We start from the raw sequence: 54,508 nt of genomic DNA on the forward strand, positions 1-54,508 counted from the left end.
CTTGCCTCCGATCACCTGCCGATCAAGGCGCATATCGACCTCAAGGTTGCCTCGGAGCGGAGCGCGGCGCCTAAAGATACGGCGAGCCGAGCCATGTGATGCGCTCGACGAGGCGCTGGGCGAAGGGCCGGGCCTTCAGGTCCTCCAGCCTCACCTCTTCGGCGCTCGACAGCGCGGCGGCGATGCGTCGGCCGATGAGGTCGGCGAAACCCGCATCGATCACCTCGATATCCACCTCGAAGTTCAGCCGCAGCGAGCGCGGGTCCATGTTGGACGAGCCGACATAGGACCAGGCGCCGTCGACGACCGTGAGCTTGGAATGGTTGAAGGGCCCCGACGCGCGCCAGATGCGGCAGCCGTATTTCAGGAGCTGGTCGAACTGCGCGGTCATGGCGAGGTCGACGAGCTTGAGGTTGTTGGAGGAGGGGACGACGATGTCGATCGCCACCCCGCGCCGCGCCGCCGTCACGATGGCGCTGATCAGCTCCCGGTCCGGCAGGAAATAGGGCGACATGATGCGGATATGCCGCTTGGCGACCGAGACGGCGCCCATCAGCATGCGGTGGTTGGTCTCAAGGCTCTTGTCCGGCCCGGAGGCAACGACGCGGGCGAACATGCCGCTTCCCGGCGCATCCGGCGGCGGGGCGATCTGCCAGGCCTCGCCGGAAAGGTCGTCGCCGCCGGAAAAGCGCCAGTCCTCGTAGGCGATGCGGAAGAGATCGCCGACGACCGGGCCGGTGAGGCGGAAATGCGTGTCGAGCGCGGCGGCCTCGCCGGAGAACTCCGTGCAGAAGCCCGAGCGGATGTTGAGCCCGCCGGTAAAGGCGAGGCTGCCGTCGACGACGAGGATTTTCCGGTGGGTGCGCAGGTTCGCATAGGGCAGGCGCAGCCCCATGACGATATTGCCGTTGAAGACGTCCGCCGGCACCTTCGCCCGCCTGAGGTCCGAGACGATGGAGGGGATGGAGTAGCGGGCGCCGACGGCGTCGATCAGCACGCGGACCGCGACGCCCCGCGCCACGGCCGCCGAAAGCGCCGCGACGAAGCGCTCGCCGGCATCGTCGCGGTCGAAGATATAGGTTTCGAGCAGGATGGAGCGTTCGGCGGCGCCGATCGCGGCGAGCATGGCGGCGTAAGCCTCGTCGCCGGTCGAAAGCAGGTCGATGCGGTTGCCGGACGTGAGCTTGCAGCGCCCCACCGTATCGCCGAGCCGCAGCATGGCGGCCAGCGCCTCGCCGTAGATCGCCTGCACTTCCGTGTCTGAGACGTCGTATTCCTCGAGATGGTGCCAGCCGGCGGCAAGCAGCCCCTCGCGGCCGAGATTGAGCGTCTTGCGGCGGATGCGGTTGACCCCGCCGACGGCGTAGATGAGCGGTCCGACGACGGGCGAGAGCACGATGACGCCGACCCAGCCGATGGCCGCGCGGACCTCCTCCTTCGTCATCGTCGCGTGGATGGCGGCCGGAACGCCGAGGGCGACCGACAGGACGACGAGGATATGGGGCCAGTAGGCCGAGAGCGTCTCAAACATGATGCGTGCGGATTATCCCAGGCCGGCAGCCGTTGTGCCTCTATATATTGCCTGGGACGATCCGAATGCGAGAGGGAGGAACATGCAAGCGGCGAAAGATTTTCGCCGCCGTCGGTCAGTCCTCCAGCGTGCCGGGCTTGCGGTCCTTGCGGGTCGCCTCGCGGCAGGCGATCTTCATCAGGTCGTCGCCGCGCCGGGCATGGCGGGCGGAGCTGCGCGTGGCGACCAGCCCGTCGTGGCGCGCCGTCACCTCCAGCGTGCCGTCCGCCTCGCCCGGCCGCACGATCAGTGTCGCCAGCAGGTCGCCGGCCTTCACCTCCTCGCCGATGTCGCGGTGGAAGAGGATCGTGCCCGGCTCGGGCGCACGCACCATCTCGATATTGTCGAGCGGCACGGCAGGGCCGGCATAGGTTCTTGCCTGATGCGCCGGATCGGCGACGATGCCGCGGCCGGCAAGGAAGGTCCACAGCCCGTCCGCATCGTGCTTTGCCATGTCGGGATAGACGTCGCGCCGGCCGCGCAGTTCCACGGTCGTCGCGAGCCGGCCGGGAACGCTTTTCAGCTTGTCGCCGCCCTGGTGCTTGAAGGCATGGCCGACGGCCTCCTCGAAGGCGGTGCTTTCGCCGTCGGAGAGGAACACGGCCTGCATGTCGAGGCTTGAGGCAAGGTCTGCCGCCTCCGGCCAGAAGGCCTCGTCGATATAGGCATATTGCAGGGATTCGTCGTCGCAATGCAGGTCGAGCACGAGGTCGGCGCCGAGCGCGGTGTGCAGCAGCGTGCGCTTCAGCCGGTCGGCGGCGCTGCGGCGCTCCAGGCCTTCGAGCAGGCCGTCGCGTCCGGCAAGCGCCACCAGCGGGAAGTCGCGGTTGAAATTGGTGCGCGAGCCGAGGTCGAAGCGGCCCTGCATCTCGCCGAAATGCGACTGGGCGAGCCCGATCGGGTTCGCCTGCGGCACGACGGTGATGTCGCCGCGGATCGCACCCTCGCCATCGGCCTTGCGCAGCCGCTCGAGGAAGAAATGGAGGAGGGCGGTGCCCGGCAGCTCGTTGGAATGCAGCGCCGCCTGGATATAGACGGAGGGCGCCGCCGCATCGCTGCCCTTGAAGCGGTAGACCGGCACGCGCCATTCGATGCCAGCCGTATCGCCGCCGATGATGATCTCGGATCGTTCCACGTCGTCTCCTCCTGAATCGTTTGCCGAGGGTTATGCGAATTGCCCGCGCATGGCGCAAGCCCCGGCAAGAAACGGGTTGAAAGTCGCCGGGCAAAGCCCGATCTTGTGACAAAACGGGAACAGGAGCCGGATATGGCCCACAAGACGCACTATCTGATCTTCGAGACCGAGGCCGGTCCGTGCGGCATCGCCTGGAGCGAGGCCGGCGTCCTGCGTTTCCAGCTTCCCGGCGAGAGCGCCGAGACCACGCGCCGCCTGCTGCTGCGCCATCTGCCCGAGGCGGAGCCGGCCGAGCCGCCGCCGGCCGTCGCGAAGGCTGTCGCCGGGGCGAAGCGCTATTTCGCCGGCGAAGCCGCGGATTTTTCCGACGTGCCGCTCGACCTTGCCGGCCAGAGCGTTTTCTTCCTGAAGGTCTATGCGGCGGCGCGCCGCCTCCACTGGGGCGAGACGACGACCTACGGCACACTCGCCCGCGAGCTCGGTGCCGGGCCGGAGGCGGCCCGCGAGGTGGGGCAGGCCATGGCGAAGAACCCCGTCGCCCTCATCATCCCCTGCCATCGGGTGCTCGCCGCCGGCGGCAAGGTCGGGGGCTTCTCCGCGCCCGGCGGGGCGTCGTCGAAACTGAAGATGCTGGCGCTGGAAGGCATCTCCCTTGCTGCGCCGGAGCCGGCGCAGCAATCGTTCGGGTTCTGAGCAGGCTACGCGGTTACGCCCGCAGCGTCCCGCCGGTGGTCTTCACGACATTGCCGACGATCTTGGCGGTCAGGGCCTCGAAATCCTCGTCGGTCAGCGTCTTGTCGACCGGCTGGATGACAACCTCGATGGCGATGGACTTCCGGCCTTCGCCCAGCGACGCCCCCTCGAAGACGTCGAAGACGTTGACGGCGGCGATCAGCTTGCGGTCGGCGCCGCTCGCCGCGCGGACGATCGCGCCCGCTTCCACCGACTTGTCGACGACGAAGGCGAAGTCGCGCCTGACGGCCTGGAAGGGCGAGAGGTCGAGCGCCGGCTTTGTGCGCGTCGCCTTCTTCTTCGGCTCCGGCATGGCGTCGACGAAGATCTCGAAGCCTGAGAGCGCGCCGGAGACATCGAGCGCGCCGAGCGCCTTCGGGTGGAACTCGCCGAAATAGCCGAGAACGATCTTCGGGCCCATCTTGATCGTGCCGGAGCGGCCCGGATGATACCAGCCGGGCGCGCCGGGCTCGATCTGCACATTGCCCATCGGCAGGCCGCAGGCCTCGATCACGGCGAGCGCGTCGGCCTTGGCGTCGTAGACGTCGACCGGCTTGCCGCCGCCCTTGGCGGCGTTCGACCAGAGGCGGCCGGAGCCCGAAAGCGAGGCCGTGCCGCGGCGGATGCCGCCGGCAACGCGCCGCTGGCCTTCCGGCCGGTCGCTCTCGTAGGTGCCGGAGACCTCGAAGAGCGCCACGTCGCCATAACCCTTGTCGGCATTGCGCTGGGCGGCCGAAAGCAGGCCCGGCAGCAGCGAGGGGCGCATGTCGGACATGTCAGCCGCGATGGGGTTGGAGAGCGCCAGCGAGGCCGCACCGCCGCCGAAGATCTCGGCATGGGCCTTCGGAATGAAGGACCAGGTGACGGCCTCCAGCATGCCGCGGGCGGCAAGCGCCCGCCGGGCGAGCCGCGAGCGGATCTGCAGCGTGGTGAGGATGCGGCCGTTGACCGCGCCGTGGCTTTCCAGCGGCGCCGGACGGATGTTGTCGACGCCGTGGATGCGCATGACCTCTTCGACGAGGTCCGCCTTGCCGTCGACGTCCGGGCGCCAGGAGGGAACCGCGACCGAGACGCGTTCGCCCGCGCCCGTCACGGTGAAGCCGAGGCGGGTGAGGATGTTGGTGCTCTCGGCTTCCGAGACGTCGAGACCGGTCAGGCGCCGGACTTCCGAGAACGGGAAATCGACGACCTTGGCGTCATAGCCCTTGTAGCCGACGACATCGGTCTTCGCAGCCGTGCCGCCGCAGAGCTCCAGCACCAGTTCGGTGGCGCGCTCGAGGCCCGGCACCATGTATTCCGGGTCCACGCCGCGCTCGAAGCGGTAGCGCGCATCGGTGATGATGCCGTGCGAGCGGCCGGTCTTGGCCACGTTCATCGGGTCCCAGAGCGCCGATTCGATCAGCACGTCGACGGTGTTCTCGTCGCAGCCGGAATGTTCGCCGCCCATGATGCCGCCGATGGATTCGACGCCGTTGTCGTCGGCAATGACGATGTTGGACGGGTTGAGCGTATATTCGCGGGTGTCGAGCGCCAGCACCTTTTCGCCTTCCGCCGCGCGGCGCACGACGAGGTCGCCCTTCACCTTGGCAGCGTCGAAGACATGCAGCGGACGGCCCTGGTCGAAGGTCATGTAGTTGGTGATGTCGACGAGCGCGTTGATCGGGCGAAGGCCGATGGCGAGAAGCCGCTGCTGCATCCAGCGCGGGCTCGGGCCGTTCTTCACGCCGCGCACAAGGCGGAGCGCGAAGCCGGGGCAAAGGTGGTCGTCGCCGCCAAGCTCCAGCTTCACCTTGACCGGCGTCTCGCCTTCCACCGTGAAGGACGGCGCCTTCGGGGTTTTCAGCGTGCCGAGGCCGGAGGCGGCAAGATCGCGGGCGATGCCGAAAATGCTCGTGCAATCCGGACGGTTCGGCGTCAGGTTGATCTCGATGACCGGATCGTCGAGGCCGGCATAGGCGGCATAGCTCGTGCCGATCGGCGCATCGGCCGGAAGGTCGATGATGCCGTCATGGTTGTCGGAGATTTCCAGCTCCTTCTCCGAGCACATCATGCCGCGGCTCTCGACGCCGCGGATGGTGCCGACGGAAAGCGTGACGTCGATGCCGGGCACATAGGTGCCGGGCGCGGCGAAGGCGCCGACAAGGCCGGCGCGCGCGTTCGGCGCGCCGCAGACGACCTGGACCGGGTCGCCCTTGCCGGTATCGACCATCAGGACACGCAGCTTGTCGGCGTTCGGATGCTGTTCGGCGGAGACCACCTTGGCGATGACGAAGGGCCTGAAGGCCGCCTTGTCGTCGACATGTTCCACTTCAAGGCCGATCGCCGTCAGCTTGTCGCAGATCTCTTCGAGCGTGGCGTTGGTGTCGAGATGATCCTTCAGCCAGGAGAGCGTGAATTTCATTGTCTTTCTCCTTGGATGCCGGTTATGCGCTGAGGCCGCCGAACAGGGTCGGCATGTCGAGCGGGCGGAAGCCGTAGTGGCTCAGCCAGCGGACGTCGGCGTTGAAAAAGTCGCGCAGGTCCGGCATGCCGTATTTCAGCATGGCGATGCGGTCGAGGCCCATGCCCCAGGCAAAGCCCTGGTATTCGTCGGGATCGAGCCCGCCGGCGCGCAGCACGTTCGGATGGACCATGCCGCAGCCGAGGATTTCCATCCAGTCCGTGCCCTCGCCGAACTTGACGATCGGGCCGGACGAGCGGTCGCACTGGATATCGACCTCGAAGGACGGCTCGGTGAAGGGGAAGAAGGACGGGCGGAAACGCATGGTGACGCTGTCGACCTCGAAGAAGGCCTTGCAGAATTCCTCCAGCACCCAGCGCATGTTGGCGACATTGGCCTTCGTGTCGACCACGAGGCCTTCGACCTGGTGGAACATCGGCGAATGCGTCGCGTCACTGTCCTGCCGGTAGGTCTTGCCGGGGATGATGATGCGGATCGGCGGCTTCTGCGCCTCCATGGTGCGCACCTGCACGGGCGAGGTGTGTGTGCGCAGCACCTTGCGCTCGCCGCTCTCGTCGGCGGGGAAGAAGAACGTGTCGTGCATCTCGCGGGCGGGATGGCCCTCGGGGAAGTTCAGCGCCGTGAAGTTGTAGTAGTCCGTCTCGACGTCCGGGCCCTCGGCGATGGAAAAGCCCATGTCGCCGAAGATCGCGGTGATCTCGTCGACGATCTGGCTGATCGGATGGATGCGCCCGCGCTCGGCGGGCGAGGAGCGGACGGGCAGGCTGACATCGACCGTCTCGGCGGCAAGGCGCGCCGCGATGGCGGCATCGCGCAGCGCGCTCTTGCGCTCGGCGATGGCGTCGGTCACGCGCGTCTTCAGCGCGTTGATCGCCGCGCCGCGCGTCTGGCGCTCTTCCGGCGACATGGTGCCGAGCGTCTTCAGGAGCTCGGAGACGGAGCCCTTCTTGCCGAGCGCGGAAACCCGCACGGCTTCGATCGCCGCCTCGTCGGAGGCGCCGGCAACGTCGGACAGGAGCTGTTCTTCCAGTGTGTCGAGTTCAGTCATCTTTACCTGCTTTGCTTGCGTCGGCCGGGCGGGGAGGCAGAAGAACCTCGCAGAGATAGCGGGTTGCGGCGAGGAAGCGTCGCAGATCACTACCCATGTGGACGCGCCCGATCAATCGGGTGGTGGACAAAAACTTGGCGAGGAACCGCACCATGTCCGCAAGCGCCGCCTCGGCGGCGGGCGGCGCATTGGCGCGCCAGGCGGCATAGGCTTTTTCGGCCGTCGCATCGCCGAGGCGCGCACGGTCGACGAGCTGCAGGAAGAGCAGCCACAGATCGCGCGCCTGGGCGGTCGCGAGCGGCATGGCCGCCTCCGGCTCCTCCTCGAAATCCATGAAGCCGATGCGCCGCTCGCCGGCCACGAAGAAGTCGCGCGGATGGGGGCGCCCGTGGCAGAGACCCTTGCCGTGCAGCGCGCCGAGATGGGCGGCGCAGGCGACGAGCAGGCCGTCATGGGCGGCGGGGTCGCTGTCGCGCAGCACATCGAGCCGCGCCGTCACCGTTGGCGCGACGTCGGAGAGGACGAGCGCGCTGCCGGAGGAATAGAGCACCTTCGGCACGGGCACGCCGGCTGCAGCGAAGGTCCCGATGCGGCGGATCTCGCGGGCGATCATGCCCTTGCTGTCGAGAGTGGGGGAGGGGCGCAGGAACGGCTGGCCGAACAGGCGGGCGAGGAGGTTTTGCGCCTTCGTCCAGACCGGCGGGTGCTCCGTGCCGTAGCGCTTGATCCAGACGGCGCCGAAGGAAAGCTCCACGCGCTCGACGCGGCGCGCCTCGCGGGTGAGCGCGGCAAGCAGCGTGCGGATGTCCGCATCGGTCATCTCGGGAATCGCGCCGAGCGCGGCGAGCCTTGCGTCCATGGTCCTCATCCGGATCAAAAACAAAACCCGCCCCGGTTCCCCGGCGCGGGTTTCACAACGAAGCAGGAATGGTTGTGAGCGCCGGTTAGTTGACGGCGGCCTCAAACTCGTTCTGCGTGCCGGCTTCCTTGAGGTATTCCAGCGCCTTCTTGGCGGCTGCGACGAGCGCGCCGAAAGCTGCGGTCTCATGGATCGCCATGTCGGAAAGCACCTTGCGGTCGACTTCGATGCCGGCCTTGTTGAGGCCGTCGATGAAGCGGCCGTAGGTCAGGCCATGCTCGCGAACGGCAGCGTTGATGCGCTGGATCCACAGAGCGCGGAAGTTGCGCTTGTTGACCTTGCGGTCGCGGTAGGCGAACTGCTTGGAACGATCAACCGCTGCCTTGGCGGCGCGGATGGTGTTCTTGCGGCGGCCGTAGAAACCCTTGGCTGCCTTGAGTGTCTTCTTGTGCTTGGCGTGGGACGTTACGCCGCGTTTTACACGTGCCATGTCATGATCTCCTTAACGTATCAAATTGCTCGAGAAGTCTCAGAGACCGTTCGGCAGGTAGTTCTTGATGACCTTCTTGCCATCGGGCTCGGCCAGCACCATGGTGCCGCGCGCGTCGCGAATGAACTTGTTGGTACGCTTGATCATGCCGTGGCGCTTGCCGGCGGCGGCAGCGACGACCTTGCCGGTCGCGGTGATCTTGAACCGCTTCTTGGCAGACGACTTCGTCTTCATCTTGGGCATTTTGCTACTCCATTCTTCTTGAATTCGAGACGGCTGACGAGGCGCGTCTCCAGCGTAAAGAACGGCCACGGCATGCCCTGCCGGACCGTTCGGACGGCGGCTTGTAACCGAAGTCCCCGAAAAGCGCAACCCGATTCCGTGGAAAGGCCGGTTTTGCGGGCGGAAATGGAAAAGCCGCCCCGAAAGGCGGCTTGATCCGTTCGGAAGGCCCGCGGGTTTACCGCGGCGCGAGCACCATCATCATCTGGCGGCCTTCGAGCTTCGGCTCGGCTTCGACCTTGGCGATGGTCTGGGTGTCTTCCTTGACCTGCTGCAGGAGCTTCATGCCGAGTTCCTGGTGGGCCATTTCGCGGCCGCGGAACTTCAGCGTCACCTTCACCTTGTCGCCTTCGTCGAAGAAGCGGTTCATCGCCTTCATCTTCACCTCATAGTCATGGGTGTCGATGTTCGGGCGCATCTTGATTTCCTTGATCTCGACGATCTTCTGCTTCTTGCGCGCTTCGGCCGCCTTCTTCTGGTTGGCGTATTTCAGCTTGCCGAGGTCAAGGATCTTGCAGACGGGCGGCTCGGAGTTCGGTGCGATCTCCACGAGATCGAGGCCGGCTTCCTCGGCCATGCGGAGCGCCTGATCGGTGGGGACGGTGCCGTGGTTGTGGCCTTCGGCATCGATGAGCTGGATCCGGGGAACCCGGATTTCCCTGTTGGAGCGCGGGCCGTCCTTGACGGGGGCTTCCGCTTTGAATGGTCTGCGAATGGTCGTGTTCTCCTCGAACTGTTTCGACTGGTACGATGGCGTGCGTCGATCGGGCCGTCTTGCCGCCCTGCGGCGTCTGTCGGCAATGTGTTGATCGCGCTTCCGAAGTCAATAGCATGGGACGTGGAAAAAATCACCACCTGTCCTTGCGGTTGCGAATCTGGTCTAGGACGGGGCCGACAGGCGGGAGCCGGGCGGTTTTCCGACCGCGGCGCACGACAGGGAGATAGGCATGGCGACGGCGAACGGCAACGGGGACGCGGTGGAATTCATCACGGTCGGCACGGGCGGGGATGCGCGCGGGATCACCGTTTCGCTCCAGCGTCCCGCAGCCGGCAACGGCCTTGCCCATTTCGTCTGGCTCGGCGGCTACCGTTCCGACATGTCGGGCACCAAGGCGATGGAGCTCGCCGGCCTTGCCGCACGCCTCGGCGCCGGCTGCGTGCGCTTCGACTATTCCGGCCACGGCGCCTCGGGCGGCGCCTTCACGGACGGCACGATCTCGCGCTGGCTCGAGGAAGCTCTCGCCGTGATCGATCATGCGGTAAAGACGATCGGCACGCGCCGCGCCGTGCTGGTCGGCTCCTCCATGGGCGGCTGGATCGCGCTGCGCGCCGTCGAGGAGCTCGCAAGGCGGAACGGCGTCGAGATCGCCGGCCTCGTCCTCATCGCGCCCGCGCCGGATTTCACCTCGGAGCTGATCGAGCCCAACCTGACGCAGGCGGAGCGCACGGCGCTTGCCGAACGCGGCCAGTTCGAGGAACCGACGCCCTACGGCCCCGACCCGAACATCTATACCTTGAAGCTCATCGAGGACGGACGGCAGAACCGCGTGCTCGACGGCGTCATCGAGACGGGCTGCCCCGTGCATATCCTGCAGGGCATGGCCGATCCGGACGTTCCCTATGCCCATGCGGTGCGCTTGATGGAGCATCTTTCCGGCGACGACGTGGTGCTGACGATGATCCGCGACGGCGATCACCGCCTCTCGCGCCCGCAGGATATCGCGAAGATCCTCGAGGCCGCTGAGGCGCTTGCCGGCGCGCCGTGAAGCGCCGGCCGGCCGCGTCTTAACCATAATGCGGCATCGCCAAAACTGATGATTGACGAAAGGTCCTTCTGGCCGTTAACTTTTTGTTAACGATGAGGGGACGTTTCATGGCACGAATGACTGGTGCAAAGGCCGGGGCTGCAGCGGTGCTCGCTCTCCTCGTATCTTCTTCCTCGGCCTTCACGGCGCCGGCTTCGGCGCTTTCCATGCGGACCGGCGCGGTGACCTCGCAGCCGATCGGCCATTACGAATTCTGTCAGACCCACAAGTCCGAATGCCGCGCCGGCGTGCGCAACCTGGCGCCCGCCAAGGTCACGTCCTTCGGCTGGACGGTCGTCCGCAAGATCAACGCCAGCGTCAACCGCGACATCGCGCCGATGACCGACAAGGACCTCTACGGCAAGGACGAGTTCTGGGCCTATCCCGACAAGGCCGGCGATTGCGAGGACTTCGTGCTCCTCAAGCGCCGCAAGCTGATGCAGCAGGGCTTTGCCGCGGGCGACCTGCTCGTCACCGTCGTGCGCAAGCCGGACGGCGAGGGCCATGCAGTCCTGACGCTGCGCACCACCGAGGGCGACTACATCCTCGACAACCTCAACAACGAGGTGAAGCTGTGGACCGAGACGCCCTATCGCTATCTCAAGCGGCAGGCCTCGTTCAACGCCGGCCGCTGGGTATCGATCGAGAACGGCGACGCCGTCATGGTGTCCTCGGTCGGCCAGTAGGCATCCGCCTATGGGAATTCCGGAAAGGCCGCGGATCGCTCCGCGGCCTTTTGCTTTGTTTACTTGCTGGCCATCGCCGCCATGCGCTCGGAATAGCGCCCGCCCGCCACCTTCGCGGGGGAGAGGAGATCGCCGAGGCGAGCAGCCTCTTCGGCCGTGAGCGCCACGTCCGCGGCGGCAGCGTTCTGCTCCAGATGCGTCACCTTGCTGGCGCCGGGGATCGGCACGATGAAGTCGCCCTGCGCCAGCACCCAGGCAAGTGCGAGCTGGGCCGGGGCGACGCCCTTTTGCGCGGCCATCTCCTCCAGCAGCGCCACCAGTGCCAGGTTGGCGTCGAAATTCTCCGCCGCAAAGCGCGGCAGCGAGCGGCGGAAATCCGTGTCGGAAAGCCCGTCGAGCTTCTTGAGCGCGCCCGTCAGCACGCCGCGGCCGAGCGGGCTGAAGGGCACGAAGCCGATGCCGAGGCTGCGGCAGGTTTCCAGCACGCCGTTCTCCTCCACGTCGCGGGTCCAGAGGGAATATTCGCTCTGGACGGCGGCGATCGGGTGCACGGCATGGGCCCGGCGGATCGTCTCGGCGCCGGCTTCCGAAAGGCCGAGCGCCTTCACCTTGCCCTCGCGCACGAGCTCGGCCATGGCGCCGACCGTCTCCTCGATCGGCACGGCAGGGTCGACGCGGTGCTGGTAGTAGAGGTCGATGACGTCGGTGCCGAGCCGCTTCAGCGAGGCCTCGGCGACGGCCTTGACGTTCTCCGGCCGGCTGTCCGTGCCGGTGATCATTTCGGCGGACGGCCGGGACGGGTCGATGCGGAAGCCGAACTTGGTGGCGATGGCCACCTTGTCGCGCACCGGCTTCAGCGCCTTGCCGACGAGGATCTCGTTGGCATAGGGGCCGTAGACCTCGGCCGTGTCGAAGAGCGTGATGCCGAGGTCGACCGCGCGGTGCAGCGTGGCGACGGCGGCGGCCTCGTCATGGGTTGCGCCGTAGGCGTGGCTCATGCCCATGCAGCCGAGGCCGAGGGCGGAAACGTCGAGGCTGCCGAGATGTCTGTGCTTCATGGCGAAATCCTTCTGGAAGGCGGAAACGGGGCCGGGCGGCGGGGAAGCCGCCGTCATCCGGCAAGGCTCAATCTAGGGCTTGCCGCCTCTTCTGAAAATTGCTGCAAAAGCCAACGACTTGTTCTATCTGTTCGAACAATGAACCGGACCCAGCTTTCCCAGCTCGCCGTGCTGGCCGTCGTCGCGGAAGCGCGCTCCTTCCGCAAGGCGGCCGCGGAGCTTGCCGTCGCGCCCTCGGCCGTCAGCCATGCCGTCTCGGCGCTGGAGGCGAGCCTCGGCGTGCGGCTGCTGGCCCGCACCACCCGCTCCGTCGCGCCGACGGAGGAGGGGCGCCTGCTGCTCGACACGCTCGCGCCCGCACTTGCCGATATCGGCAATGTCATGGAGGCCTTGGCCGACCGGCAGGGCCGCCCCGCCGGGCCGCTGCGGGTCACCATGCCGCTGATCGCCGCCGAGGAGATCGTCATGCCGCGCCTCGGCGCGTTCCTTTCGGCCTATCCGGAGATCGAACTGGACCTTCGCACGGACGACCGCTTCGAGGACATCGTCGAGAAGGGCTTCGATGCGGGGCTGAGGCTTGGCGAGCATCTGGAGGCGGACATGATCGCGGCCCGGGCGAGTGGCCCGTGGCGCGGCCTCGTCGTCGGCGCGCCCGCCTATTTCGAGCGGCACGAAAAGCCCCTGCAGCCGCGCGATCTCATGCAGCACCGCTGCGTCCGCCGGCGCTTTTCCAGCGGGCGGATCTATCGCTGGGAACTGGAGAAGGACGGGCGGCAGGTGACCGTCGATGTCGACGGGCCGCTCATCGTCTCCGACCAGCGGCTGATGCGCGCCGCCGCCATCGACGGGGCGGGCCTTGCCTATGTCTTCGACCAGCGCGTTGCCGAGGACATCGCCGCCGGCCGGCTCGTGCCGGTGCTGGAGGACTGGTGCCCGGCCTTCGACGGCTTTTCGATCTACTATCCTTCGCGCCGGCAGATGCGCCCGGCGCTGCGCGCCTTCGTCGATTTCTTCCGCTACCGGGGCTGAGGCTCAGGTCGCAAGGCGGTAGCGCAGGTGCCCGTCGGTCTCCACATAGCTGTCGTAGAGCCTGCGGGCGCGTTCGTTCTTCTCGCTGACATGCCAGTAGATGCCGCGCCAGCCGTGGCGCCTGGAGATGGCGACGAGGTCGTCGATCAGCGCCCGCCCGACGCCCTTGCCGCGCGCTGCGCCGTCCACGAAGAGGTCTTCCAGGTAGCCCTCCGGTGCGATGTCCCAGGTGGAATCGTGATAGTGGTGGATGGCAAAGCCGAGCAGCCTGCCGTCGTCCTCGGCGACGCGCATCGAGACGCGCGAGGCGGGATCGAGGATGCGCGCCCAGGTGAAGGCCGTCACCTCCTCCGATACCTCGGTGCCGTAGAAGGCGAGATAGCCGGCCCAGAGTGTCCTCCAGGCCGCCTCGTCGGTTTCGCGTGCGTCGCGGATGAGGAGCGCCATGGTCACGCGCCCGCGCGGTCGAGCGCGGCCATCTGGTCGGCGGAAAGCGTCAGGGCCGCCGCCTTCGTCAGGCTGGCGAGCTGCGCAAGGCTTGTGGCGCTGGCGATGGGGGCCGTCACGGCGGGCTTGGCCATCAGCCAGGCGAGCGCGATTTCCGCCGGCGCCGCGCCCGTCTCGGCCGAAACGCTGTCGAGCGCGGCGAGGATGCGCAGGCCCTTGTCGTCGAGATAGCGGGCAACGCCGCCGCCGCGCGCCTTGCCCTCCGTATCCGCCTTGCTGCGGTACTTGCCGGAAAGGAAGCCGGAGGCGAGGCTGTAATAGGTGATGACGCCGATGTCCTCCTTGCGGCAGAGGTCCGCCAGCGGACCCTCGAAGCCCGCCCGGTCGTAGAGATTGTATTCCGGCTGCAGCGCGCCGTAGCGCGGCAGGCCCGCCCTGTCGGCGGCCTCGAAGGAGGCCTGAAGCTGGCCGGCATCGAGGTTGGAGGCGCCGAAGGCGCGCACCTTGCCCGCCTTCAAGAGGCCGGCATGGGCCTCCAGCGTCTCCTCGTAAGGCGTTTCCGGGTCCGGCCAGTGCGAGAGATAGAGGTCGATATGGTCGGTCTGGAGCCGACGCAGCGAGTTCTCCACCTCCTCGATAATCCAGGCCTTGCGCAGGTCCCGCCGCCCCTGGCCCATGTCGGAGCCGACCTTGGTGATGATCACCACCCTGTCGCGGGCGATGCCGGAACGCTTCAGCCACTTGCCGATGATCGTCTCGGATTCGCCGCCCTTGTTGCCCGGCACCCAGCGGGAATAGGCGTCCGCCGTGTCGATGGCGTTGAAACCGGCGCCGGTGAAGGCGTCGAGCAGGTCGAACGAGGTCTTCTCGTCGGCCGTCCAGCCGAACACGTTGCCGCCGAAGACGAGCGGGGCGATGGAAAGGCCGGTCTTGCCGAGGGGGCGGAGCTGCATGGGGATCCTCCAAGGGGTTCGTGCTGAAATATTCTCTCCACATAGGGCGTTGCGCGCCCTTTGCGACGCCCGTGCGGGAATTTCGGGCGCTTGCGAGGAACGTACCTCGCCGCTAGTCTCTCGCGCAAATCAAGGAGGATCATCATGTTGCGTTTCGGAATCCTGTCGACGGCCAAGATCGGCCGCGAGCTCGTCGTGCCGGCCATCCAGGATGCGGAGAACTGCGTCGTCACGGCCATCGCCAGCCGCGACCACGCCAAGGCCCGCGCCATGGCCGACCGCTTCTCCGTGCCGCATGCCTTCGGCTCCTACGAGGAGATGCTGGCCTCCGACACGATCGATGCGGTCTACATCCCGCTGCCGACCTCGCAGCATGTCGAATGGTCGATCAAGGCGGCCGATGCCGGAAAGCATGTGCTGTGCGAAAAGCCGATCGCGCTCGATGCCGGCGAGATTTCCGCGCTGATTGCGGCGCGCGACCGCAACAGGGTGCTGATCTCGGAGGCCTACATGGTCACCTACAGCCCCGTCTGGCGCAAGGTGCGCGCGCTCATCGCCGAAGGGGCGATCGGCCGGCTGCGCCATGTGCAGGGCGCCTTCACCTATTTCAACCGCGATCCCGGCAACATGCGCAACGTGCCGGCGCTCGGCGGCGGCGGCCTGCCGGATATCGGCGTCTACCCGACGATCACCACGCGCTTCGCCACCGGCAAGGAGCCTCTCCGCGTGCAGGCGAACACCGACCGCGACCCGGACTTCGGCACGGACATCTATTCGAGCGTGCGCGCCGATTTCGGCGATTTCGAACTGTCCTTCTACATCTCCACCCAGCTTGCCCAGCGCCAGGTCATGGTCTTCCACGGCGACAAGGGTTTCATCGAGGTCAAGTCCCCCTTCAACGCCGACCGCTACGGCGCCGAGGAGATCGAGCTGACCAACCAGAGCCACAGCGAAAGCCAGCACTTCCGCTTCCAGGACGCGCGCCAGTACCGCCGCGAGGTCGAGGCCTTCACGCGTGCTGCGCTCGGAGAGAAGGAGGAGGTGGTGACGCTGGAAAGCTCCGCCGCCAATCAGAAGCTCATCGACGCCATCTACCGCGCCAGCGAGAAGGACGGCTGGGAGCCGGTGTGAGTGCGACGCAAAAAGGGGAGGTGATGCCTCCCCTTCGAGTTTGAAGTCCGTTCGGCTGCTTCGGTTCGAGCGTCCGCTTGGCTGCCGTTGCAGCCGTGCCGCCTTGGCTCTACCTCCATGATCGTCATCCTCGGGCTTGACCCGAGGATCCACCATGCATGCCGTGCCGGCGGGTGGATGCTCGGGTCAAGCCCGAGCATGACGGAGGAGGGGAGGAGGAGAGGCCGCGCCGGCGTTGAGGGACGCGGCCCTATTCGTCGCCCATCTTGAGCGCGGCGATGAAGGCTTCCTGCGGGATCTCCACCTTGCCGAACTGGCGCATGCGCTTCTTGCCTTCCTTCTGCTTGTCCAGAAGTTTTCTTTTGCGCGTGGCATCGCCCCCGTAGCACTTGGCGGTCACGTCCTTGCGCAGCGCGCGAACCGTCTCGCGGGCGATGATGCGCCCGCCGATGGCGGCCTGGATGGGGATCTGGAACATGTGCTGCGGGATGAGGTCCTTCAGCTTCTCGCACATGACGCGGCCGCGCTTTTCCGCCGCCGAGCGGTGGACCAGCATGGAGAGCGCGTCGACCGGCTCGGCATTGACGAGGATCGACATCTTGACGAGGTCGCTCTCGCGGTAGCCGTGCAGATTGTAGTCGAAGGAGGCGTAGCCCTTGGAGATCGACTTCAGGCGGTCGTAGAAGTCGAAGACCACCTCGTTGAGCGGCAGTTCGTAGGTCAGCATCGCGCGGTTGCCGACATAGGTCAGCTCCGTCTGGATGCCGCGCCGGTCCTGGCAGAGCTTGAGGATGCCGCCGAGATACTCGTCCGGCGTCAGGATCGTCGCCTTGATCCACGGCTCGCGGAATTCGGCGATCTTCACCACGTCCGGCATGTCGGCCGGGTTGTGCAGTTCCTTCTCGGTGCCGTCCGTCATGGTGAGCTGGTAGACGACCGAAGGGGCCGTCGCGATCAGGTCGAGGTCGAATTCGCGCGACAGGCGCTCCTGGATGATTTCGAGGTGCAGCAGGCCGAGGAAGCCGCAGCGGAAGCCGAAGCCGAGGGCTGCGGAGCTTTCCATTTCGAAGGAGAACGAGGCGTCGTTGAGGCGCAGCTTGCCCATCGCCGAGCGCAGCTCCTCGAAGTCGGCCGCATCGACCGGGAAGAGGCCGCAGAACACCACCGGCTGGGCCGGCTTGAAGCCGGGCAGGGCCGAGGCGGTCGGGCGCCTGTCCTCGGTGATCGTGTCGCCGACGCGGGTATCGGCCACTTCCTTGATCGAGGCGGTGATGAAGCCGATCTCGCCGGGGCCGAGCGAATCCATCGCCACCATCTTCGGCGTCAGCACGCCGACGCGCTCGACGGTGTATTTCGCATCCGTGCCCATCATGCGGATGACCTGGCCCTTGGTAAGCCGGCCCTCGATGATGCGCACGAGAACCATGACGCCGAGATAGGTGTCATACCAGCTGTCGACGAGCAGCGCCTTCAGCGGCGCCTTCTCGCCGCCCTCGCTCTTCGGCGCGGGCAGGCGGGTGACGATGGCTTCCAGCACGTCCGGTATGCCGAGGCCGGTCTTGGCCGAGATGAGCACGGCGTCGGAGGCGTCGATGCCGATCACTTCCTCGATCTGTTCCTTGATGCGCTCGGGCTCGGCCGCCGGCAGGTCGATCTTGTTGAGGACGGTGACGAGCTCGTGGTTGTTGTCGATCGCCTGGTAGACGTTGGCGAGCGTCTGGGCTTCCACGCCTTGCGAGGCGTCGACGACGAGGAGCGAGCCTTCGCAGGCCGACAGCGAGCGCGAGACCTCGTAGGCGAAGTCGACGTGGCCGGGCGTGTCGATGAGGTTCAGCACATAGGTCTCGCCGTCGTTCGCCTTGTAGTGCAGGCGCACGGTCTGGGCCTTGATGGTGATGCCGCGCTCGCGCTCGATCTCCATGTTGTCGAGGACCTGTTCGCTCATCTCGCGGTCGGCAAGGCCGCCGGTCGACTGGATCAGCCGGTCGGCCAGCGTCGACTTGCCGTGGTCGATATGGGCCACGATCGAGAAATTGCGGATATGGTCGAGGGGCGTCGAATTATTGGTGCTCATGCGCGCCATATAGCAGCGGGGCGGATTCCCGCAAAGCGGTAAATGAAGGGTTTCCTCGCCGCAAGCGCCGCTATTCCGGGGCTTTCTCGCCCTCCACCAGCGCGCCGGCATTGGGCACCTGTGCGCTGCGGATCTCGAAGGTCTCGCGCGCCTCCGGCGGCACGGTTTCGCGAAGGCGCAGGCGATGGGCGACGAAGGCCGCATAGAGGAGCGCGACCGCCATCACCGCATAGATGAAGGTCTTGTCGCCGAAGACAGGTGTCAGCGCCGTCACGGCGAGCGGCACCAGCGTTGCGGCGGCCGACCAGGCGACGAGCAGGGTGGAGGCGAGCGGTACGAAATCGTCGGGATCCGTGCGGTCGTTGGCATGGGCGTTTGCGATGGAATAGACGCTCTCGACGCCGCCGGCCCACAGCGCGAAGACGATCATCAGCACGGCCATGGCGCCGAAGGAGACGAAGAGCGCGGCGACCGCCGTGCCGGCGATCAGGAGGCAGGTGCCGATCAGCACGACGCGCCGGTCCACGCGGTCCGACAGCGTGCCGAGCGGATATTGCACGAAGAGGAGGCCGAACTGCATGACGAACATCAGCAGCGCCACGTCGGCCTGCCCGACATCGTGGGTGGCGGCATAGATCGGCGTGAAGCCCTGCACCACCATGGAAAGGCCGCCGGCGGCCAGCACGCCGATCAGCGCCACCGGCGAATTGCGCCAGGCCATGGCGAAATCGACATTGACGCGGGCGGGCGGCGGCGGGGTCGGCAGCCGGGTGAGGCCGATCGGCAGCAGCGCGACGGTGGTGACGAAGATGGTGACGAGGGGCGCGAGGTTGCCGTCCGCCGGCATCCGGCCGAAGAGCCACGCCCCGACGCCGAGCCCGAGCACATAGGCCATGTAGAAGAAGGACATGGCCTTGCCGCGCCAGCGGTTGTCGCTGGCATGGTTCAGCCAGCTCTGGGCGATGATGAAGTTGAAATTGCCGGCGACGCCATAGACCCCGCGCGCGAAGACCCACAGCAGCGGGTGGATGCCGAGCGCCACGAGGAAGGCGGCGATGATGACCAGCGCCAGCGAGCAGGAGAAGGCGCGCGCATGGCCGACGCGGCGGATGACGGGGCCGGCGATGACGCAGCCGACGAGCCCGCCGAAAGCGATCATCGTGACCGCCGCGCCCGGCGTCCATTCCGGCGCGCCGACGCGGGCGAGCACATAGGGCACATAGGCCAGCATGATGCCGTTGCCGATGGCGACGAGCGTCATCGAAACGACGATGGCGGTGATGGAAAAGAGCGAGGATGCCCGCTGCGTCTCGCCTGTCATCTGCATGCCTCCCCCTCGCGCGGCGCCACCTTATCCGGCCGGGCGGTGTCGCATTGTCGCCGGAGCGGCATGGCGGAAATTTATTTTCGGTCGGCGGGGTAGCGGCGTTGACTCCATCATGAGGGATAATTATTCCATGATAATGGAAAATGAAACGGAACCTCTGGAAAGCGCCATCGGCGAGCGGGTGCGGATGCTGCGCACGGCGCGCGGCCAGACGCTCGACGACCTCGCCTCCGCCTCCGGCGTCAGCCGGGCGATGATCTCGCGCATCGAGCGTGGCGAGGCGAGCCCGACGGCGCAGCTTCTGGCACGGCTCTGCACGGCGCTGGACCTGACGCTCTCGGCCTTCTTCGCCTTTTCCGGCGAGAGCGGCGATCCCTTGTCGCGGCGCGAGGCGCAGGTGCTCTGGCGCGATCCGGAAACGGGTTACCAGCGCCGCGCCGTATCGCCGCCCAACACCGCCTCGCGCGTCGACGTGGTGGAGGTGGAGTTCCCGGCCGGCGCGCGGATCGCCTATCCGCCGGAGACGGCGAAGGCGGGCATGACGCAGCACGTCTGGCTGTTCTCCGGCCTGCTGCGCCTGACGGTCGCCGGCATGGCGCACGACCTTCGCCCCGGCGACTGCCTCTATATGAGCATCACCGAAGGCCATGTCTTTGAAAATCCCGGCGACATGCCGGCCCGCTATGCCGTGGTGCTGGACCGCGGACGCTGAACGAGGAACCGATGAGCGACATACGCCTGTTCGATACGAATGAAGCCCGCGCCCGCATCGGGGAACTGGCCGAAGTGCTTGCCGATTGCGTGACGGACGGCGCTTCCGTCGGCTTCATGGCGCCTTTCGGGCCGGCCGATGCGCTGCCCTTCTGGGAGGGCGTCGTCGCCGCGGTGGCGGAGGGCGCGGTGCTGCTCTTTGCCGCCGAGCGGGAGGGCCGCATCGTCGGCACGGTGCAGATCGGCATGAGCCAGATGCCGAACCAACCGCACCGGGCGGATGTGAAGAAGCTGCTGGTCAGGACGGACGAGCGCGGCCGCGGCCTTGCCCGCGCGCTGATGGCGGCGGCGGAGGCCGAGGCGGCCCGGCGAGGCAAAACGGTGCTGGTGCTCGACACGGCGACCGGCAGCCCGGCCGAAAGCATCTACGGACGCCTCGGCTGGCAGCGCGTCGGCGTCATCCCGGATTATGCGCTCTACCCGGACGGGCGCTATTGCGGCACGACGCTGTTCTACAAGCGCGTCGGCGGGCAGGAAGCGCATTGACAGGAAAGGTCCGGTCCTGCACCCATGCGGGCCGAACGTTCGCAGCAATGACGGCCCGCCATGTCCAAGACCACCCGCGCCACCCAGGCCCTTTCCAAAGCCGGCGTCTCCTTCACCGTCCATACCTATGACTACGATCCCGGCGCCGAGCGCGTCGGCCTCCAGGCAGCCGAGGCCATCGGGGAGCACCCGTCGCGCGTCCTCAAGACGCTGATGGCGGAGGTGGACGGCAAGCCGGTCTGCGTCATCGTGCCCTCCGACGAGGAGGTCAGCATGAAGAAGCTGGCGAGCGCCTTCGGCGGAAAATCGGCCAGCATGATGAAGCCGGCGGATGCCGAGCGGCTGACCGGTTTCGTTGTCGGCGGCATCAGCCCCTTCGGGCAGAAAAAACAGGTGCCGATCGCCATCGAGGAAGCGGCGCTGGCGCACGATGCGGTCTACATGAACGGCGGCCAGCGCGGCCTTCAGGTGCGGCTTGCCCCGCGCGATGCGGCGGCGGCGCTGAAGGCGATCGTCGCGCCCGTCGTCGCCTGACCTTCTCTTCGCCCGTCCGGCGCACTACGTTTCCCGCATCGATTTTCAGAAAGCAGGCTGTCATGACCCATCCTTCCGTCGATCCGCAAAAACTCGAAAAGCTCGCCGAAGTCGCCGTGCGCGTCGGCCTCCAGCTCCAGAAGGGGCAGGACCTCGTGGTGACCGCGCCGGTCGCCGCCCTGCCGCTCGTCCGCCTCATCACCAGGCACGCCTATATGGCCGGCGCCGGCCTCGTCAGCACCTTCTATGCCGACGAGGAAGCGACGCTCGCCCGCTACCGCTACGCGCCGGACGAGAGCTTCGACCGCGCCACCGACTGGCTCTACGAAGGCATGTCCAAGGCCTATGCGAACGGCGCGGCGCGCCTTGCCATTTCCGGCGACAACCCGATGCTGCTCTCCGGCGAGGACCCGGCCAAGGTCGCCCGCGCCAACAAGGCCAATTCCACGGCCTACAAGCCGGCGCTGGAGAAGATCGCCAATTTCGACATCAACTGGAACATCGTCTCCTATCCCAATCCGTCCTGGGCGAAGCAGGTCTTCCCGAACGATCCCGAGGACGTCGCGGTCGAAAAGCTCGCCAATGCCATCTTCGCCGCCTCGCGCGTCGACGTCGCCGATCCGGTCGCCGCATGGGCGGCGCACAATGCCAATCTCGCCAAGCGCTCGGCCTGGCTCAACGGCAAGCGCTTTGCCGCGCTCCACTTCAAGGGGCCGGGCACGGATTTGACGGTCGGCCTTGCCGACGGCCACGAATGGCACGGCGGCGCCTCCACGGCGAAGAACGGCATCACCTGCAACCCGAACATCCCGACGGAAGAGGTCTTCACGACGCCCCATGCGCTGCGCGTCGAGGGCCACGTCTCCTCCACCAAGCCGCTCTCGCATCAGGGCACGCTGATCGACAATATCCAGGTGCGCTTCGAAGGCGGCCGCATCGTCGAGGCGAAGGCCTCGAAGGGCGAGGCCGTGCTGAACAAGGTGCTGTACACCGACGAGGGCGCGCGCCGGCTCGGCGAAGTGGCGCTGGTGCCGCATTCCTCGCCGATCTCGGCGAGCGGCATCCTCTTCTACAACACGCTGTTCGACGAGAACGCCTCCTGCCACATCGCGCTCGGCCAGTGCTATTCGAAGTGCTTCCGCGACGGGGCGAACCTTTCGCCGGAAGAGATCCGCGCGCAGGGCGGCAATGAGAGCCTCATCCACATCGACTGGATGATCGGCTCCGACAAGGTCGACATCGACGGCATCGCCGCCGACGGCAGCCGCGTGCCGGCCATGCGTGCCGGTGAATGGGCGTAATCAGAAGAGAGAGCCCTGCCGGGGGGCGGGCTTTTCCGCCTCCGCCTTGGCGGGCGCCTTTTTCCGGGGCGTGCCGCCGCTCGAGCCCCCACCACCCGAGCCGGTGACGGCATCCACCGTGCCGTCGGCGAACTCGATGCCGATCGCGCGGCCGGGGCCGAGGCTCGCCGCGCCCTTCACCGGCACGCCGTCTTCGTCGCGCACCAGCGCATAGCCGCGCTTCAGGACGTTGCGGTAGGAGAGCGATTGCAGCACGCGGTCCTGCGCAAGCAGCAGCGCGCGGCGGCGGGAAAGGTCGCCGGCAAGCGCGCTCCCGGCGCGGAGCGTCAGGCTCGCCAGCTTCTCGCGGCTGCGTTCCGTCTGGGCCTTCACGCGGGCGGGCGTCGCCCGCAGCGAAACGTCGAAGGCGGAGAGCCGGGCGCGCAACTGGTCGAGCCTTCGCTCGACGATGCGCTCGGCCCTCAGCACCCGGTCGCCGACGCGCTGGCGGCGCTCGGCGATGCGGGTCAGCAACATGTCGGGCCGCAGGTGCGCGGCGGTGCGCTCGAAGGCGCGGCGCTTGCCCGCGGTGTTCATCTGCAGGCCCCGGCCGAGCCCGGCCGACGCCTCGTCGAACCGGCGGCGCGGCAGCGCCAGGAGCTGGTCGAGCGAGGGAAGGGCCCTTGCAAGGGCGCGCACGCCCTGCCGGCGGTTTTCCATCTGGCGGGCCGTGGCGCCGGAAAGGCGCGCGGCGAGCGAGGCGACCTCGGCCGCAAGGTCCGCCTTCACGGGCACGGCCATTTCGGCGGCCCCCGTCGGGGTCGGCGCGCGCCGGTCGGCGGCATGGTCGATCAGCGTCCAGTCCGTCTCGTGGCCGACGGCCGAGATCAGCGGGATGCGCGAGGCCGCCGCCGCGCGCACGACGATCTCGTCGTTGAAGCTCCAGAGATCCTCGAGGCTTCCCCCGCCGCGCGCGACGATCAGCACGTCCGGCCGGGCAATCGGCCCGCCCGGCTCCAGCGCGTTGAAGCCCGAAATGGCGGCGGCGACTTCCTCGCCCGAGCCTTCGCCCTGCACCTTGACCGGCCAGACGACGACATGGACCGGGAAGCGGTCGGAGATGCGGTGGAGGATGTCGCGGATCACCGCGCCGGTCGGCGAGGTGACGACGCCGATCACCTTCGGCAGGAACGGCAGAGGCTTCTTGCGGCCGGTATCGAACAGGCCCTCGGCGGCGAGCTTGCGGCGGCGCTCTTCGAGCAGCGCCATCAGCGCGCCCGCGCCTGCCGGCTCCAGCGTCTCGATGACGATCTGGTATTTCGAGGAGCCGGGGAAGGTGGTGATCTTGCCGGTGGCGATCACCTCCATGCCCTCTTCCGGCTTGAAGCGCAGGCGCGAGAAGCTGCCCTTCCAGATCACCGCGTCGATGCGCGCCCGCTCGTCCTTCAGCGAGAAATAGGCGTGCCCCGAGGAATGCTGGCCGCGATAGCCGGAGATCTCGCCGCGCACGCGCACCTGGTCGAAGGCCTGCTCGACGGTGCGCTTGATGGAGCCGGAAAGCTCCGAGACGGAATATTCGGCAAGGTTGCTGGGCGAATCGCTGTCGGAAAAGAAGCTCATGCGCCAAGTCTAGCCGGTTTGGCCGACGAAGACAGGGCGCGGGGCGCGGCGTCCCCAGATGCGTGCGGCTATTGCGGCTTCACCCGGTAGAGCCGCAGCACCGCGCCTTCGGTGCCGGCGACGGGCTCCAGGTAGGCCGGAACCCTGCCCTTGAGGAGATCGGCATAGAGGCCTTCCGGCTCCGCCTTGGCGAGGTCGCGGGTCTGGGTGTCGTCCGGGCAGAAGGCGAGCAGCGTCACATGCGCCCCGCGCAGGAAGGCTTCGGCCTGATGCGGGTTGGAGAGGCCGATATGCATTTCCGTCAGCATGCCGCCCTGGTTGCGGTGATAGGGAGCGGAAAGGACGCGGTGGCCGGTATAGCGCAGGATCGCCGCCCCGATATTGGACGGACCGGCGACGACACCGACAGGCTCGTCGGCGAGCGGGCGGATCGAGGCCATGTCGGTGCAGGAGGCGCGCGCGGCGGCCTTCGCCGAAAGGCCTTCGGTAAGCAGGGCCTGCGAGCGGCCGGGCAGCGCCGCGCCGGCAAGCGCCCAGCTTGCCGGAACGGAGGCGAGCGTGACGAGGAAGAAGGCGCTCGCGCGCCGGATATTTCTCGGCGCGGCGTTCGCCGCATTGCGCAGGTCCGCGATGAGGAAGCCGAGCGGCAGGGCCGAGAGCAGGTTGGAGAAGATCGCCCCGCGGATCTGGATCAGCGTGACGGTGAAGGAGACGGCGATGAGGGCAAGGAGCACGCCATGGGCCTCGCGCGCCTCCTTGCGCCGGATGCGCCAGAGGCAGACGAGGATGGCAAGGAGGCCCGGCATGTAGAAGGTGCCGATGGAGGCGGGCTCGCGGTGGAACTGCTCCAGCGCCGACTGCGCCTCGATGACGCCGGAAAGCCAGAAGGTCTTCAGCAGCGGGTCGAGCGTATCGAGCGGATTGGCAAGGCAGCCGGGGGCGATGAGGAGGACCGCGGCGCCGATGACCGCGCCGGCCACGGCAAGCGCGGCGAACCGGCCGGCACGGGACCGCCCGCTCGCCAGCGAGGCCGTCAGGAAGAGCGCGCCGCCGCCGAAGGTCGCCAGCGCATAGAAGCCGTAGGAAAGGCTGTCGCAGGTCACCTGCCCGTAGCGGGACGGCGCGACGGTCGCAAAGAAGGCGAAGGTCACGGTCGCCGCGAGCGCTAGCCCGAAGGCAGCGGCAGCGTCCCGGAAAGCCGGGCCGTGCCAGACCCAGCGCAGCGAGACGACGAGGCAGACGGCGGCGATCAGCGGCGTCGTCTCCGCGCCGATGGCGATGGCAAGGCCGGAAAGCGCGCCGGCAATGGCATGGTCGCGCGCCCGCATGAAGGGGTCGAGCAGCATGGCGGCGATGCAGGCGGCAAGGGCGAGCTGGACGTTGTGGTGGTCGATAGCGCCCGGCTGGAAGCGGTTGAGCGCGACGAGGAACAGCACGGTCAGCACGAGCGTCGCGTGCATCGCGCCCTTGCCGCCCAGCCGGAAGCCGGCAAGCCCCATGCCGAAGATCACCGGCACGGTCAGCGAGAGCGGCCAGACGGCCAGCGCCAGCGCCTCGGCCCGCTCGCGGCCGGTGAAGAGCGAGAAGATGTCGATGAGGTTGGCAATCGGCAGGTCGACGAAGCGCGACCAGTGCATCAGCGTGCCGCCGGCAAGGCCGAGGCGGTATTGCGTCGTGTCGAACCAGCTCTGGCCGGCAAGAAGGTCCCGCACCATGACGAGCCGCATCGTGTCGTCGTTGTCGGCGCCGACATAGTCGGTCGCAAAGGGCAGCGAAACCGCAAGCAGGAGGGCGATCGCAAGGAGCGAATAGAGGATGAGGATGCCCGGCGTCATGCCCTGCCGGCGTTCCGCCGTCTGCGGATGGGCAAGCGGCAGCGCCGCGGGCATGGGGTTGGACATGGTCTGCCCTTTCGTCCGCCGTTTCAGGTCCGCCGAAACCTAGCCTTAACCTTCTCAAGAAATAGTAAAACCGGCGGCCGCAGCGGCTGGCCCACGGGAGATCGCGCCGCCATGACGGAAGCCTTGCTGGAAGACCTCGACATCGCCGTCCTGCTGCCCTGCTACAACGAGGCGCAGACGATCGGCGACGTCGTCGCCGGTTTCCGCGCCGCGCTGCCGTCCGCGCGCATCTATGTCTACGACAACAATTCCACCGATTCCACGGCGCTGCGCGCCGCGCTCGCCGGCGCCACGGTGGTGCGCGAGCGCCGCCAGGGCAAGGGCAATGTCGTGCGCCGCATGTTCTCCGATATCGAGGCGGACATCTACGTGATGGCCGACGGCGACGGCACCTATGCGGCGGGCGATGCGCCCGAGCTGGTGCGCACGCTGATCACCGAGGGCGCCGACATGGTGGTGGGCACGCGCCGCGGCGTCCATGCCGATGCCGGCCGCCAGGGCCACGCCTTCGGCAACCGTATCTTCAACACGCTGTTCCGCGCGCTGTTCGGCAACGATTTCTCCGACATCTTCTCCGGCTACCGCGCGTTCTCGCGCCGCTTCGCCAAGAGCTTCCCGGCCGTTTCCGGCGGCTTCGAGATCGAGACGGAGATGTCGGTGCACGCCTCGCGGCTGCGCATGCCCGTCGCCGAGCTGGAGCTGGACTACGGCCGCCGGCCGGAAGGCTCCCATTCCAAGCTCTCCACCTTCCGCGACGGCGGCCGTATTCTCTGGATGTTCGCCATGCTGATGAAGGAGACGCGGCCCTTCGCCTTCTTCGGCGCGATCAGCGGCGTCTTCATGGCGGCGAGCCTTTCCTTCATGGCGCCGGTGCTGGCGGCCTATTTCCGCACCGGCCTCGTCGAGCGCATGCCGACCTGGGTCTTCTCGCTGGCGCTGATGATGATCTCCTTCCTCGTCTTCTCCGCCGGGATGATCCTCGATTCGCTCGCCCGCGCCCGCGCCGAGCAGTTGCGCGTCCACTACATGACGCTGCCGGCGGGCCGGCACATGCGTACCGCCCGCAAGGTGCCGGAAAAGACGACACGCCATCTCGCCGCCTGAACAGGATCGCCATGAACCGGGAAACCACCAACCGCATCCGCTTCGTGATCGAGGACGTGCTGCCGCCGATCCTGCGCGATTCCGCGCTGTTCCGGCAGGCCGCGAGCCTCGTCTGGGGCAAGCACATCGCCAAGCTTGCGAAATTCCGCGAGCGCGCACCCTTCCTCACCGCCGCCGAATACGAGGACCTTTACCGCGAGCACCCGCGCGTCCATGCCGGCACGGACAATTCGCAGGCCTGCATCGACCGTATCGTCGCTTCCGTCATCGGCGACAGCGTCTGCGACGTCGGCTGCGGCACGGGCGCGCTGCTCAGCCATATCAAGGCGGGCAATCCGGGCCTCGGGCGCCTGACGGGGGTCGATTTCGTCGTGGAGGATGCCGCGAGCATCGACGGCGTCGAGTATGTCGCCGCCATGATCGAATCCCTGCCCTTTGCCGATGGCGAGTTCGACACGGTCGTCTGTACCCATGTCATCGAGCATGTCCTGGAATATCGGCAGGCCATCGCCGAGCTGCGCCGCATCGCCCGCCGGCGGCTCATCATCGTCGTGCCGCGCGAGCGGGAATACCGCTACAGCTTCAATCCGCACTTCAATTTCTTCCCCTATACGCATTCCTTCCTGCGTGCCGTGCATCCGGTGCCGGAGCGTCATGTCTGTGTCGATATCGGCCGCGACATCTTCTACATGGAAGATCGGACGGAGGCCGGGGTGTGACCTTAGGAAACTACAGCCCGGGTGTCTGGGCCGGCCTCATCGGTACGCCGCTGATGATCGCGGTGGGCCAGGTGCTCTTCAAGCTGACGAGCGGCACGACAGGCGAGTTCGGTGCCAGGGGCCTTGCCGCGCTGATGCTCAATCCGCTGCTGCTGGCCGCGCTCGCCATCTACGGCACAGGCACGATCATCTGGATCTTCGTATTGAAGGCGGTGCCGCTGACGATCGGCTATTCCTTCATGGCGCTCACCTTCTGCTTCGTGCCGCTGCTCGCCAGCGTCTTTCTCGGGGAGGCCCTGACGGTGCGCTATGCGTTGGGCGCCTGCCTCATCGTCGGCGGCATGCTGGTCATCAACGGCTGACACTACCCTCCGCCGCTACCCAGCAGGAAAGATTTCCCTTGCCGGTAAAATGCACTACCGTCGCGCCGGAATGAAAACGGGGAGCCCTTCATGCGCGTCATCTTTTCCGAGGACCACAAGCTCAGGAACGCCCGCAGCGAGCTTTTCGGCGGGGAGCTGGTGCCGCCCTTCGAGGCGCCGTTCCGCGCCGAATGGATTCTCGCGGCCGTGCGCGAGGCGGGCTTCACGGATGTCTCTGCGCCCGAGCGCCACGGCCTCGAGACTGCGCTGAAGGTGCATGACGCCGGCTACCTTTCCTTCCTCGAAAAGGCATGGGGCCTGTGGGAAGCCGCCGGCTACAGGGGCGAGGCCATCGCCACCTCCTTCCCGGTCCGCCGCACCTCGCCGCGCATCCCCACCCAGATCGACGGTCTTCTCGGCTATTATTGCAACGCGTCCGAAACGGCGATCTCGCCCGGCACATGGGAGGCGGCCGTCTCCTCCATGCAGGTTGCGCTGACGGCGGCCGACATCGTCGCGGACGGAGCGAAGGCCGCCTTCGCGCTCTGCCGCCCGCCGGGCCACCATGCCGGCATCGACAGCTTCGGCGGCTATTGCTTCATCAACAATGCGGCCGTCGCCGCCCAGCGCTTCCTCGACAGGGGCGCACGGAAGGTCGCGGTCCTCGACGTCGACTTCCACCACGGCAACGGCACGCAGGATATCTTCTACGAGCGCGGGGACGTCTATTTCGCGTCCCTCCACGGCGATCCGGCCGAAGCCTTCCCGCATTTCCTCGGCTATGCGGAGGAGACCGGCAAGGGCGCGGGCGAGGGCACGACGCGGAACTATCCGATGCCGCCCGGCACGCCCTATTCCGTCTGGGAGGCGGCGCTTGTCGATGCGCTGAGGCGCATTGCCGCCTTCGGCGCGGAGGCGATCGTGCTGTCGCTCGGCGTCGATACCTTCGAGAAGGACCCGATCTCCTTCTTCAAGCTCACTTCGCCCGACTATGTGACGATGGGCAAGGCCGTCGCGGCGAGCGGCGTGCCGGTGCTCACTGTCATGGAAGGCGGCTACGGCGTCGAGGAAATCGGCCTCAACGTCGCCAACACGCTGAAGGGGATCGCCGGCTGAGGCCGGGCATCAATTTTCCTGAAGCAAGGCGTCACGATTATCCGTTTGCCGCCGGGCGGGCCCTCCTCTAGGACGGCAGGGCGGAGGATTTTCCATGGCGGACGAACAGGCGGCGACGGGCGGCGGCGGGCTTTCGGGCTCGGGAAACACGAGGTTCCTCACAGGCATCCTCCTGTGCTTCGGCTCCATGTCCAGCGTACAGTTCGGCTCGGCCTTCTCCGCGACGGCGATTGCGCTCTACGGACCCTTCGCCACGACCTTCCTGCGGCTCGTCATGGCCGCGGCGATCCTTGCGCTCATCGTGCGCCCGCCGGTGCGCTCCTATAGCCGTGCACAGTGGAAGAGCGCGCTGACGCTCGGCGTCACCATGGCGGCGATGACGCTCTCGTTCTTCGCGGCCATCGAGCGCATTCCGCTCGGCCTTGCCGTGGCCATCGAGTTCCTCGGCCCGCTCGCCGTGGCGACCGTCTCGCTCGGCGGCGGGTGGCGGCTCGTCTGGCCGTTCGCGGCCTTCACGGGCGTACTGCTGCTTTCCCATGACGGCGAGGGCTGGGTCGGCGATCCGGTCGGCGTGCTCTTCGCCGCCGCTGCCGCCGTCGGCTGGGGCACCTACATCGTCCTCGTCAAGCAGGCCGGCAAGGCGTTCAGGGGGCTGGAGGGCCTTGCCATGTCGCTGATCGTCGCGGCTGTCGTCGCCGCGCCCTTCGGCCTGCCGCGCACGCCCGAGGCGATGAGCCCGGAAGGGCTTTCGATGATGCTGGGCCTTGCCCTGCTCGTGCCGCTCTTTCCCTATGCGCTGGAGATGATCGCGCTGCGCCGCATGCCGATGTCCGCCTTCGGCATCCTGATGAGCCTCGAGCCGGCGCTCGGCGCGCTTGCCGGCTTCCTCGTGCTCGGCCAGCCGATGACGCCCCTGCAGATGCTCGGCACGGGGCTGGTGGTCGCCGCAAGCGCCGGCGTCACCTCCGGTACGCAGGCGGAAAGCTAGGGCGCGGCCGGCCTCTTTCATGTTCCTGCCGCAATCGCTAGGTTCAAGCAGAATCATCGAACGATCCGGGGACACTCATGTACAAGAAATGCGCGCTTATCGCCGTTGCCGCGGCCTATCTTTCCGCCTGCACGACGACCGATCCCTATACGGGTGAGCAGAAGGTCTCCAACACGGCCGGGGGCGCCGCCATCGGCGCCGGCATGGGCGCCGTCGCGGGCCTCCTGATCGGCAACAACCCCGTGCAGCGCCGCAATGCCGCGCTGATCGGCGCCGGTGTCGGCGCGCTCGCCGGCGGGGCCATCGGCAACTATATGGACAATCAGGAAGCCGAGCTGCGCGCGCAGCTCCAGGGCACGGGCGTCTCGGTGACGCGCGTCGGCGACCGCATCGTCCTCAACATGCCGTCCAACGTCACCTTCGCGACGGACCAGGACCAGGTCATCCCGCCCTTCTACCCGACGCTCGATTCCGTCGCCATCGTGCTGCGCAAGTTCGACAAGACGCTGATCGACGTCGACGGCCACACCGATTCCGTCGGCAATGCCGGCTACAACATGGACCTGTCCAACCGTCGCGCCAACTCGGTCGCCAACTACCTCGCCTCGCGCGGCGTCGATCCGCGGCGCATGTCCGCCATGGGCTACGGCCTCGAGCGGCCGATCGCCTCCAACGCGACGGAAATGGGCCGTGCGCAGAACCGGCGCGTGGAAATCTCCATCTCGCCGCTGCGCCAGGGCTGACCGTCCTCTACGGGCCCTCGCGTTCGGGGGCCCATTCCAGCCGCTTGTAGTCGAACCCGTATTTCAGCGTCGGCTTGACGATCTCGAAATAGGGCGAGAGGTCGAAGTCGCGCGGCGTGTAGAGCGAATGATGGCGGATATGCAATATCTCCTCGCGTGAATAGGTCGAGGTCGCCGCGGCGTGGCCCGGCGCATAGGTGATGTTCGGCAGGACGGGATAGCCGATGGTCTGGAAGGCCTCGGCGATCAGCGTCGAGCAGATCGCCCGCGTCGGATCGCCCGAGCCGAAGGCGATCAGGCGGCGGCGCCAGCGCACCGGAACGGGCGGCGTCGGCAGGAAATAGCGCAGCATGTCCGTGATGTTCTTCAGGTCGTATTTGAGCCCGAGCCGCGAGACCATGAAGGCGAGCAGCGCGTCGCGGTCCTCCGGCGTCAGGCCGATGGGCCGGCAGATGCGCGTGTTGTAGGTGCGGTACTTGGTGAGCGGCACGGCGATGCAGCCATCGCCGATATTCACCTCGATGAGCTGCGGGCGCTCGGTTGCCGGAAGCGCGGCCTGGTCGAGCGTCAGCGGCGCGGCTTCGCCCACGAAGAGCGCGGCATGGGACCATGTCGACTGCGTGAGGTACTTGATCGCCGCCGAGACCTTCTGGTTGCCCTCGATGAGCAGCACGTCGCCGGGCCTGAGCGTGCGCGCCAGCGTTTCGGGATCGGAGGGCGTATAGGGCTCGTAGCCGGAGGTCTGGGACTGCAGCTTGTCGGCAAGACGGCGGCCGAGGCGGTCGAGCAGCGTGTCGCGGCTTGCGGAAAGCGGCTTCAGTCCTGCGGTCACGTCTCGTCCCTTGCATCCATCGGCCGCCACTCTAACCGCACGCAAGGCTTGCTGTCGAGGTTGACCATGCGCGGCTCCATCCTATATTTAGAATTATTCTAAACTGGATAGTCCGCGATGTTCTTCCGCTTCTCCCGCACCGGCAAACGCAGCCTCGAATCCCTGAGCGAACAGGAGATCCTGGCGCTCGCCATTTCCTCGGAGGAGGACGACGGGCGCATCTACCTTGCCTATGCCGATGCGCTGCGGGAGGCCTATCCCCATTCCGCCCGCGTCTTCGAGGAGATGGCGGCGGAGGAGAGCCACCATCGTCAGCTCCTGATCGACCGGCATGTCGCCCGCTTCGGCGAGCGCATCCCGCTCGTCCGGCGCGAATATGTCCGCGATTTCCCCGAGCGCAAGCCCGACTGGCTGATCCGCAACATGCCGCTCGAAAAGATCCGCGCGCAGGCCGAGGCGATGGAGGCGGCCGCCCACCGCTTCTATCTGGAGGCGGCCGCCCGCACGCAGGACGCGGCGACGCGCAAGCTGCTCGGCGACCTCGCCCTTGCGGAAAAGTCCCATGAATCGCTCGCACGGCGGCTCGGCGAAAAGCACACGCCGCAGGACGTGAAGGCGGAGGAGGACGAGACGGCGCGCCGGCAGTTCGTGCTGACCTACGTGCAGCCCGGCCTTGCCGGCCTGATGGACGGCTCGGTCTCCACGCTCGCGCCGATCTTCGCCGCCGCCTTCGCCACGCAGGATACCTGGCAGACCTTCCTCGTCGGCCTCTCGGCCTCGGTCGGCGCGGGCATCTCGATGGGTTTCACGGAAGCCGCCCATGACGACGGCAAGCTCTCCGGCCGCGGCTCGCCGGTCAGGCGCGGCCTTGCCTCGGGCATCATGACGGCGCTCGGCGGCCTCGGCCACGCGCTGCCCTACCTCATCCCGAATTTCATGCTGGCGACCTCCATCGCGGTCATGGTCGTCTTCGTGGAGCTCTGGGCCATCGCCTTCATCCAGAACCGCTACATGGAAACGCCGTTCCTGCGCGCCGTCCTCCAGGTCGTCCTCGGCGGCAGCCTGGTCCTCGCCGCCGGCATCCTCATCGGCAACGCCTGACGGGGTGCCCGGTCAGCCGAGCCGCACCCAGTCCGCCGCTTCCAGCACATAGGGCGCGAAGAGGAAATCGCGGATTGCGGCGATCCGCTCCTGCGACCAGTCGATCAACACGAAATGCGCAGGCGCCGCCATCGGGCCGCCGGCATCGAAGACCAGCATGGCCGGCCGCCCCTCGACCGCTCCGAGGGCAAAGCGCCACTTCGTTTCCTGCGCATAGCGCGTGAAGTAGGAACCGATCCGGTCGCGCCCCTGCAGGTGGAGCCGGTTCACCAGGTCCAGCTTCACGTCGTCGGCCAGCATGGCGCGGATCGTGTCGAAATCGCCGCTGCGGAAGAGCTCGACATAGGCGGCGATCCTGCGCCGGTCCGTATCGGACATCAGCGGCAATCGCGTGTCCTCGGGCGCCTCGGCCAGTTCCCGCAGCCCGGCGCGCCCGCGCTGTAGCGCCGACTTGGCCGCCGCCGCTGAACATCCCGCAATGCCCGCGATTTCCTCGACGGAATGGCCGAGGACGTCCTTCAGGATGACCGCGCAGCGCTGAAGCTCCGGCAGCCGGAGGAACGTCCGGAAGCCGATCGCGACGATATCCGCCTCGGGCATGGGCGCGGCCTCCATGTCCTCGGTGAGGGGCACGACCGTGGCCCGGGCCTTGCCGCGCAGGAAGTCGAGGCTCGCATTGTGGGCGATGCGGAACAGCCAGCCGTCGAGATTGTCTACTTCCGCCCCCTGGCTTCGCGCATGAAGCGCCTTGACGAGGGCGTCCTGGAGAACGTCCTCGCCGCTGACGGCCGAGCCCGTCATGCGCGCGCAGTAGCGGTGAAGGCGCGGCCGCAGCGCTTTCAGGCGATCCTCGAAGTCGTCCATGTCCGCTCCCTGCCGCGGGCCGTCCATTTATTCGTGCCGGATGTCGAGGACCGGCGCCCCCATCACCGAATCCAGGCTGGCGAGTTCGCGGATTTTCGGAAAATAGGCCTTCATGCGCGGATCCTCGCGCATCGCCGCGACGGCGGCAGGGCTCTCCCATTCCGAATGGATGACGACGCTGGCGCCGTCGCTCGCCGCGATCAACCGGGTCGCCTTCCAGCCGGCCAGCGTGCGGATCACCGTCTCGGTGTTCTCCTTCAGGAGCGCGATCAGCGCCTCCTGCCTTGCGGGCTCGACCTTCAGCACATTGATGAGGGTAACGGGATCGGACATGGCATGCTTCCTTCTGTTTCGGATATGCCAGGGACGATCCTCAGGGCGCAAACGGATCGCGAGACCGGAAATTTTTCGACGGTATCGAAAGAAACGGCCGCTATCTGCGATAGCGGCCGTCATCCTGTCAGGAATGCGGGATCATTCCCACTCGATCGTGCCCGGCGGCTTGCTCGTCACGTCGTAGACGACGCGGTTGATGCCGCGGACCTCGTTGATGATGCGGGTTGCGGCGCGGCCGAGGAAGTTCATGTCGTAGTGGTAGAAGTCGGCGGTCATGCCGTCGACGGAGGTGACGGCGCGCAGCGCGCAGACGAATTCGTAGGTGCGCCCGTCGCCCATCACGCCGACGGTCTGGACGGGCAGCAGCACGGCGAAGGCCTGCCAGATCTTGTCGTAGAGGCCGGCCTTGCGGATCTCGTCGAGATAGATGGCGTCGGCCTCGCGCAGGATCTCCAGCTTGTCGCGGGTGATGCCGCCCGGGCAGCGGATGGCAAGGCCCGGCCCCGGGAAAGGATGACGGCCGATGAAGCTCTCGGGCAGGCCGAGCTCACGGCCGAGCACGCGCACCTCGTCCTTGAAGAGCTCGCGCAGCGGCTCGACGAGCTTCATGTTCATGCGCTCGGGAAGGCCGCCGACATTGTGGTGCGACTTGATCGTGACCGAGGGGCCGCCGGTGAAGGAGACGCTCTCGATGACGTCCGGATAAAGCGTGCCCTGGGCGAGGAAGTCCGCGCCGCCCAGCTTCTTCGCCTCGTCCTCGAAGACCTCGATGAACAGGCGACCGATGATCTTGCGCTTGGTCTCGGGGTCCGAGACGCCCTCCAACTCGCCGACGAAGCGGTCGACGGCGTCCACATGGATGAGGTGGAGGTTGTAATGCTCGCGGAACATGGCGACGACGTCGGCCGCCTCGTTCTTGCGCATCAGGCCGTGGTCGACGAGGATGCAGGTGAGCTGCGCGCCTACCGCCTCATGGATGAGGAGGGCCGCGACGGAACTGTCGACCCCGCCCGAAAGGGCGCAGATCACGCGCTTGTCGCCGACCTGCTCGCGGATCGCTTCCACGGCGCGCGCGCGATAGGCCGACATCGACCAGTCGCCCTTGATGCCGGCGATCTTGTGCACGAAGTTGGAGAGGAGTTTCGCGCCGTCCGGCGTATGCACCACTTCCGGGTGGAACATGGTCGTGTAGTAGCGCTTCGCCTCGTTGACGCAGATGGCGAAGGGGGCGTTTTCCGAAACGCCGATGATCTCGAAGCCTTCCGGCGCGACGGTGACGCGGTCGCCGTGGCTCATCCAGACCGGATATTTCTTGCCGACGTCCCAGAAGCCGTCGAAGAGCGGGCTGCTTTTAAGGATTTCGACGTCGGCGCGGCCGAACTCGCGGGCATGGCCGCCTTCTACGGTGCCGCCGAGCTGGGTGGCGAGCGTCTGCTGGCCGTAGCAGATGCCGAGGATGGGAAGGCCCGAATCGAAGACGACTTGCGGCGCGCGGGGGCTGCCCTGGTCGAGGACCGAGGCGGGGCCGCCGGAGAAGATGACCGCCTTCGGCTTCATGCGGTGGAAGGCTTCCTCCGCCGACTGGAAGGGGATGATCTCGCAATAGACGCCGGCTTCACGCACGCGCCGCCCGATGAGCTGGGTCACCTGGCTGCCGAAATCGATGATGAGAACGCTGTCGGGATGGGCTGTCTGGGTCATGGCGAGCCTTTAAAGAATATCCGCGCGGCGCGCAACGGGGGATTGCCGGATTTTCAGCCGTTGGAAACGATGCCGCTGCCCGCGACGGCCGCCTCCAGCCTGTCGACGGCGGCGGCGAGCTTCTCGTCGATGACGTGGAGATATTCCGTCCAGCCGCCGATATGGGTGAGCTCCGCCTTGCCGTCGGAAATACCGCGCAGGCCGATGAACGGGACGCCGAAGGCCTGGCAGGCGCGCAGCGCCCCGTAGGTCTCCATGTCCACCATGTCGGCGTCGATCGCCGCATAGGCCGCGCCGGAGACGATGTTGGCGCCCGTCGAAAGCCGCGCCGCTGGAATGCCGGGAATGCGTACCAGCAGCGGCACCTCCGCCGGCAGGTCGAGGAAGGGTGTCGCGCCGCGGGTGAAGCCGAGGGGCGAGGCGTCCATGTCGCGGTAGGAGACGGAAATCGCCTGGTAGATGCCGGTCTGCTCCAGCGTGGCGGAGCCGGCGGAGCCGAGCGAGACGACGAAATCGGGAAGGTTTCCTCCCGCCTCCAGATGGCAGAGGGCGAGCGTCAGTTGCACGGCGGCCTCGACCGGGCCGACGCCGGTCATGAAGGGCGCGATGCGGGCCTTCAGGTGCGGGCCGTATTCGGCGTCCACCGCCATGACATAGAGGATGCGCCTGTCTGCGACGGTCTTGAGGGTGAAGCTCATCCGGCGATGTCCTCCCGGCCGCGCACGACCATCATCGTGCCGGTCATGGAGGCGATCAGCTTGGCGGGGCCGTCCGAGATGGCATAGCCGCGCCCGTCCGCCACGATGATGTTGCTGCCGGGCTTGGTGACCTCGCCGCGGAAGAGGAAGCGCTCGCCGCGCCCCGGCGACATGAGGTTGACCTTGAACTCGATGGTGAGGATGGAAGCGTCCGCGTCGATCACCGAATAGGCAGCATAGCCGCAGGCGGTGTCGAGCGCGGCGGAGATGATGCCCGCGTGGAGGAAACCGTGCTGCTGCGTCAGCTTCGCGTCGAAGGGCAGCTCGATCTCCACCGTGCCGTGCTCGATGCGGGTGAGCTCGGCGCCGATCAGCCGCATGGCCGCCTGCTTGCTGAAGCTCCTGGCGATACGGCCGGAGAAATCCGGCGGGGGAAAATCCGTCATCGTGCTTCCATGGTCGCGGCGAGGGGCCGCAATTGCATGCGCGGAGGTTTGCATGCTCCATGTTGCACTGCAAGAGCGATGACGGATTTGCCTCAGTTCAAGGCGAGAATCGCGATGTTGAGCGCGCTCGCGAAGAGCGTCCAGGCGAGATAGGGCAGGAACAGCAGCGCGGCCGTCCGGTCCTGCCGCCAGGACGCGGCGATGAAGCCGGCGACCGAGACGACGAGGGCGATCACGACGATCAGCGCCGCCGCCGGATCGTGCAGGCCGAAGAAGGCTGGCGACCAGGCGAAGTTGAAGACGAGCTGCGCGAACCACAGCCGCATCGCCATGGTGCGGCGGAAGGAGAGCCAGGTGCGCGCGCCCACGACGCCGATGATGAGGTAGAGGATGCTCCAGACCGGCGCGAACACCCAGTTCGGCGGGTTGAAGGCGGGCTTGGCGAGCGATGCGTACCATCCGTCGGGGATATTGTTGGCGCCGATGAGAAGGCCGCCGCCGAGAACGAGGATGATGAAGGCGAGATAGACGAGGGATCTGTTCTGCATGGGCGGAAAGGTAGGGCGCCGCGTGCGATCGTCCAGACGGTCTCAGCGCGGCGGTGCAAGCCCGGCGATATGCTGGTCCCACGCCACATCCGCGCGGCGGCCGGCGAAGCGGCCGTCATAGGACGAGACGGCAAAACCGTGCGGCGCGGCGGCGATGCCGGCGGCATCCGGCACGTCCTCCTCGCGAAGGACGCGGCCGCTTTCGGCGTCGAGCACGACGAAGCGCCCGCCGTTCGGCGAGGTGAGGCCGACCAGCCCCTCGCGCCGGTTGACGGCGATGGCCCCGACATAGTTGGCAAGGCCGATGGTGGTCTCCTCCGGCAGGGAGAGAAAAGTCAGGTCCTCGCCCTTGCCGAAATGGCCGACGAGCGGCGGCAGGTCGTTGCGTGGCCCCTCGTACTGGCAGGCGAACCAGATGCGGCCCTTTTCGTCGAGGTCGACATGGCGGGTGGAGAGCTGGCGCAGCTTTTCCGGCAACGCGTGCCGCTGGACGAGGCCGCCCGTCGCCGCGTCGATGAGGGCGAGCGAAGGCTCCATATGGTCGAGGTTCAGCTTGGTGCGGCCGAAATCCGGATGGGTCTCGATGCCGCCGTTCGCCGCGATCAGCAGCCGGCCGTCGTCGCTGACGGAAAGGTCGTGCGTGCCGATGCCGTAGGTGGAGTATTCGCCGATGCGGCGATAGCCGTCGCGCGCGTCGTAGAGGCCGATCACGCCGCGGTTGGCGTCGAAATCGTTCTCGCTGGCATAGAGCAGCCGCCCGTCCGGCGAAAAGCAGCCGTGGCCGAAGAAATGCCGGTCCTCGGCGGCGGCGATGGTGACGGGCGCGGCCTTGCCGCCGCGGTCGATGACGAGGGCGAAGGTGCCCGGCCGCCGGGCGAAGGCGACGAGATGGTTCGTCGCGGGCGAATAGGCCATGCCGTGGCTGCGGGCCGGCAGCGGCGTTCGGTCGATCACCGTGCCGTCCTCCGACAGGACCGCGATGGCGAACCGACCCGCATGGTCCATGCAGCCCGAGGCGAAGACCGCATCGGCGCGGGCGAGCGCGAAGGCGGCGCGCGGGCCGAGCGTCGCCAGCCACGCCGCGCCCGCCATGCGCAGGAACGCGCGGCGGTCGAGGAGGGCGCTTGCCGTTGCGGCCGTTCGCATCAGTCGCCGTCCGCGAAGGAGAAGCCGGCGCCAAGCCCGATGGCGCCGCCGAAATCGCCGTTGAGGCTGACGATCAGGTCGCGCGTGTTGACGAGCAGGAAGGCGATCTTTTGCTGTTCGGCGGGCGTCGTGACGGCCTTCTCGATATCGGGATCGGCGGTCCGGACGACATTGCGCAGCGCCGTCAGCACGAAGTCGACATTGCCGCTGAGCGAGGTGTGGCCGGGATCGACGAATTCGGCGATGCCGGATTTGTCGAACAGGGTCTGAAGGCCCTCGAAATTGGCGTCGATCGATGTCCATGTGTTGCCGGAGCGCCAGAAGACGGCCGATTTCGGCCGCGCCGTGCCGCCGTTGCGGTAGAAGGTCTCGATGCGCTGGTCGCGCACCGCCTCCGCGCCGTGGACGAGAATGCCGAGCAGGGCCGTCATCGCCTCCTTGCCGGTACGGAAGACGGGGTTCTGCGGGCCGGGATGCTTCCAGTCCTGCTGCACGCCGTCCGGCGCGTCCCAGGCCGCCGCAAGCTGGCCCGCGGTCGTCTCGATATGGGTGGCGACGGCCGCGCCGTAGCGGCAGCGGAAGCTTTCCGGCGCCGACATCAGCGTTTCGGAGCCGGTGCCGTAGAGCACGAATTCGAGCGCGCCGAAACCCTGGATCGCCACGCTCTTGCCCGCCATGTTGGCGGGGTCGGTATCGGCCTCGTCCGGTTGCTGCAGCAGCGCCTGCACCTGCTTGAGGCCCGTGCTCTTGCGGTCGGGATAGAAGAGGATGCGTTCGAAGCGGTTGTCGTTGAGCACCGGGCCGATGCGCACGATCTCGATGCGGCCCCAGTCGGTGACGGCCTGCCGGAAGGCCGCGTCCAGCACCTTGCGCGAGTCCTCCGAGGGCGCCTTGCAGAAGGCCGCGGTCGCCTTGGCGAGCGCCCCGGCGGAGGCGTGGAAGGCGCGGTAGCCAGGCCGGATGACGTCGTCCACCGCCTGCGCCATCACCGCGCCGACATTGGCGTCCGTCAGCTCCGGCGGGGTTGCCTCCTGTGCGAAGGCGGGGATGGCGAAGCCGGTGGCGAGGAGGAGAGCGGCAAGGCGATGCACCCGGAGCTTACCCCCCTCTGCCCTGCCGGGCATCTCCCCCTCAAGGGGGGAGATCGGCAAGCGGCGGAAACCTCGCTCAAATCGCGACGTCGAAGAGGAGCGCGACAGTGCTCCATCCAATCTCCCCCCCTGAGGGGGAGATGCCCGGCAGGGCAGAGAGGGGTGCCTCAGATGTGCCCTGCTCCACAGGCCGGCCGCGAGGGAGGAGACGAAGCAGAGGAGGGATAGGCGCCGGGTCATCAGAGGCTCTCCAGGAAGGTGAGTAGGGCGTCGCGGTCGTGTTTTTCCAGCGCGGCGAAGCGGTTGCGCGCCGCCTGTCCCTCGCCGCCATGCCAGAGGATGGCCTCGGTGAGGTTGCGGGCGCGGCCGTCGTGCAGGAAGAACGTATGGCCGTTGACGGTTTTGGTAAGGCCGATACCCCAGAGCGGCGGCGTGCGCCACTCCCGGCCGCTCGCCGCCCCCACCCTCTGCCCGTCGGCGAGGCCCTCGCCCATGTCGTGCAGCAGGAAATCGGAATAGGGCCAGATGAGCTGGAAGGCCTGGGCCTTGTTGGCGGCGTCGCGCCGCGTCACGAATTTCGGATGGTGGCAGGAAATGCAGCCGGTCTCGTAGAAGATGCGCTTGCCGGCGAGCGTTTCGGGAAAGCTCGCCTTGCGCCGCGCCGGCACGGCGAGGTTTTCCGCATAGAAGGTGACGAGGTCCATCACCGGCGGCGGCGCTTCGCCGTCGCCGAGGCGGGCCTGCACGCCGTTCGGCCGTTCCATGCAGGCCGTCTCGGCCGCCGTGCAATCGCCCTGCGGCAGGGGTACGTCGGGCGTCGAGATGCCGATATCGAAGGCGAAGGCCTCGGCGCTCTGCTGGCGCACGCTCGCCGCCTGCGCCTTCCAGCCGAAACGGCCGAGCGCCTGCCGGCCGGTCGCCGGGTCGACGGCGACCGCGGCCTTGCCGCTGATGCCGTCGCCGTCCGCATCGTCCGGGTCGGCAAGCGCGAGGATATCGGCCGGATGGATCGCCTCGATCAGGCCGAGCCCGTGCATGGGCTGGGTGATGCGCGGCGAGAGGGTGGTCGTGGGGTCGAGCGCGCCGAACGCGAGGTCGGCGACGGTATAGGTGGGCCGGCGCAGCGTGACGACCTCGCCGCCGGCAAGCGTCACCGGCTCCTCGCTGTACTCGATCGCCATGCGCCCCTCGGCCTTGAGGCCGGGAATGGCCTGGTCCTGAAGCTGCCGGCCGTAGACCGGGTCCGGCAGGCTCATCGCGGTGAAGTCCTTGAGGGCCGCCTCTTCCGCGGGCGTCTTCGCCGCGCGGGCAAGGCGCAGGAACATCGAGGTCGCGTCGTCCGCGCCCTCCGGCGGATGGCCGCGGCCGTCCCGGACGTGGCAGGACTGGCAGGCGCGCGCATTGTAGAGCGGCCCGAGCCCGTCGGAGGCCTGCGTGGAGGAAGGCGAGGAGACCCACAGCTTCTGGAACAGCGCATTGCCGAGCTTGAAGGTCTCGCGCTCCTCGAAGGTGATGTTTTCGGAAAAGTGGGAGAAGCTGTTGACGTCGATTTCGGCAAGCGAGGTTGCCGCGCCCGCCGACATCGCCTCGTACTGCTCGGCCTTGGAGAAATCCGTCGCCGGCTTCGTGACGGCCGCAACGCGCTTCAGGTCCTTCGGCGAGAGGTCGTCGCGCCCGCGGCCGGCGGATTGGGCGGCGCTAAGACCGAGAACGCCTGCCGCGACGGCAAGCGCGGCGGAGACCGCGAGCAGGCGACGGGCGGGGCGTTCGGTCATCGAGGAACCGGGCCGCCGTCCGGAAAGGACAGCGGCCCGCCTTTTATCATTGGAAGACAGCGTTAGGATTATCCAGGCTGTCGGAGCCTTCAAGCTCGATCTTGCCGAGGTCGAGCGACGTGATGACGCGCTCGATGGTCTTGGTCTGGTCGATCAGGCTGTCGATGGCGGTCTGGACGACCTTGTTGCCTTCCTCGTTGCCTTCGCCGATCATCTGGTCGTAGGCCTCGCCCCCTTCGGCGCGGTCCACCAGCGCCTTGAAGGCGGCGTGGCTGGCGTCGAGCTTTTCCGTCATCTCCTTGTCGAGCGCGGCGTCTTTTTCGGCGACGAGCTCGTGGAGCGACGGGCCGGTCATCTTGGTGCCGTCCGGACGGGTATATTCGCCCGTATAGACGGTCTGGATGCCCATGACGTCATAGTAGTGCGAATTGTGCGTGTTGTCGGAGAAGCAATCGTGCTCTTCTTCCGGATCGTGCAGCAGGAGGCCGAGCTTCATGCGCTCGCCGGCCAGCTCGCCGTAGGAGAGCGAGCCCATGCCGGTCAGCATGGCGGTGATGCCGGCCTTCGGATCGGCGGTCACGGTCTTGGCCGCTTCCCCGTCCGGCGCCCAGGTCGTCACCATGTCCTGCAGGTCGGAGACGAGCAGCGAGGTCGCGGCCTTCAGGTAGGCGGCGCGGCGGTCGCAATTGCCGTTGGTGCAATTGGCCGTGTCGTAGTCGCTTGCCGGGCGGTTGCCGGCACCCGGGCCGGTGCCGTTGAGGTCCTGGCCCCACAGCAGGAATTCGATGGCGTGGTAGCCGGTGGCGACGTTCGCCTCCACGCCGCCCGCCTCGTGCAGTTCCTGAAGGACTTCCGGCGTGATCGTCGTGGCGTCGATGGTCTTGCCGCCGATCTCCAGCTTCGGGTTGGCGATGACATTGCCGACGAACAGGGCGTTCTCGTCGCTTTCCGTGCCGTAGCTCGGGTCGACATAGTCGATCAGGCCTTCGTCCAGCGGCCAGGCGTTCACCTTGCCTTCCCAGTCGTCGACGATCGGGTTGCCGAAGCGGTAGGCTTCCGTCTGCTGGTAGGGAACGCGCGACTTCAGCCACGCTTCGCGCGCCGCCTTCAGCGTGTCGTCGTTCGGCTTGGCGAGGAAGGCATCGACCGCCGCGTCCAGTGCCTTGGCGGCGTCGAGCGCGTCGGAATACTTGGCATGGGCGATGTCGGCATAGTGCTTGACGATGGCCGCCGGATCGGCTGCCGCGTGGGCGGAGCCGACGGCAAGGCTCGATGTCGCGGCCGCAAGCGCAAAGACTGCGGCGCGAAGGAAGGAAGTGGTCATGACGTCTCCTGGTGTCCTGTTGTCGTGTCCCCCCGACACCGGACGCCGCAACCCGCCGTCAGACAGGCCGCAGTCCGGATGCCCGGCAGGCGCCGGGCTCGGGATAATTCAGGCGCCCTGTCATGGACCAAATAAAAACTGGTGTCAAAGTGTATAGTTTAGAACCGTTTCAAGTTCTCCCGCTCCGCGGGCGCAAGGATCAGGCCTTGCGGGTCATGGCGCAGAAGAAGAAACCGTCCGTGTCCGTCGAGGCGGGCGTCAGCGTCACGGTGCTGCCGTCGCGCGAGCGGGGCTGCGGCGTGCGGTCGCCGAAGAGCTTCCGCCAGGTTTCGGTGGCGGGCTGGAGGGTAAAGTCCGGATTGGCCTTGCAGAAGCCATGCACCTGCTCCTCGTTCTCCTGCGGCAGGATGGAACAGGTGACGTAGAAGAGCGTGCCGCCGGGCCGCACGAAGGCGCTGGCATTGGCGAGCGCTTCCTGCTGCTGGGCAAGGCGTTCCTCGAGGTTCTTCTCGGTGAGGCGCCATTTGGTATCCGGCCGGCGGCGCCAGGTGCCGGTGCCGGTGCAGGGCGCATCGACCAGCACGCGGTCGAACCTGCCGGCCAGCGGCGAAAGGCTGGAAAGGTCCTCGTGGACCTGCACGTTGCGGGTGCCGGCGCGCTTCAGCCGCTCGATGATCGGGGCGAGGCGCTTACGGTCCGTGTCGTAGGCATGGACCTGGCCTTTATTGTGCATCGCCGCGGCCATGGCGAGCGTCTTGCCGCCGCCGCCCGCGCAGAAGTCGAGCACCTGGTCGCCTTCCTGCGGCACGACGAGATCGGCGACGATCTGCGAGCCCTCGTCCTGCACCTCGAACCAGCCCTTCTGGAAGGCAAGGTCGGCCGTGACGTTCGGCAGGCGCGAGGGGCCTTCGCCGGCGGAAATGCGGATGCCCTGGCGGGCGATGGCGGAGGCGACGGCGCCGTTGCGCTCCAGCGCCTTCAGCACCTTGTCGCGGCCTGCCTTCAGCGTGTTGGCGCGAAGGTCGAGCGTCGGCCGTCCGGCAAGGGCTTTCGCCTCCGTAAGCCAGTCATCGCCGAAATTGGCTTCGAAGGAAGGCTGCACCCACCCGGGAATGTCGCCCTGCACATGGGGCGCCGCCGCATCGAGCGTGCGGGCGTTGAAGGCGGCAAGCCTGTCTTCGGAAAGCGGCGGCGGGGCGAAGCGGTCGCCGTCGACCTCGCCGGCAAGCGCTTCCGGCGAAAGGCCCCATTGGCGCAGGAGCACGGCATAGCCGAGGGCGGTGGGGCTGTCGTCGTCCATCAGGAAGGCGTGCGACAGTTTCATGCGCAGCGCGTCGTAGACGATATTGCCGATGGCGGCGCGGTCGCCGGAGCCGGCGAACCGATGGGAGAGGCCCCAGTCCTTGAGCGCATCGGCGACGGGGCGCCGCCGCGTCTCGATATCCGTCAGAACCTCGATGGCCCCCGAGAGCCGCCCACCCAATCGCATCCGTCTACTCCGTTTTGCGTCGTGGTAGCGGCGGAATGCGGGAAGAGCAAGCCGGCGCGGGCAGATTCGGGATCAGCCGATGACTTCGTAGCAGATCTTGGCGTGGCCGGAGCGGATCATGCCGATGTTGGAGGCGGCGGCCTTGGAAAGATCGAGCACGCGGCCGCGGACGAACGGGCCGCGATCGTTGATGCGCACCACGACGCTCTTGCCGTTGTTCGCGTTGGTGACCTTCAGCTTCGTGCCGAAGCGCAGGCTGCGGTGGGCGGCCGTCAGCAGGTTCGGGTTCATCCGTTCGCCCGATGCGGTGCGCGAGTGCAGCGCATACCACGAAGCGCGGCCGCAGCCGGCGGCCTGTGCATCGGAAAAGGTAACGAAGGAGGAGGAGGCGGCAATGAGGGAGGCAAGAGCGAGGCTGGAGAGCTTGAGCATCATGTATCGGACGACCTTCCGGGCAAGTTGTGAACTTCCGCTGTGTTGGTCGCCCTATGAGGAAGCAAAAATGGCGAAAACGTGCCTCAACCCGCCGCAATCCCGTTCCGGGGCCGCGCGGATATACAGTCCATCGCCCGCGATGGATTTTTAACGTTGGTTAACGGAGCCGGAAAAGTTCTTCCGAATCAGTCGTTAAACTGGATCGACTTGTTTTGTGGAATGGCGATCCGGCATTCGCGCAAATTTCCGGAAAAAACTTTCAATATTAGCAATTACTGCGCAGGAATTCGGCGGCGAAAATGAGGCAAATATCCCATAGGTTGCATTAAATCGCAAAAGCCAAGCCTGCGGCCTTCGCTCCCTCAGCCGCGCCAGCGTCCGGAAGCATGGAGCTCGCCGAGCGAGAGGCGGTAGTTCGGGAAGCGGAATTCGAAGCCCGCAGCCTTCAGTTTCGCGTTCGAGACGCGCTTGTTCTCCGCATAGAAAGACCGTGCCATGGCAGAAAGTTCCGCCGTCTCGAACGGAATGTCCGGCGGGACGGGCTGGCCCATTAGCCGGGCAGCCTCCGCCACGACGTCCTGCGGCGGGCCGGGCTCGTCGTCGGTGATGTTCCAGACGCCGCCGCGATGGCCTTCGGCGAGGAAGAGCGCCGAGCGGCCGATGTCCTCGACGCGGATGCGGTTGAACACCTGGTCCTTCTTTATGAGGCGGCGGGCGGTGCCCTCCTCCATGTTGCGCAAGGCGTTGCGGCCCGGCCCGTAGATGCCGGCAAGGCGCAGCACTGCGACGGGAAGGCCCGAGGCCTTGCCGAAGGCGAGCCAATGGTTCTCCGCCTCGACGCGCTCGATGGAGCGGACGGAGACGGGATTGAGCTTCGTTTCCTCGTCCACCCAGCCGCCCTTGTGGTCGCCGTAGACGCCGACGGTGGAAAGATAGCCAGCCCATTCGAGCTTCGGCATCAGCGCGGCAAGGGCAGGCACGCCGGCGCGGAACAGGGGATCGCCGTCCTTGCCGGGCGCGATCGACTGGACGACGTGCGTGGCGCACCCCATCACCGCGGCAAGCGCATCCGAAACCGCGCCGCCGTCATAAAGGACAGGCTCGATGCCGAGGGCACGGAGGCTCTCCGTTTTTTCGGCAGAGCGCGTCGTGCCGGAGACGGAGAAGCCGGCCTGCCGGAAGGTTTCGCCGATGGCCCTGCCGGAAAAGCCGGCGCCGAGGATCAGGAGGTGCTTCATTGTCCGTTCGCCTTCGCTCGCTCATATTCCGCGCGCACGTCCTCGTCCGCGTCCTCCGCCCTTCCTGCCGCAAATCGCTCGAATTCGGAAGCCTCCATCAGGCGGGAGAGCGCCCAGGCGGCCATGCCGCGCACCACCGGCGCGGTGTCGTCGGCAAGGCGGAGGCATGGGTCGATGAGGCTGCGGTCGCCGGAATTGCCGGCGGCGATCAGCACGTTGCGCACGAAGCGGTCGCGGCCGATGCGTTTCACCGGCGAGCCGGAAAAATGCGTGCGGAAGGTGGGATCGTCGAGCGTCAGGAGATCGGCGATCCTCGGCGCCTTCAGGTCGTCGCGCGCGACGAGCTTCATTTCGGAGGCGAGGGCCGCGAACTTGTTCCACGGGCAGGCGGCAAGGCAGTCGTCGCAGCCGTAGATGCGGTTGCCGATCTTCTCGCGGAAATGCGGTTCGATCGGCCCCTTGTGCTCGATGGTGAGATAGGAGATGCAGCGCCGCGCATCGAGCTTGTAGGGCGCGGGAAAGGCGTCGGTCGGGCACGCGTCGAGACAGGCCCTGCAGGAGCCGCAATGGTCGCGCTCCGGCTCGTCGCGCAGGAGATCGGCGGTGGTGAAGAGGCTGCCGAGGAAGAGCCAGGAGCCGTGCGTGCGGCTGACGAGGTTGGTATGCTTGCCCTGCCAGCCGAGCCCGGCGGCGGCCGCGAGCGGCTTTTCCATGACGGGGGCCGTATCGACGAACACCTTCACGTCCTCCCCGCCGCGCGCGGCAAAGCGCGTCGCCACTTCCTTGAGCCGGCCCTTGATGAGGTCATGATAGTCGCGGTTCTGCGCATAGACCGAGATCGCTGCGCGGTCCGGCATGGCGAGCACATCGCGGGGATCGTGCTCCGGCCCGTAGTTCATGCCGAAGAGCACGACGGAGCGCACGTCGCTCCACAGGACGCGCGGATCGGCCCGGCGGGCCTCCGTCTCGGCCATCCACTCCATCGTGCCGTGATAGTCGGCGGCGAGGAAATCGGCGAGCCGCGCGGGCGCCTGCGGAATGGCGTCGGGGCCGGTGATGCGACAGAGGTCGAAGCCCTTGTCGGCGGCCTCGGCCTTGAGGAAATCCGTCAGGCGGCGGCGGTGCCTGTCGTCGCCCGGCATGGCACCGTCCTCAGAAATCGAGGTCCGCGTAATGCGAGACCGGCGTGACGCCGCGCACGCGCTCGGCGAGCAGCGGGCGGAAGGAGGGGCGGGACTTCAGCCGCTGGTACCAGTCCTTGGCCTGCGGCGATTCCGTCCAGTTAATCTCGCCCATATAGTCGAGCACGGAGAGCGAGGCGGCGGCGGCAAGGTCGGCGTAGCTCAGCCGGTCGCCGGCAAGGTAGGTGCGCGAGCCGGCGAGCCACGAGAGATATTTCATGTGCTGGCGGATATTGGCGCGCGAATTGCGCAGAATCTTGCTGTCCGGCGGCCCGCCGCCCTGGTCCGAGGTCATCTGGAGCTTGAAGATGCGCTCGCGCACCAGGGGGCGCGTGACGTCCTGCTCCATCTTCTGCAGGAACCATTCGGTGAGGCGGCGGATCTCCGCCCGCTGGAACGGGTCCTCGGCCAGAAGCCGCCGGTCGCGCTTGAGCACGCCGTGCGTCTCGTCGAGATATTCGGAGATGATCGATGCGCCGCAGAGCGCGCGCATGCTGTCGTCGACATAGACGGGAAGCGTGCCGGCCGGGTTGAGGGCGAGGAAGTCGCGCCGGTTCTCCCAGGGCTGTTCCTCGGCCAGTTCCGTCTGGAAGCCGTATTCCGCCAGGATCAGGCGCACGAAGCGCGAGGCCGAGGACATGGAGTGATGATAGAGTGTGGGCATGAACGCTGCTTTACTCGGATTGCGGAAGGGGGCGTGCCGGGCCGGCCGCCTCATGCGGAACTGATTTGACCACGGCTGATTTGACGAACCTATAGAAATTTGGTGGTACAAACACAAGCGAATCGGGCCTTTCGCCGCATATGCGCTTCGATTCGTGCCTATCCTCCTCCACTCTCAAGGACCTTTCATGGCAGACCAGTCCATCGTCAGCGCCCTCATCCTCGGTCTCATCGAGGGCCTGACAGAATTCATCCCGGTTTCCTCCACCGGCCACATCCTGCTTGCCGGCCATTTTCTCGGCTTCAAGTCGCCGGGCAACACTTTCGCCGTGCTGATCCAGCTCGGCGCGATCCTCGCCATCCTCTCCGTCTACGCGGCAAAGCTGCTGCGCATCGCCTTCGCGCTGCCCTCGAGCCCGCAGGCGCGCCGCTTCGTCTTCAGCATCCTCCTCGCCTTCCTGCCGGCGGCGGTCATCGGCGCGCTCGCGCATGATTTCATCAAGTCGGTGCTGTTCGAGACGCCCATGCTGATCTGCGTGGTGCTGATCGTCGGCGGCGTCATCCTCTACGTGATCGACCGCCTGCCGCTGAAGCCCCGCTACACGGACGCGATGACCTATCCGCCGTCGCTCGCCTTCAAGATCGGCCTCTGCCAGTGCCTCGCCATGATCCCCGGCACCTCGCGCTCGGGCGCGACCATTGCCGGCGCGCTGCTGATGGGCACGGACAAGCGTTCTGCGGCGGAGTTCTCGTTCTTCCTTGCCATGCCCACCATGGTCGGCGCCTTCGCGCTCGATCTCTACAAGAACCGCGACGCGCTTTCCTCCGACGACCTTTTCGTCATCGGCGTCGGCTTTGCGGCTGCCTTCGTCGCCGGCCTCTTCGTCGTGCGCTCGCTGCTCGACTATGTGTCGCGCCGCGGCTTCACGCTCTTCGCCATCTGGCGCATCGTCGTGGGCGTGCTCGGCCTCGTCGGCCTTTTGGTCTGGGGATGAGGAAACGGCTTCGGCCGGTCGTTCCGGCCGGCCGGGGCTTACTTGACCGAGGCGGTCGTGCAGGGGTCGATGCCATAGGCCGGCGAGCAGCCGTGCTTGCTGGCGGAGACCGTCGAGGGTGCGGCAAAGGATCCGGCCACGATGATCAGAGCCGAAAACCCGAAGAAGATTGCAATTGCCTTGCCCATTTGCGCCGGAAGCCTCTCAAGTGCTGAAATGCGCCGCTTCTGTCCTGTTGCATGACGCGGCGGGTGCGGTGTTTATTCGCAGGTCCCGCCACAATCAATATCGCCACATGCTGAATCGCGCGTAAATGCCGCAACGCATTTTTTAACCGCTGCATAAGTGCAACAGCCGGCCCCAAGCGCTTTGGAAAAACGGGAGCGGCCGCCGCGGAACGCGTCCGTGGCGGCCGGCTTCGATGCGGGAAAATCAGGCCGTGCGGTCGATCTTGGTGAACTGGCCCTGCGTGCGGTAGCGCACGAGATAGCTCGGCAGGATCACCTCGACGAGCGCCGGCTCGATGCCGATGGCTTCCAGCGTGCGGCCCTCGGCGCGGGCGGCGTCCGAGACGATGTTGTCGGCGCGCAGCAGCGTCACCTGGTCGGCTGTCAGCGGCGGCTTGACGAAGGGGATCATCGAGGCGAGCGAGCCGATCAGCGAAGCGACGGCGAAGGGCAGCGAGACGAGCGGGTTCTTGCGGTCGACGATGCGCAGCATGGTTTCGAGACACTGGCGGAAGGTCAGCACTTCCGGGCCGCCGAGCTCGTAGATGCGGCCGCGCTCGATCGTGCCGTCCACCGAGCGGGCGACGGCTTCGGCGACGTCGCCGACATAGACCGGCTGGAGCTTCGTGCGGCCGCCGCCGATCAACGGCAGGAACGGCGCATAGCGCGCCATGGTGGCGAACTTGTTGAAGAAGCCGTCCTCGGGGCCGAAGACGATGGAGGGGCGCAGGATGACCGCATCGGGAACCGTGCGCCGCACGGCCGCCTCGCCGCGCGCCTTGGTGCGGGCGTAGGTCGAGCCGGAATTCTCGTCCGCGCCGATGGCGGAGATGTGGGTGAGCTTCGCACCGGCCGCACGCGCGGCTTCGGCCACGGCGCGGGCGCCGAAATCCTGCACGGCGTCGAAGGTGTTTCGGCCGGTCTCGAAGAGCACGCCGACGCAGTTGACGACGTGGTCGGCGCCTTCGACGGCGCGATCGACCGACTGGCGGTAGCGCAGGTTCGCCTGCACGAAGGAGATCTGGCCGACGCCGCCGATCGGCTGGAGGAAGCCGGCAAGGTCCGGCCGGCGCACGGCGACGCGGATGCGGTAGCCGCGGCGTGCCAGCGCGCGCACCACATGACGCCCGACGAAGCCCGAGCCGCCGAAGACGGTGACGAGCGGCGGAAGGTTGGACAAGGTCATGGGATGCTCCTGAAGAGAATGGTCGGTCTTTAGGGCCTACATAGCCCAAACCGCAGGCAAGGTGAAGCGCGGCGAAGCGTCTCCCGCGGCCTTCCTTGCGCCGGCGCAAGACAGCGCCGTCAGACGCCCTCGACGACCACCATCTCGGCGTCCGCGACCTCCTGGCGGATGGCGGCGGCGATCTGGTATTCCGGCGAGTTGTAGCAGTCGACGGCCGCCTGGAACGAGGGAAACTCGATCACCACGTTGCGCGCGCGCACCGCGCCCTCCAGCCGCTCGAACGTGCCGCCGCGGGCAAGGAAGTTCGCACCGTATTTCTCGAAGGCCGGCTTGGCGGCCGCGACATAGTCCTTGTAGCGCTCGGCGTCACGGACATCGACCCGTGCGATCCAGTAGCCCTTGGGCATCGTTCTCTCCCTGTTTTCAAGCGGCAAGCGCGCCGTCCATCTCGGCGAGGATCGCCTTTGCGGCGGCGAGCGGATCGTCCGCCTTGACGATGGGCCGGGCGACGACGAGGTGGCTGGAGCCGGCCTTCAGCGCATCGGCCGGCGTCATCACGCGCTTCTGGTCGCCGAGGTCGGCACCGGCGGGGCGGATGCCGGGCGTGACGATGGCCATGTCCGGCCCAACGATCTTGCGCACGGCTTTCGCCTCCTCGGCCGAGCAGACGACGCCGCCCATGCCGGCGATGCGCGCCTGTTCGGCGCGGCGCAGCACCAGCGTGTGGGGATCGTATTCGTAGCCGGCGTCGAGCACGTCCTTGGCGTCCATCGAGGTCAGGACCGTCACGCCGAGAAGGCAGAGGTCCGAGCCCTTCGCCGCGGAGACGGCGGCGGCCATGGCCTTCGGATAGGCGTGCAGCGTCAGCATGGACATGCCCATCTTGACGATGTTCTCGACGCCCTTGGCCACCGTGTTGTCGATGTCGAGCAGCTTCATGTCGAGGAAGACTTTCTTGCCGTCCTTCGCAAGGTCGCGGGCGAATTCCAGCCCGCCGGCAAAGACGAGCTGGTAGCCGATCTTGTAGAAGAGGGCGGCCTCGCCGAGCGTCCTGACCACCTTCTCGGCCTCCGCGATGGTCGGTACATCGAGGCCAACGATCAGGCGGTCGCGCGCGGACATGGTCACATCCCCTTCCAAGATTGCATTGCCGTCCAGTCGCATGTCACGCCGCGGTCCGCAAGCGGGAAAGCGAAAAGACCGCCGGCGGCCTCAGTGGGTGCGGCGGTAAGTCCAAAGCTGCGCCGGCGGAATGTTGCGCACGACGAAGTCGAGATGGCTGATCTGGTAGCGGTCCGGCATGGCGACGACGGGCGAGAGCGGGCCGTAGGAGATCTGCACCACGGGACGGCCGACGGGAATGCGGCCCAAGAGGTCCTCGATCAGCGCCACGCGCCGGTGCATCGGGAAATTGAGGAGCGGCACGGCCGAGACGATGCTGTCGAAGGTCGCATCGCTGAGGTCCCCGAGCGTCTTGTCGAGGTCGAAGGCATCGCCGTTGATGAAATTGACGCCGGAAAAGCGCGCGACGAGGTGATTGTAGAAATCCGTCGAGAATTCGACCGCGAAGAGCTTTTCGGGTGGAAGGCCGGTTTCCAGGATCGCCTTGGTGATGACGCCGGTGCCGGGACCGAGCTCCAGGACCGGCAGGCCCGAGGCCGGATTGACGACGCCCGCCATGCGGCGCGCGGTGATGGATGAGGTGGGAATGATCGCTCCGACCGCCCGCGTATTGCTCATCCAGCCCTTGAAGAAGCGGATTTCCTCGTCGAATTTCCTGCCGAGCCGTTCCTTCACCTTCACGCGCAGCGTCATGCCGTCCCCTCCATGGTCGCGTTCTTCCGGCCGGCGGCGGGGTTCATCCCGCGAATCGCCGGCTCGGCTGAATATGCGACGCGGTTTGCGTCAAAAACAAGTCTGATTGCGTCGTCTTTGTCTCATACAATCACTTGTCTCTAAAAAAAGAACCCGCCGGCATCCGGCGGGTTCCCCGATTCCTGTCGTGCCACGCCGCGGCTATACGCGCATCGGCATCAGCACGTAGAGCGCGTCGTCGCCGGCAAGGTCGCGCACCAGCGTCGGCGAGCCGGGATCGGCCAGCATGAAGACGGCTTCCGTGCCGGAAAGCTGCGCGGTGATGTCGAGCAGGTATTTCGCGTTGAAGCCGATTTCGAGCGGATCGTTCTCGTAGCCGACGGCGAGTTCTTCCGTCGCGCTGCCCGAATCCGGGTTGTTGACCGTCAGCGTGAGCTGGCCTTCGGCGAGCGCCAGCTTCACGGCGCGGCCGCGCTCGGAGGAGATGGTGGAGACGCGGTCGACGGCCTGGGCGAAGGACTGGCAGTCGATCTTCAGTTCCTTGTCGTTGTTGGTCGGGATCACGCGCTGGTAATCGGGGAAGGTGCCGTCGATCAGCTTGGAGGTCAGCACGATGGAGCCGATGGTGAAGCGGATCTTCGCGTCGGAGACTTCCACGGTGACGGTGAGGTCCGGGTTGTCGACCAGCTTCTGCAGTTCGCCGACCGTCTTGCGCGGGATGATGATGCCGGGCATCCCCTCCGAGCCCGACGGCGCATCGACGTCGGCGCGGGCGAGGCGGTGGCCGTCGGTGGCGACGGCGCGCAGCTTCAGGTCGCCCTTGCTCTCGATCGTGTGGATGAAGATGCCGTTGAGGTAGTAGCGGGTCTCTTCCGTCGAGATCGCGAACTGGGTGCGATCGATCAGCATCTTGAGATCCGTCGCCTTGAGGCGGAACGTGTGCGAGAAGCTGCCGGCGGTGAGGTCCGGGAAGTCGGACTGCGGCAGGCACTGCAGCGAGAATTTCGAGCGGCCCGAGGCGACCGTCATGGAGGCGCCGTCGGCGCTGGTGGCGAGCAGCACTTCCGAGCCGTCCGGCAGCTTGCGCACGATGTCGTAGAGAAGGTGCGCGGGAACGGTCGTCGCGCCGGCCTGCTCGACCTGCGCGGGCGTGGCCTCGGTGATCTCGAGGTCCAGGTCGGTCGCCTTCATGTCGAGGCTCGCGCCGTCCGAGCGCAGGAGCACGTTCGAGAGGATCGGGATCGTGTTGCGCCGTTCCACCACGCGGTGAACGTGATTCAGCGACTTCAGAAGATTGGACCGCTCGAGAGTAATGCGCATTGAACTGTACCGCTTTCGACCGCTGGCACGCCGGAAACCGGCGCGGCATTGCCTTGAATTCCGGCGGATGCCGGACTGATGTGGAGGGGCAAAATGGCAGAAGTCCAAGGAGGATTGCAAGTGCTAACGGCGCGGGATGCACGATCCACAGGCCGCGCACCTTGCAGGTGGCTCCCCGCTCGCCCATAAGGAGGCAAAGGAAAGGCGAAAGACGATGCGGGACGAAGGCGCGGCAAACGGGACGGGCGAGGGCGGCAGGACGTTCCGTCTCCACAATGCCGTGATCCCGGCCCGGCCGCTGGAGCCGGCGCTCTATCTCGTCGCGACCCCCATCGGCAACCTCTCCGACATCACGCTGCGCGCGCTCGAAACGCTGGCCGGCGCCGACGTGCTCGCCTGCGAGGATACCCGCGTCACCCGCGTGCTGCTCGACCGCTACGGCATCGTCAACCGGCCCTATGCCTATCACGAGCACAATGCCGACGAGGCCGGCCCGCGCCTCATCTCGGCGCTCGAAGCGGGAAAATCCGTCGCGCTCGTCTCCGATGCCGGCACGCCGCTCGTCTCCGACCCCGGCTATCGCCTCGCGCTGCTTGCGATCGCCGCCGGCCACCGCGTCGTGCCCATTCCGGGCGCCTCCGCGCCGCTCGCCGCGCTCGTGGGGTCGGGCCTGCCGAACGATGCCTTCTTCTTCGCCGGCTTCCTGCCCACCAAGGACAAGGCGCGCCGCGACCGGCTCGCCGAGCTTTCCGCCGTTCCGGCAACGCTCCTCTTCTTCGAATCGCCGCACCGCATCGCCGCGACGGTGACGGCGGCCGCCGACGTTCTGGGCGAGGGGCGGGCGGCCTGCGTCTGCCGGGAGCTCACCAAGACCTTCGAGGAGTTCCGCCGCGGCACGCTCGGCGAGCTTGCCGCCCATTACGGCGACGGGCATGCCGTCAAGGGCGAGATCGTCTTCGTCGTCGGCCCGCCGGGCGCGGCGGCGGCACCCGAGGCGGCGGACGTCGACCGGCTGCTGTCGGCGCTTGCAAGGGACATGCCGGCCGGCAAGGCGGCGACCGAGGCGGCCCGCCAGACGGGCCTGCCGCGCAAGGAGCTCTACCAGCGCCTCCTCGACCTGAAGGACGCCGATGCGGGATAGGACGGCGGATCCCGGCCGGCAGAAGGCCTTTCGCCGGGGGCATGCCTCCGAATACCTCGCCGCGCTCTATCTCCTCGCCAAGGGCTTCCGCATCCGCGCGATCCGCTACCGCACCAAGCTCGGCGAGATCGATATCGTCGCCCGGCGCGGCGACCTCGTGATCTGCGTGGAGGTGAAGGCGCGCGCGAGCGTCGACGCCGCCGTCTTCGCCGTCACCGGGGTCGCGCAGCAGCGCATCCGCGCGG

Annotated in this window: 56 protein-coding genes (2 of these 56 only partly in view); 20 read left to right on the top strand and 36 right to left on the bottom strand. The window is 67.2% G+C overall.

The genetic code is table 11. The features are described from left to right. Positions 1 to 99, top strand: partial view of an endonuclease/exonuclease/phosphatase family protein gene (locus HNQ66_RS12425; RefSeq protein ID WP_380779164.1) — the end only. Its footprint begins 744 nt before the window's first position; 99 of the gene's 843 nt are visible here — the last part of the coding sequence; the start codon falls outside the window, past its left edge; the stop codon is at positions 97 to 99. Here the strand turns inward: HNQ66_RS12425 and HNQ66_RS12430 are convergent. After that, the gene (locus HNQ66_RS12430; protein ID WP_184144471.1) at positions 71 to 1,531 is read right to left on the bottom strand and encodes a phospholipase D-like domain-containing protein; all 1,461 of its coding nucleotides are present in this window, start codon (positions 1,529 to 1,531) and stop codon (positions 71 to 73) included. The genes HNQ66_RS12425 and HNQ66_RS12430 overlap by 29 nt on opposite strands. 115 nt (positions 1,532 to 1,646) lie before the next feature. After that, a complete protein-coding gene (locus HNQ66_RS12435) occupies positions 1,647 to 2,705 on the bottom strand; it encodes a M14 family metallopeptidase (protein WP_184144472.1) in 1,059 nt (352 codons plus the stop codon). Between the two features lie 132 nt (positions 2,706 to 2,837). Between HNQ66_RS12435 and HNQ66_RS12440 the strand changes: the two genes are divergently transcribed. Beyond that, positions 2,838 to 3,398: a methylated-DNA--[protein]-cysteine S-methyltransferase gene (locus HNQ66_RS12440; RefSeq protein ID WP_184144473.1), complete on the top strand. Its 561-nt coding sequence runs from the start codon at positions 2,838 to 2,840 to the stop codon at positions 3,396 to 3,398. A gap of 13 nt (positions 3,399 to 3,411) precedes the next feature. Here the strand turns inward: HNQ66_RS12440 and pheT are convergent, their stop codons facing one another. From pheT to infC, 6 genes are all read right to left on the bottom strand, one after another. Beyond that, a complete protein-coding gene (gene pheT, locus HNQ66_RS12445) occupies positions 3,412 to 5,838 on the bottom strand; it encodes a phenylalanine--tRNA ligase subunit beta (protein WP_184144474.1) in 2,427 nt (808 codons plus the stop codon). Positions 5,839 to 5,860: 22 nt separating this feature from the next. Continuing rightward, the gene (gene pheS, locus HNQ66_RS12450; protein WP_184144475.1) at positions 5,861 to 6,946 is read right to left on the bottom strand and encodes a phenylalanine--tRNA ligase subunit alpha; all 1,086 of its coding nucleotides are present in this window, start codon (positions 6,944 to 6,946) and stop codon (positions 5,861 to 5,863) included. Next, on the bottom strand, positions 6,939 to 7,805 hold the full coding sequence (locus HNQ66_RS12455; protein WP_184144476.1) for a BUD32 family EKC/KEOPS complex subunit: 867 nt from the start codon (positions 7,803 to 7,805) through the stop codon (positions 6,939 to 6,941). Before HNQ66_RS12455 ends, pheS begins: the two co-directional genes overlap by 8 nt. An 85-nt stretch (positions 7,806 to 7,890) precedes the next feature. Then, entirely contained in the window at positions 7,891 to 8,295 is a 405-nt protein-coding gene (gene rplT / locus HNQ66_RS12460; RefSeq protein WP_184144477.1) for a 50S ribosomal protein L20, read from the bottom strand. A gap of 39 nt (positions 8,296 to 8,334) precedes the next feature. Next, positions 8,335 to 8,538, bottom strand: a complete 204-nt coding sequence (gene rpmI, locus HNQ66_RS12465) for a 50S ribosomal protein L35 (protein WP_024270153.1) — start codon at positions 8,536 to 8,538, stop codon at positions 8,335 to 8,337. 217 nt (positions 8,539 to 8,755) lie between these two features. After that, entirely contained in the window at positions 8,756 to 9,292 is a 537-nt protein-coding gene (gene infC / locus HNQ66_RS12470) for a translation initiation factor IF-3 (RefSeq protein ID WP_184144545.1), read from the bottom strand. 232 nt (positions 9,293 to 9,524) lie between these two features. Here infC and HNQ66_RS12475 point away from each other — a divergent pair, with 232 nt between their 5' ends. Together HNQ66_RS12475 and HNQ66_RS12480 are read left to right on the top strand one after the other, a co-directional pair. Continuing rightward, the gene (locus HNQ66_RS12475) at positions 9,525 to 10,343 is read left to right on the top strand and encodes an alpha/beta hydrolase (RefSeq protein ID WP_184144478.1); all 819 of its coding nucleotides are present in this window, start codon (positions 9,525 to 9,527) and stop codon (positions 10,341 to 10,343) included. Between the two features lie 107 nt (positions 10,344 to 10,450). Next, positions 10,451 to 11,068: a transglutaminase-like cysteine peptidase gene (locus HNQ66_RS12480; protein ID WP_184144479.1), complete on the top strand. Its 618-nt coding sequence runs from the start codon at positions 10,451 to 10,453 to the stop codon at positions 11,066 to 11,068. Positions 11,069 to 11,127: 59 nt separating this feature from the next. Here the strand turns inward: HNQ66_RS12480 and HNQ66_RS12485 are convergent, their stop codons facing one another. Continuing rightward, a complete protein-coding gene (locus HNQ66_RS12485; RefSeq protein ID WP_184144480.1) occupies positions 11,128 to 12,126 on the bottom strand; it encodes an aldo/keto reductase in 999 nt (332 codons plus the stop codon). Between the two features lie 138 nt (positions 12,127 to 12,264). Between HNQ66_RS12485 and HNQ66_RS12490 the strand changes: the two genes are divergently transcribed. Next, positions 12,265 to 13,155: a LysR family transcriptional regulator gene (locus tag HNQ66_RS12490; protein WP_184144481.1), complete on the top strand. Its 891-nt coding sequence runs from the start codon at positions 12,265 to 12,267 to the stop codon at positions 13,153 to 13,155. A 3-nt stretch (positions 13,156 to 13,158) separates the two neighbouring features. On the opposite strand, the gene HNQ66_RS12495 is transcribed toward HNQ66_RS12490, so the two are convergent. Then, positions 13,159 to 13,602 carry a GNAT family N-acetyltransferase gene (locus HNQ66_RS12495; RefSeq protein ID WP_184144482.1) on the bottom strand — a complete coding sequence of 148 codons (444 nt, stop codon included), beginning with the start codon at positions 13,600 to 13,602 and terminating at the stop codon, positions 13,159 to 13,161. Between the two features lie 2 nt (positions 13,603 to 13,604). Beyond that, a complete protein-coding gene (locus HNQ66_RS12500; RefSeq protein ID WP_184144483.1) occupies positions 13,605 to 14,555 on the bottom strand; it encodes an aldo/keto reductase in 951 nt (316 codons plus the stop codon). Positions 14,556 to 14,699: 144 nt separating this feature from the next. On the opposite strand from HNQ66_RS12500, the gene HNQ66_RS12505 reads away from it, so the two are divergent. Further along, on the top strand, positions 14,700 to 15,686 hold the full coding sequence (locus HNQ66_RS12505; protein ID WP_184144484.1) for a Gfo/Idh/MocA family protein: 987 nt from the start codon (positions 14,700 to 14,702) through the stop codon (positions 15,684 to 15,686). Between the two features lie 250 nt (positions 15,687 to 15,936). Here the strand turns inward: HNQ66_RS12505 and lepA are convergent, their stop codons facing one another. After that, positions 15,937 to 17,769 carry a translation elongation factor 4 gene (gene lepA, locus HNQ66_RS12510; RefSeq protein ID WP_184144485.1) on the bottom strand — a complete coding sequence of 611 codons (1,833 nt, stop codon included), beginning with the start codon at positions 17,767 to 17,769 and terminating at the stop codon, positions 15,937 to 15,939. 61 nt (positions 17,770 to 17,830) lie between these two features. Next, positions 17,831 to 19,081, bottom strand: a complete 1,251-nt coding sequence (locus tag HNQ66_RS12515) for an MFS transporter (RefSeq protein ID WP_184144486.1) — start codon at positions 19,079 to 19,081, stop codon at positions 17,831 to 17,833. 142 nt (positions 19,082 to 19,223) lie between these two features. Here HNQ66_RS12515 and HNQ66_RS12520 point away from each other — a divergent pair, with 142 nt between their 5' ends. The 4 genes from HNQ66_RS12520 (at position 19,224) to HNQ66_RS12535 (ending at position 22,179) form a co-directional block, all read left to right on the top strand. After that, complete coding sequence (locus tag HNQ66_RS12520) at positions 19,224 to 19,799, top strand: helix-turn-helix domain-containing protein (RefSeq protein ID WP_184144546.1); 576 nt, start codon at positions 19,224 to 19,226, stop codon at positions 19,797 to 19,799. A gap of 11 nt (positions 19,800 to 19,810) precedes the next feature. After that, on the top strand, positions 19,811 to 20,344 hold the full coding sequence (locus tag HNQ66_RS12525; RefSeq protein ID WP_184144487.1) for a GNAT family N-acetyltransferase: 534 nt from the start codon (positions 19,811 to 19,813) through the stop codon (positions 20,342 to 20,344). Between the two features lie 60 nt (positions 20,345 to 20,404). After that, positions 20,405 to 20,878: a Cys-tRNA(Pro) deacylase gene (ybaK, locus tag HNQ66_RS12530; protein ID WP_184144488.1), complete on the top strand. Its 474-nt coding sequence runs from the start codon at positions 20,405 to 20,407 to the stop codon at positions 20,876 to 20,878. A 62-nt stretch (positions 20,879 to 20,940) separates the two neighbouring features. After that, complete coding sequence (locus tag HNQ66_RS12535) at positions 20,941 to 22,179, top strand: aminopeptidase (protein WP_184144489.1); 1,239 nt, start codon at positions 20,941 to 20,943, stop codon at positions 22,177 to 22,179. Here HNQ66_RS12535 and xseA read toward each other — a convergent pair whose 3' ends face one another. Then, complete coding sequence (gene xseA, locus HNQ66_RS12540; RefSeq protein WP_184144490.1) at positions 22,180 to 23,778, bottom strand: exodeoxyribonuclease VII large subunit; 1,599 nt, start codon at positions 23,776 to 23,778, stop codon at positions 22,180 to 22,182. A 68-nt stretch (positions 23,779 to 23,846) separates the two neighbouring features. Further along, a complete protein-coding gene (locus HNQ66_RS12545; protein WP_380779293.1) occupies positions 23,847 to 25,667 on the bottom strand; it encodes a hypothetical protein in 1,821 nt (606 codons plus the stop codon). Between the two features lie 123 nt (positions 25,668 to 25,790). Between HNQ66_RS12545 and HNQ66_RS12550 the strand changes: the two genes are divergently transcribed. From HNQ66_RS12550 to HNQ66_RS12575, 6 genes are all read left to right on the top strand, one after another. Continuing rightward, on the top strand, positions 25,791 to 26,783 hold the full coding sequence (locus HNQ66_RS12550) for a glycosyltransferase (RefSeq protein ID WP_184144492.1): 993 nt from the start codon (positions 25,791 to 25,793) through the stop codon (positions 26,781 to 26,783). A gap of 11 nt (positions 26,784 to 26,794) precedes the next feature. Continuing rightward, positions 26,795 to 27,502, top strand: a complete 708-nt coding sequence (locus HNQ66_RS12555; RefSeq protein WP_184144493.1) for a class I SAM-dependent methyltransferase — start codon at positions 26,795 to 26,797, stop codon at positions 27,500 to 27,502. Next, positions 27,499 to 27,864: a DMT family transporter gene (locus HNQ66_RS12560; protein ID WP_343059493.1), complete on the top strand. Its 366-nt coding sequence runs from the start codon at positions 27,499 to 27,501 to the stop codon at positions 27,862 to 27,864. Before HNQ66_RS12555 ends, HNQ66_RS12560 begins: the two co-directional genes overlap by 4 nt. A 90-nt stretch (positions 27,865 to 27,954) precedes the next feature. Then, a complete protein-coding gene (locus HNQ66_RS12565; protein ID WP_184144494.1) occupies positions 27,955 to 28,980 on the top strand; it encodes a histone deacetylase family protein in 1,026 nt (341 codons plus the stop codon). A gap of 94 nt (positions 28,981 to 29,074) precedes the next feature. Next, complete coding sequence (locus tag HNQ66_RS12570; protein ID WP_184144495.1) at positions 29,075 to 29,968, top strand: EamA family transporter; 894 nt, start codon at positions 29,075 to 29,077, stop codon at positions 29,966 to 29,968. A gap of 77 nt (positions 29,969 to 30,045) precedes the next feature. Continuing rightward, the gene (locus tag HNQ66_RS12575) at positions 30,046 to 30,711 is read left to right on the top strand and encodes a YiaD family glycine zipper/OmpA-like lipoprotein (protein WP_184144496.1); all 666 of its coding nucleotides are present in this window, start codon (positions 30,046 to 30,048) and stop codon (positions 30,709 to 30,711) included. Between the two features lie 7 nt (positions 30,712 to 30,718). Here the strand turns inward: HNQ66_RS12575 and HNQ66_RS12580 are convergent, their stop codons facing one another. Next, positions 30,719 to 31,543, bottom strand: a complete 825-nt coding sequence (locus tag HNQ66_RS12580) for a C40 family peptidase (RefSeq protein WP_343059494.1) — start codon at positions 31,541 to 31,543, stop codon at positions 30,719 to 30,721. Between the two features lie 117 nt (positions 31,544 to 31,660). Between HNQ66_RS12580 and mbfA the strand changes: the two genes are divergently transcribed. Further along, complete coding sequence (mbfA, locus tag HNQ66_RS12585; protein WP_184144497.1) at positions 31,661 to 32,644, top strand: iron exporter MbfA; 984 nt, start codon at positions 31,661 to 31,663, stop codon at positions 32,642 to 32,644. 12 nt (positions 32,645 to 32,656) lie between these two features. Here mbfA and HNQ66_RS12590 read toward each other — a convergent pair whose 3' ends face one another. The 15 genes from HNQ66_RS12590 to HNQ66_RS12660 form a co-directional block, all read right to left on the bottom strand. Then, positions 32,657 to 33,508 (bottom strand): sigma-70 family RNA polymerase sigma factor, encoded by an 852-nt coding sequence (locus HNQ66_RS12590; RefSeq protein ID WP_184144498.1) that lies wholly within the window; start codon positions 33,506 to 33,508, stop codon positions 32,657 to 32,659. 27 nt (positions 33,509 to 33,535) lie between these two features. After that, a complete protein-coding gene (locus HNQ66_RS12595) occupies positions 33,536 to 33,841 on the bottom strand; it encodes an antibiotic biosynthesis monooxygenase (protein WP_184144499.1) in 306 nt (101 codons plus the stop codon). 141 nt (positions 33,842 to 33,982) lie between these two features. Further along, the gene (gene guaA / locus HNQ66_RS12600; RefSeq protein WP_184144500.1) at positions 33,983 to 35,545 is read right to left on the bottom strand and encodes a glutamine-hydrolyzing GMP synthase; all 1,563 of its coding nucleotides are present in this window, start codon (positions 35,543 to 35,545) and stop codon (positions 33,983 to 33,985) included. Positions 35,546 to 35,598: 53 nt separating this feature from the next. Continuing rightward, a complete protein-coding gene (locus HNQ66_RS12605) occupies positions 35,599 to 36,243 on the bottom strand; it encodes a 5'-methylthioadenosine/S-adenosylhomocysteine nucleosidase (RefSeq protein WP_184144501.1) in 645 nt (214 codons plus the stop codon). Next, positions 36,240 to 36,689 carry a PaaI family thioesterase gene (locus HNQ66_RS12610; RefSeq protein WP_184144502.1) on the bottom strand — a complete coding sequence of 150 codons (450 nt, stop codon included), beginning with the start codon at positions 36,687 to 36,689 and terminating at the stop codon, positions 36,240 to 36,242. The genes HNQ66_RS12605 and HNQ66_RS12610 overlap by 4 nt, the downstream gene beginning before the upstream one ends. A gap of 92 nt (positions 36,690 to 36,781) precedes the next feature. Then, positions 36,782 to 37,237, bottom strand: a complete 456-nt coding sequence (locus HNQ66_RS12615; protein WP_184144503.1) for a TspO/MBR family protein — start codon at positions 37,235 to 37,237, stop codon at positions 36,782 to 36,784. Positions 37,238 to 37,279: 42 nt separating this feature from the next. Next, a complete protein-coding gene (locus tag HNQ66_RS12620; RefSeq protein WP_184144504.1) occupies positions 37,280 to 38,383 on the bottom strand; it encodes a DUF1513 domain-containing protein in 1,104 nt (367 codons plus the stop codon). Next, positions 38,383 to 39,507, bottom strand: coding sequence for an imelysin family protein (locus tag HNQ66_RS12625; RefSeq protein ID WP_184144505.1), 1,125 nt, complete (start codon positions 39,505 to 39,507; stop codon positions 38,383 to 38,385). The genes HNQ66_RS12620 and HNQ66_RS12625 overlap by 1 nt, the downstream gene beginning before the upstream one ends. A gap of 206 nt (positions 39,508 to 39,713) precedes the next feature. After that, on the bottom strand, positions 39,714 to 41,249 hold the full coding sequence (locus tag HNQ66_RS12630; RefSeq protein ID WP_184144506.1) for a di-heme oxidoreductase family protein: 1,536 nt from the start codon (positions 41,247 to 41,249) through the stop codon (positions 39,714 to 39,716). A gap of 46 nt (positions 41,250 to 41,295) precedes the next feature. Beyond that, entirely contained in the window at positions 41,296 to 42,573 is a 1,278-nt protein-coding gene (locus tag HNQ66_RS12635) for an imelysin family protein (protein WP_184144507.1), read from the bottom strand. A gap of 199 nt (positions 42,574 to 42,772) precedes the next feature. Next, positions 42,773 to 44,062: an RsmB/NOP family class I SAM-dependent RNA methyltransferase gene (locus tag HNQ66_RS12640; protein ID WP_184144508.1), complete on the bottom strand. Its 1,290-nt coding sequence runs from the start codon at positions 44,060 to 44,062 to the stop codon at positions 42,773 to 42,775. Positions 44,063 to 44,134: 72 nt separating this feature from the next. Continuing rightward, a complete protein-coding gene (locus HNQ66_RS12645; protein ID WP_184144549.1) occupies positions 44,135 to 44,494 on the bottom strand; it encodes a septal ring lytic transglycosylase RlpA family protein in 360 nt (119 codons plus the stop codon). A 365-nt stretch (positions 44,495 to 44,859) separates the two neighbouring features. Then, positions 44,860 to 45,735, bottom strand: a complete 876-nt coding sequence (locus HNQ66_RS12650; protein WP_184144509.1) for an SDR family oxidoreductase — start codon at positions 45,733 to 45,735, stop codon at positions 44,860 to 44,862. Next, entirely contained in the window at positions 45,732 to 46,877 is a 1,146-nt protein-coding gene (gene queG, locus HNQ66_RS12655; protein ID WP_184144510.1) for a tRNA epoxyqueuosine(34) reductase QueG, read from the bottom strand. Before queG ends, HNQ66_RS12650 begins: the two co-directional genes overlap by 4 nt. 10 nt (positions 46,878 to 46,887) lie before the next feature. Then, the gene (locus HNQ66_RS12660; RefSeq protein WP_184144511.1) at positions 46,888 to 47,580 is read right to left on the bottom strand and encodes a glutathione S-transferase family protein; all 693 of its coding nucleotides are present in this window, start codon (positions 47,578 to 47,580) and stop codon (positions 46,888 to 46,890) included. Positions 47,581 to 47,767: 187 nt separating this feature from the next. Between HNQ66_RS12660 and HNQ66_RS12665 the strand changes: the two genes are divergently transcribed. Continuing rightward, positions 47,768 to 48,574: an undecaprenyl-diphosphate phosphatase gene (locus HNQ66_RS12665; protein ID WP_184144512.1), complete on the top strand. Its 807-nt coding sequence runs from the start codon at positions 47,768 to 47,770 to the stop codon at positions 48,572 to 48,574. A gap of 432 nt (positions 48,575 to 49,006) precedes the next feature. Here the strand turns inward: HNQ66_RS12665 and HNQ66_RS12670 are convergent, their stop codons facing one another. The 5 genes from HNQ66_RS12670 to dnaN all read right to left on the bottom strand — a co-directional run bounded on the left by HNQ66_RS12670 (position 49,007) and on the right by dnaN (position 53,122). After that, entirely contained in the window at positions 49,007 to 49,987 is a 981-nt protein-coding gene (locus HNQ66_RS12670; RefSeq protein WP_184144513.1) for a complex I NDUFA9 subunit family protein, read from the bottom strand. 119 nt (positions 49,988 to 50,106) lie between these two features. Further along, positions 50,107 to 50,394: a DUF1330 domain-containing protein gene (locus HNQ66_RS12675; RefSeq protein ID WP_184144514.1), complete on the bottom strand. Its 288-nt coding sequence runs from the start codon at positions 50,392 to 50,394 to the stop codon at positions 50,107 to 50,109. Between the two features lie 16 nt (positions 50,395 to 50,410). Further along, positions 50,411 to 51,109 (bottom strand): orotidine-5'-phosphate decarboxylase, encoded by a 699-nt coding sequence (gene pyrF / locus HNQ66_RS12680; protein ID WP_184144515.1) that lies wholly within the window; start codon positions 51,107 to 51,109, stop codon positions 50,411 to 50,413. Between the two features lie 90 nt (positions 51,110 to 51,199). Further along, positions 51,200 to 51,802, bottom strand: a complete 603-nt coding sequence (gene pmtA, locus HNQ66_RS12685) for a phospholipid N-methyltransferase PmtA (protein WP_184144516.1) — start codon at positions 51,800 to 51,802, stop codon at positions 51,200 to 51,202. 201 nt (positions 51,803 to 52,003) lie between these two features. After that, complete coding sequence (gene dnaN, locus HNQ66_RS12690) at positions 52,004 to 53,122, bottom strand: DNA polymerase III subunit beta (protein WP_184144517.1); 1,119 nt, start codon at positions 53,120 to 53,122, stop codon at positions 52,004 to 52,006. Positions 53,123 to 53,336: 214 nt separating this feature from the next. Here dnaN and rsmI point away from each other — a divergent pair, with 214 nt between their 5' ends. After that, positions 53,337 to 54,263 (top strand): 16S rRNA (cytidine(1402)-2'-O)-methyltransferase, encoded by a 927-nt coding sequence (rsmI, locus tag HNQ66_RS12695; RefSeq protein WP_184144518.1) that lies wholly within the window; start codon positions 53,337 to 53,339, stop codon positions 54,261 to 54,263. Beyond that, on the top strand, positions 54,253 to 54,508 hold the 5' portion of the coding sequence (locus tag HNQ66_RS12700) for a YraN family protein (RefSeq protein ID WP_184144519.1). It continues 113 nt past the right edge of the window; 256 of the gene's 369 nt are visible here — the first part of the coding sequence; it begins with the start codon at positions 54,253 to 54,255; its stop codon lies off the right edge, out of view. The genes rsmI and HNQ66_RS12700 overlap by 11 nt, the downstream gene beginning before the upstream one ends.

The sequence above is a fragment of the Shinella fusca genome (assembly GCF_014203155.1).
Classification (GTDB): domain Bacteria; phylum Pseudomonadota; class Alphaproteobacteria; order Rhizobiales; family Rhizobiaceae; genus Shinella; species Shinella fusca.

Excerpts from the sequence above, each read along its gene's own strand:
- HNQ66_RS12430 (WP_184144471.1), bottom strand. The coding sequence starts at position 1,531 with ATGTTTGAGACGCTCTCGGCCTACTGGCCCCATATCCTCGTCGTCCTG.
- HNQ66_RS12440 (WP_184144473.1), top strand. The coding sequence starts at position 2,838 with ATGGCCCACAAGACGCACTATCTGATCTTCGAGACCGAGGCCGGTCCG.
- pheT (WP_184144474.1), bottom strand. The coding sequence starts at position 5,838 with ATGAAATTCACGCTCTCCTGGCTGAAGGATCATCTCGACACCAACGCC.
- pheS (WP_184144475.1), bottom strand. The coding sequence starts at position 6,946 with ATGACTGAACTCGACACACTGGAAGAACAGCTCCTGTCCGACGTTGCC.
- HNQ66_RS12455 (WP_184144476.1), bottom strand. The coding sequence starts at position 7,805 with ATGGACGCAAGGCTCGCCGCGCTCGGCGCGATTCCCGAGATGACCGAT.
- rplT (WP_184144477.1), bottom strand. The coding sequence starts at position 8,295 with ATGGCACGTGTAAAACGCGGCGTAACGTCCCACGCCAAGCACAAGAAG.
- rpmI (WP_024270153.1), bottom strand. The coding sequence starts at position 8,538 with ATGCCCAAGATGAAGACGAAGTCGTCTGCCAAGAAGCGGTTCAAGATC.
- HNQ66_RS12475 (WP_184144478.1), top strand. The coding sequence starts at position 9,525 with ATGGCGACGGCGAACGGCAACGGGGACGCGGTGGAATTCATCACGGTC.
- HNQ66_RS12480 (WP_184144479.1), top strand. The coding sequence starts at position 10,451 with ATGGCACGAATGACTGGTGCAAAGGCCGGGGCTGCAGCGGTGCTCGCT.
- HNQ66_RS12485 (WP_184144480.1), bottom strand. The coding sequence starts at position 12,126 with ATGAAGCACAGACATCTCGGCAGCCTCGACGTTTCCGCCCTCGGCCTC.
- HNQ66_RS12490 (WP_184144481.1), top strand. The coding sequence starts at position 12,265 with ATGAACCGGACCCAGCTTTCCCAGCTCGCCGTGCTGGCCGTCGTCGCG.
- HNQ66_RS12495 (WP_184144482.1), bottom strand. The coding sequence starts at position 13,602 with ATGGCGCTCCTCATCCGCGACGCACGCGAAACCGACGAGGCGGCCTGG.
- HNQ66_RS12500 (WP_184144483.1), bottom strand. The coding sequence starts at position 14,555 with ATGCAGCTCCGCCCCCTCGGCAAGACCGGCCTTTCCATCGCCCCGCTC.
- HNQ66_RS12505 (WP_184144484.1), top strand. The coding sequence starts at position 14,700 with ATGTTGCGTTTCGGAATCCTGTCGACGGCCAAGATCGGCCGCGAGCTC.
- lepA (WP_184144485.1), bottom strand. The coding sequence starts at position 17,769 with ATGGCGCGCATGAGCACCAATAATTCGACGCCCCTCGACCATATCCGC.
- HNQ66_RS12515 (WP_184144486.1), bottom strand. The coding sequence starts at position 19,081 with ATGACAGGCGAGACGCAGCGGGCATCCTCGCTCTTTTCCATCACCGCC.
- HNQ66_RS12520 (WP_184144546.1), top strand. The coding sequence starts at position 19,224 with ATGGAAAATGAAACGGAACCTCTGGAAAGCGCCATCGGCGAGCGGGTG.
- HNQ66_RS12525 (WP_184144487.1), top strand. The coding sequence starts at position 19,811 with ATGAGCGACATACGCCTGTTCGATACGAATGAAGCCCGCGCCCGCATC.
- ybaK (WP_184144488.1), top strand. The coding sequence starts at position 20,405 with ATGTCCAAGACCACCCGCGCCACCCAGGCCCTTTCCAAAGCCGGCGTC.
- HNQ66_RS12535 (WP_184144489.1), top strand. The coding sequence starts at position 20,941 with ATGACCCATCCTTCCGTCGATCCGCAAAAACTCGAAAAGCTCGCCGAA.
- xseA (WP_184144490.1), bottom strand. The coding sequence starts at position 23,778 with ATGAGCTTCTTTTCCGACAGCGATTCGCCCAGCAACCTTGCCGAATAT.
- HNQ66_RS12545 (WP_380779293.1), bottom strand. The coding sequence starts at position 25,667 with ATGCCCGCGGCGCTGCCGCTTGCCCATCCGCAGACGGCGGAACGCCGG.
- HNQ66_RS12550 (WP_184144492.1), top strand. The coding sequence starts at position 25,791 with ATGACGGAAGCCTTGCTGGAAGACCTCGACATCGCCGTCCTGCTGCCC.
- HNQ66_RS12555 (WP_184144493.1), top strand. The coding sequence starts at position 26,795 with ATGAACCGGGAAACCACCAACCGCATCCGCTTCGTGATCGAGGACGTG.
- HNQ66_RS12565 (WP_184144494.1), top strand. The coding sequence starts at position 27,955 with ATGCGCGTCATCTTTTCCGAGGACCACAAGCTCAGGAACGCCCGCAGC.
- HNQ66_RS12570 (WP_184144495.1), top strand. The coding sequence starts at position 29,075 with ATGGCGGACGAACAGGCGGCGACGGGCGGCGGCGGGCTTTCGGGCTCG.
- HNQ66_RS12575 (WP_184144496.1), top strand. The coding sequence starts at position 30,046 with ATGTACAAGAAATGCGCGCTTATCGCCGTTGCCGCGGCCTATCTTTCC.
- mbfA (WP_184144497.1), top strand. The coding sequence starts at position 31,661 with ATGTTCTTCCGCTTCTCCCGCACCGGCAAACGCAGCCTCGAATCCCTG.
- HNQ66_RS12590 (WP_184144498.1), bottom strand. The coding sequence starts at position 33,508 with ATGGACGACTTCGAGGATCGCCTGAAAGCGCTGCGGCCGCGCCTTCAC.
- HNQ66_RS12595 (WP_184144499.1), bottom strand. The coding sequence starts at position 33,841 with ATGTCCGATCCCGTTACCCTCATCAATGTGCTGAAGGTCGAGCCCGCA.
- guaA (WP_184144500.1), bottom strand. The coding sequence starts at position 35,545 with ATGACCCAGACAGCCCATCCCGACAGCGTTCTCATCATCGATTTCGGC.
- HNQ66_RS12605 (WP_184144501.1), bottom strand. The coding sequence starts at position 36,243 with ATGAGCTTCACCCTCAAGACCGTCGCAGACAGGCGCATCCTCTATGTC.
- HNQ66_RS12610 (WP_184144502.1), bottom strand. The coding sequence starts at position 36,689 with ATGACGGATTTTCCCCCGCCGGATTTCTCCGGCCGTATCGCCAGGAGC.
- HNQ66_RS12615 (WP_184144503.1), bottom strand. The coding sequence starts at position 37,237 with ATGCAGAACAGATCCCTCGTCTATCTCGCCTTCATCATCCTCGTTCTC.
- HNQ66_RS12620 (WP_184144504.1), bottom strand. The coding sequence starts at position 38,383 with ATGCGAACGGCCGCAACGGCAAGCGCCCTCCTCGACCGCCGCGCGTTC.
- HNQ66_RS12625 (WP_184144505.1), bottom strand. The coding sequence starts at position 39,507 with ATGCCCGGCAGGGCAGAGGGGGGTAAGCTCCGGGTGCATCGCCTTGCC.
- HNQ66_RS12630 (WP_184144506.1), bottom strand. The coding sequence starts at position 41,249 with ATGACCGAACGCCCCGCCCGTCGCCTGCTCGCGGTCTCCGCCGCGCTT.
- HNQ66_RS12635 (WP_184144507.1), bottom strand. The coding sequence starts at position 42,573 with ATGACCACTTCCTTCCTTCGCGCCGCAGTCTTTGCGCTTGCGGCCGCG.
- HNQ66_RS12640 (WP_184144508.1), bottom strand. The coding sequence starts at position 44,062 with ATGCGATTGGGTGGGCGGCTCTCGGGGGCCATCGAGGTTCTGACGGAT.
- HNQ66_RS12645 (WP_184144549.1), bottom strand. The coding sequence starts at position 44,494 with ATGCTCAAGCTCTCCAGCCTCGCTCTTGCCTCCCTCATTGCCGCCTCC.
- HNQ66_RS12650 (WP_184144509.1), bottom strand. The coding sequence starts at position 45,735 with ATGAAGCACCTCCTGATCCTCGGCGCCGGCTTTTCCGGCAGGGCCATC.
- queG (WP_184144510.1), bottom strand. The coding sequence starts at position 46,877 with ATGCCGGGCGACGACAGGCACCGCCGCCGCCTGACGGATTTCCTCAAG.
- HNQ66_RS12660 (WP_184144511.1), bottom strand. The coding sequence starts at position 47,580 with ATGCCCACACTCTATCATCACTCCATGTCCTCGGCCTCGCGCTTCGTG.
- HNQ66_RS12665 (WP_184144512.1), top strand. The coding sequence starts at position 47,768 with ATGGCAGACCAGTCCATCGTCAGCGCCCTCATCCTCGGTCTCATCGAG.
- HNQ66_RS12670 (WP_184144513.1), bottom strand. The coding sequence starts at position 49,987 with ATGACCTTGTCCAACCTTCCGCCGCTCGTCACCGTCTTCGGCGGCTCG.
- HNQ66_RS12675 (WP_184144514.1), bottom strand. The coding sequence starts at position 50,394 with ATGCCCAAGGGCTACTGGATCGCACGGGTCGATGTCCGTGACGCCGAG.
- pyrF (WP_184144515.1), bottom strand. The coding sequence starts at position 51,109 with ATGTCCGCGCGCGACCGCCTGATCGTTGGCCTCGATGTACCGACCATC.
- pmtA (WP_184144516.1), bottom strand. The coding sequence starts at position 51,802 with ATGACGCTGCGCGTGAAGGTGAAGGAACGGCTCGGCAGGAAATTCGAC.
- dnaN (WP_184144517.1), bottom strand. The coding sequence starts at position 53,122 with ATGCGCATTACTCTCGAGCGGTCCAATCTTCTGAAGTCGCTGAATCAC.
- rsmI (WP_184144518.1), top strand. The coding sequence starts at position 53,337 with ATGCGGGACGAAGGCGCGGCAAACGGGACGGGCGAGGGCGGCAGGACG.